Source organism: Micromonospora sp. RB23 (genome assembly GCF_053585025.1).
In genome coordinates this window covers 4,789,083-4,846,753 of the sequence record NZ_CM132111.1, presented here as the reverse complement: position 1 = coordinate 4,846,753, position 57,671 = coordinate 4,789,083, and the positions used below count along the sequence as shown (strand labels likewise).

Annotated in this window: 47 protein-coding genes (2 of these 47 cut by a window edge); 25 read left to right on the top strand and 22 right to left on the bottom strand. The window is 71.9% G+C overall.

Annotated features, from left to right (window positions below; translation table 11 throughout):
* Nucleotides 1-795 carry the 3' portion of a CoA-acylating methylmalonate-semialdehyde dehydrogenase gene (locus ACTFTM_RS21980; RefSeq protein ID WP_449566695.1) on the top strand. Its footprint begins 693 nt before the window's first position, so 795 of the gene's 1,488 nt are visible here — the last part of the coding sequence; its start codon lies off the left edge, out of view; its stop codon occupies nt 793-795.
* Between the two features lie 363 nt (nt 796-1,158).
* On the opposite strand, the gene ACTFTM_RS21975 is transcribed toward ACTFTM_RS21980, so the two are convergent.
* Nucleotides 1,159-2,145: an N-acetylglucosamine kinase gene (locus ACTFTM_RS21975; RefSeq protein ID WP_449562370.1), complete on the bottom strand. Its 987-nt coding sequence runs from the start codon at nt 2,143-2,145 to the stop codon at nt 1,159-1,161.
* A gap of 205 nt (nt 2,146-2,350) precedes the next feature.
* Between ACTFTM_RS21975 and ACTFTM_RS21970 the strand changes: the two genes are divergently transcribed.
* From ACTFTM_RS21970 to ACTFTM_RS21950, 5 genes are read left to right on the top strand one after another with little or no spacing between them, the layout of a single operon-like run.
* The gene (locus tag ACTFTM_RS21970; RefSeq protein ID WP_449562369.1) at nt 2,351-3,304 is read left to right on the top strand and encodes a MurR/RpiR family transcriptional regulator; all 954 of its coding nucleotides are present in this window, start codon (nt 2,351-2,353) and stop codon (nt 3,302-3,304) included.
* Nucleotides 3,301-4,050 (top strand): sugar isomerase domain-containing protein, encoded by a 750-nt coding sequence (locus ACTFTM_RS21965; RefSeq protein ID WP_007462484.1) that lies wholly within the window; start codon nt 3,301-3,303, stop codon nt 4,048-4,050. Before ACTFTM_RS21970 ends, ACTFTM_RS21965 begins: the two co-directional genes overlap by 4 nt.
* 26 nt (nt 4,051-4,076) lie before the next feature.
* On the top strand, nt 4,077-5,516 hold the full coding sequence (ngcE, locus tag ACTFTM_RS21960) for an N-acetylglucosamine/diacetylchitobiose ABC transporter substrate-binding protein (protein ID WP_449562368.1): 1,440 nt from the start codon (nt 4,077-4,079) through the stop codon (nt 5,514-5,516).
* 18 nt (nt 5,517-5,534) lie between these two features.
* Nucleotides 5,535-6,443 carry a carbohydrate ABC transporter permease gene (locus ACTFTM_RS21955; RefSeq protein ID WP_449562367.1) on the top strand — a complete coding sequence of 303 codons (909 nt, stop codon included), beginning with the start codon at nt 5,535-5,537 and terminating at the stop codon, nt 6,441-6,443.
* The gene (locus ACTFTM_RS21950; protein WP_449562366.1) at nt 6,443-7,372 is read left to right on the top strand and encodes a carbohydrate ABC transporter permease; all 930 of its coding nucleotides are present in this window, start codon (nt 6,443-6,445) and stop codon (nt 7,370-7,372) included. The genes ACTFTM_RS21955 and ACTFTM_RS21950 overlap by 1 nt, the downstream gene beginning before the upstream one ends.
* A gap of 6 nt (nt 7,373-7,378) precedes the next feature.
* Here the strand turns inward: ACTFTM_RS21950 and ACTFTM_RS21945 are convergent, their stop codons facing one another.
* A complete protein-coding gene (locus ACTFTM_RS21945; protein WP_449562365.1) occupies nt 7,379-9,070 on the bottom strand; it encodes an ABC transporter ATP-binding protein in 1,692 nt (563 codons plus the stop codon).
* Nucleotides 9,071-9,120: 50 nt separating this feature from the next.
* Nucleotides 9,121-10,845: an ABC transporter ATP-binding protein gene (locus ACTFTM_RS21940; RefSeq protein ID WP_449566694.1), complete on the bottom strand. Its 1,725-nt coding sequence runs from the start codon at nt 10,843-10,845 to the stop codon at nt 9,121-9,123.
* A 129-nt stretch (nt 10,846-10,974) separates the two neighbouring features.
* Between ACTFTM_RS21940 and ACTFTM_RS21935 the strand changes: the two genes are divergently transcribed.
* From ACTFTM_RS21935 to ACTFTM_RS21925, 3 genes are all read left to right on the top strand, one after another.
* Nucleotides 10,975-12,654, top strand: coding sequence for a bifunctional 3'-5' exonuclease/DNA polymerase (locus ACTFTM_RS21935; protein ID WP_449562364.1), 1,680 nt, complete (start codon nt 10,975-10,977; stop codon nt 12,652-12,654).
* A gap of 293 nt (nt 12,655-12,947) precedes the next feature.
* Nucleotides 12,948-13,541, top strand: coding sequence for a nucleotidyltransferase family protein (locus tag ACTFTM_RS21930; protein ID WP_449566693.1), 594 nt, complete (start codon nt 12,948-12,950; stop codon nt 13,539-13,541).
* A 212-nt stretch (nt 13,542-13,753) separates the two neighbouring features.
* Complete coding sequence (locus ACTFTM_RS21925; RefSeq protein WP_449562363.1) at nt 13,754-15,223, top strand: S1 family peptidase; 1,470 nt, start codon at nt 13,754-13,756, stop codon at nt 15,221-15,223.
* A gap of 199 nt (nt 15,224-15,422) precedes the next feature.
* Here ACTFTM_RS21925 and ACTFTM_RS21920 read toward each other — a convergent pair whose 3' ends face one another.
* From ACTFTM_RS21920 to ACTFTM_RS21870, 11 genes are all read right to left on the bottom strand, one after another.
* A complete protein-coding gene (locus ACTFTM_RS21920; protein ID WP_449562362.1) occupies nt 15,423-16,832 on the bottom strand; it encodes a GH1 family beta-glucosidase in 1,410 nt (469 codons plus the stop codon).
* On the bottom strand, nt 16,829-19,069 hold the full coding sequence (gene yicI / locus ACTFTM_RS21915) for an alpha-xylosidase (RefSeq protein WP_449562361.1): 2,241 nt from the start codon (nt 19,067-19,069) through the stop codon (nt 16,829-16,831). Before yicI ends, ACTFTM_RS21920 begins: the two co-directional genes overlap by 4 nt.
* On the bottom strand, nt 19,066-19,947 hold the full coding sequence (locus ACTFTM_RS21910) for a carbohydrate ABC transporter permease (protein WP_449562360.1): 882 nt from the start codon (nt 19,945-19,947) through the stop codon (nt 19,066-19,068). Before ACTFTM_RS21910 ends, yicI begins: the two co-directional genes overlap by 4 nt.
* 1 nt (nt 19,948) lies before the next feature.
* On the bottom strand, nt 19,949-20,917 hold the full coding sequence (locus tag ACTFTM_RS21905) for a carbohydrate ABC transporter permease (protein WP_449562359.1): 969 nt from the start codon (nt 20,915-20,917) through the stop codon (nt 19,949-19,951).
* Between the two features lie 67 nt (nt 20,918-20,984).
* Nucleotides 20,985-22,289, bottom strand: coding sequence for an ABC transporter substrate-binding protein (locus tag ACTFTM_RS21900; protein WP_449562358.1), 1,305 nt, complete (start codon nt 22,287-22,289; stop codon nt 20,985-20,987).
* Between the two features lie 86 nt (nt 22,290-22,375).
* Nucleotides 22,376-23,401: a LacI family DNA-binding transcriptional regulator gene (locus ACTFTM_RS21895; protein ID WP_449566692.1), complete on the bottom strand. Its 1,026-nt coding sequence runs from the start codon at nt 23,399-23,401 to the stop codon at nt 22,376-22,378.
* 850 nt (nt 23,402-24,251) lie between these two features.
* A complete protein-coding gene (locus ACTFTM_RS21890; protein WP_449562357.1) occupies nt 24,252-25,061 on the bottom strand; it encodes a metal-dependent hydrolase in 810 nt (269 codons plus the stop codon).
* Nucleotides 25,062-25,164: 103 nt separating this feature from the next.
* Nucleotides 25,165-26,739, bottom strand: coding sequence for a serine/threonine-protein kinase (locus ACTFTM_RS21885; protein ID WP_449566691.1), 1,575 nt, complete (start codon nt 26,737-26,739; stop codon nt 25,165-25,167).
* A 178-nt stretch (nt 26,740-26,917) separates the two neighbouring features.
* Nucleotides 26,918-28,663, bottom strand: a complete 1,746-nt coding sequence (locus ACTFTM_RS21880) for a serine/threonine-protein kinase (RefSeq protein ID WP_449562356.1) — start codon at nt 28,661-28,663, stop codon at nt 26,918-26,920.
* Between the two features lie 84 nt (nt 28,664-28,747).
* The gene (locus tag ACTFTM_RS21875) at nt 28,748-30,082 is read right to left on the bottom strand and encodes a glycosyltransferase family 4 protein (RefSeq protein WP_449562355.1); all 1,335 of its coding nucleotides are present in this window, start codon (nt 30,080-30,082) and stop codon (nt 28,748-28,750) included.
* A gap of 137 nt (nt 30,083-30,219) precedes the next feature.
* Nucleotides 30,220-32,163, bottom strand: a complete 1,944-nt coding sequence (locus tag ACTFTM_RS21870) for an amylo-alpha-1,6-glucosidase (protein WP_449562354.1) — start codon at nt 32,161-32,163, stop codon at nt 30,220-30,222.
* A 42-nt stretch (nt 32,164-32,205) separates the two neighbouring features.
* Between ACTFTM_RS21870 and ACTFTM_RS21865 the strand changes: the two genes are divergently transcribed.
* Nucleotides 32,206-34,911, top strand: a complete 2,706-nt coding sequence (locus tag ACTFTM_RS21865) for an MGH1-like glycoside hydrolase domain-containing protein (RefSeq protein ID WP_449562353.1) — start codon at nt 32,206-32,208, stop codon at nt 34,909-34,911.
* A gap of 260 nt (nt 34,912-35,171) precedes the next feature.
* Here the strand turns inward: ACTFTM_RS21865 and ACTFTM_RS21860 are convergent, their stop codons facing one another.
* Together ACTFTM_RS21860 and ACTFTM_RS21855 are read right to left on the bottom strand one after the other, a co-directional pair.
* A complete protein-coding gene (locus tag ACTFTM_RS21860) occupies nt 35,172-35,540 on the bottom strand; it encodes a hypothetical protein (protein WP_449562352.1) in 369 nt (122 codons plus the stop codon).
* Nucleotides 35,541-35,580: 40 nt separating this feature from the next.
* Nucleotides 35,581-35,964, bottom strand: coding sequence for a DoxX family protein (locus tag ACTFTM_RS21855; RefSeq protein ID WP_449562351.1), 384 nt, complete (start codon nt 35,962-35,964; stop codon nt 35,581-35,583).
* Between the two features lie 157 nt (nt 35,965-36,121).
* On the opposite strand from ACTFTM_RS21855, the gene ACTFTM_RS21850 reads away from it, so the two are divergent.
* Nucleotides 36,122-36,997, top strand: a complete 876-nt coding sequence (locus ACTFTM_RS21850; protein WP_449562350.1) for an RNA polymerase sigma-70 factor — start codon at nt 36,122-36,124, stop codon at nt 36,995-36,997.
* 13 nt (nt 36,998-37,010) lie between these two features.
* Here the strand turns inward: ACTFTM_RS21850 and ACTFTM_RS21845 are convergent, their stop codons facing one another.
* Nucleotides 37,011-38,213 carry a low temperature requirement protein A gene (locus ACTFTM_RS21845; protein WP_449562349.1) on the bottom strand — a complete coding sequence of 401 codons (1,203 nt, stop codon included), beginning with the start codon at nt 38,211-38,213 and terminating at the stop codon, nt 37,011-37,013.
* 185 nt (nt 38,214-38,398) lie between these two features.
* Between ACTFTM_RS21845 and ACTFTM_RS21840 the strand changes: the two genes are divergently transcribed.
* Together ACTFTM_RS21840 and ACTFTM_RS21835 are read left to right on the top strand one after the other, a co-directional pair.
* A complete protein-coding gene (locus tag ACTFTM_RS21840; protein ID WP_449562348.1) occupies nt 38,399-39,019 on the top strand; it encodes a TetR/AcrR family transcriptional regulator in 621 nt (206 codons plus the stop codon).
* A gap of 40 nt (nt 39,020-39,059) precedes the next feature.
* The gene (locus ACTFTM_RS21835; RefSeq protein ID WP_449562347.1) at nt 39,060-39,770 is read left to right on the top strand and encodes an HAD family hydrolase; all 711 of its coding nucleotides are present in this window, start codon (nt 39,060-39,062) and stop codon (nt 39,768-39,770) included.
* 367 nt (nt 39,771-40,137) lie between these two features.
* Here the strand turns inward: ACTFTM_RS21835 and ACTFTM_RS21830 are convergent, their stop codons facing one another.
* From ACTFTM_RS21830 to ACTFTM_RS21820, 3 genes are all read right to left on the bottom strand, one after another.
* Entirely contained in the window at nt 40,138-40,455 is a 318-nt protein-coding gene (locus tag ACTFTM_RS21830) for a hypothetical protein (RefSeq protein WP_449562346.1), read from the bottom strand.
* 47 nt (nt 40,456-40,502) lie between these two features.
* Complete coding sequence (locus ACTFTM_RS21825) at nt 40,503-40,934, bottom strand: RusA family crossover junction endodeoxyribonuclease (RefSeq protein WP_355624547.1); 432 nt, start codon at nt 40,932-40,934, stop codon at nt 40,503-40,505.
* Nucleotides 40,935-41,121: 187 nt separating this feature from the next.
* Entirely contained in the window at nt 41,122-41,823 is a 702-nt protein-coding gene (locus ACTFTM_RS21820; RefSeq protein WP_449562345.1) for a VOC family protein, read from the bottom strand.
* Nucleotides 41,824-42,276: 453 nt separating this feature from the next.
* On the opposite strand from ACTFTM_RS21820, the gene ACTFTM_RS21815 reads away from it, so the two are divergent.
* From ACTFTM_RS21815 to malQ, 5 genes are all read left to right on the top strand, one after another.
* Nucleotides 42,277-43,563: an ABC transporter substrate-binding protein gene (locus ACTFTM_RS21815; protein ID WP_449562344.1), complete on the top strand. Its 1,287-nt coding sequence runs from the start codon at nt 42,277-42,279 to the stop codon at nt 43,561-43,563.
* The gene (locus ACTFTM_RS21810; RefSeq protein WP_449562343.1) at nt 43,560-44,543 is read left to right on the top strand and encodes a carbohydrate ABC transporter permease; all 984 of its coding nucleotides are present in this window, start codon (nt 43,560-43,562) and stop codon (nt 44,541-44,543) included. Before ACTFTM_RS21815 ends, ACTFTM_RS21810 begins: the two co-directional genes overlap by 4 nt.
* 1 nt (nt 44,544) lies before the next feature.
* On the top strand, nt 44,545-45,381 hold the full coding sequence (locus tag ACTFTM_RS21805) for a carbohydrate ABC transporter permease (protein WP_449562342.1): 837 nt from the start codon (nt 44,545-44,547) through the stop codon (nt 45,379-45,381).
* Nucleotides 45,382-45,391: 10 nt separating this feature from the next.
* Nucleotides 45,392-46,579 carry an ABC transporter ATP-binding protein gene (locus ACTFTM_RS21800; RefSeq protein WP_449562341.1) on the top strand — a complete coding sequence of 396 codons (1,188 nt, stop codon included), beginning with the start codon at nt 45,392-45,394 and terminating at the stop codon, nt 46,577-46,579.
* A gap of 171 nt (nt 46,580-46,750) precedes the next feature.
* Entirely contained in the window at nt 46,751-48,760 is a 2,010-nt protein-coding gene (gene malQ, locus ACTFTM_RS21795) for a 4-alpha-glucanotransferase (RefSeq protein ID WP_449562340.1), read from the top strand.
* Here malQ and ACTFTM_RS21790 read toward each other — a convergent pair.
* Complete coding sequence (locus ACTFTM_RS21790; RefSeq protein WP_449562339.1) at nt 48,757-49,863, bottom strand: winged helix DNA-binding domain-containing protein; 1,107 nt, start codon at nt 49,861-49,863, stop codon at nt 48,757-48,759. The two genes, malQ and ACTFTM_RS21790, sit on opposite strands and share 4 nt — an antisense overlap.
* A gap of 157 nt (nt 49,864-50,020) precedes the next feature.
* Here ACTFTM_RS21790 and ACTFTM_RS21785 point away from each other — a divergent pair, with 157 nt between their 5' ends.
* From ACTFTM_RS21785 to wrbA, 5 genes are all read left to right on the top strand, one after another.
* Nucleotides 50,021-50,503 carry a nuclear transport factor 2 family protein gene (locus ACTFTM_RS21785; RefSeq protein WP_449562338.1) on the top strand — a complete coding sequence of 161 codons (483 nt, stop codon included), beginning with the start codon at nt 50,021-50,023 and terminating at the stop codon, nt 50,501-50,503.
* 125 nt (nt 50,504-50,628) lie between these two features.
* A complete protein-coding gene (locus ACTFTM_RS21780) occupies nt 50,629-51,021 on the top strand; it encodes a DUF4190 domain-containing protein (protein WP_449562337.1) in 393 nt (130 codons plus the stop codon).
* A gap of 107 nt (nt 51,022-51,128) precedes the next feature.
* Nucleotides 51,129-51,887, top strand: a complete 759-nt coding sequence (locus ACTFTM_RS21775; RefSeq protein ID WP_449562336.1) for a HipA family kinase — start codon at nt 51,129-51,131, stop codon at nt 51,885-51,887.
* The gene (locus ACTFTM_RS21770; RefSeq protein ID WP_449562335.1) at nt 51,884-52,252 is read left to right on the top strand and encodes a DUF3037 domain-containing protein; all 369 of its coding nucleotides are present in this window, start codon (nt 51,884-51,886) and stop codon (nt 52,250-52,252) included. The genes ACTFTM_RS21775 and ACTFTM_RS21770 overlap by 4 nt, the downstream gene beginning before the upstream one ends.
* Nucleotides 52,253-52,559: 307 nt before the next feature.
* Nucleotides 52,560-53,177: an NAD(P)H:quinone oxidoreductase gene (gene wrbA / locus ACTFTM_RS21765; protein ID WP_449562334.1), complete on the top strand. Its 618-nt coding sequence runs from the start codon at nt 52,560-52,562 to the stop codon at nt 53,175-53,177.
* 109 nt (nt 53,178-53,286) lie between these two features.
* On the opposite strand, the gene ACTFTM_RS21760 is transcribed toward wrbA, so the two are convergent.
* Nucleotides 53,287-55,200 (bottom strand): anthranilate synthase family protein, encoded by a 1,914-nt coding sequence (locus tag ACTFTM_RS21760; protein ID WP_449562333.1) that lies wholly within the window; start codon nt 55,198-55,200, stop codon nt 53,287-53,289.
* A 263-nt stretch (nt 55,201-55,463) separates the two neighbouring features.
* Between ACTFTM_RS21760 and ACTFTM_RS21755 the strand changes: the two genes are divergently transcribed.
* Together ACTFTM_RS21755 and ACTFTM_RS21750 are read left to right on the top strand one after the other, a co-directional pair.
* The gene (locus tag ACTFTM_RS21755) at nt 55,464-56,876 is read left to right on the top strand and encodes an FGGY family carbohydrate kinase (RefSeq protein WP_449562332.1); all 1,413 of its coding nucleotides are present in this window, start codon (nt 55,464-55,466) and stop codon (nt 56,874-56,876) included.
* 99 nt (nt 56,877-56,975) lie between these two features.
* On the top strand, nt 56,976-57,671 hold the beginning of the coding sequence (locus tag ACTFTM_RS21750) for a sensor histidine kinase (RefSeq protein ID WP_449562331.1). 1,845 nt of this gene lie beyond the right edge of the window; 696 of the gene's 2,541 nt are visible here — the first part of the coding sequence; its start codon is at nt 56,976-56,978; its stop codon lies beyond the right edge, outside the window.

Here is a 57,671-nt window from a genome sequence, read left to right as displayed (position 1 = left end):
GTCTTCCAGCGCGGCACCGCCGCCGGTAAGCGGGTCCAGGCGCTCGGTGGGGCGAAGAACCACATGGTGGTGCTCCCCGACGCCGACCTCGACCTGGCGGCCGACGCGGCGGTCAACGCCGGGTTCGGCTCGGCGGGGGAGCGGTGCATGGCCATCTCGGTGCTGGTGGCCGTGGAGCCGGTGGCGGACGCCCTCGTGGAGCGGATCGCCGCCCGGATGGCCGGACTGCGCACGGGGGACGGCCGGCGGGGATGCGACATGGGTCCGCTCGTCACCGCCGCGCACGCCGAGCGGGTGCGGTCCTACGTGGACGCGGGCGTTGCCGCCGGGGCGGTGCCGGTGGTCGACGGCCGGGACGTGACGCCCGACGGCGACCCGGACGGGTTCTGGCTCGGCCCGACCCTGTTCGACCGGGTCACACCGGACATGACGATCTACACCGACGAGATCTTCGGGCCGGTGCTCAGCGTCGTGCGGGTCGGCTCGTACGACGAGGCCGTGGAACTGGTCAACGCCAGCCCGTACGGCAACGGCACTGCCATCTTCACCAACGACGGCGGCGCGGCGCGGCGCTACCAGCACGAGGTGGAGGTGGGCATGGTCGGCATCAACGTGCCGATCCCGGTGCCCATGGCGTACCACTCGTTTGGCGGCTGGAAGTCGTCCCTCTTCGGCGACCTGCACGCCCACGGCGAGGACGGGGTGCGGTTCTTCACCCGGGGCAAGGTGGTCACCAGCCGGTGGCTGGACCCGCGCCACGGTGGCGTCGACCTCGGGTTCCCCACCCAAACCTGACCGATACCGATCACCCCTGCTCCTCCCGGCCGCCGCCTCGCGTGCCCTTCAAGATCTGCACAACATCGCTGAAACTGCTGCCTCCCGGCTCGTTGAGGCAGCAGTTTCAGGGAAAGTGCGCGGATCTTGGGCGGCGCGGCCGCGGGTCGGGCACGTTGAGGTGCGTGTGGAGGGTCGGGCCTGCGCCATGATCGTGCTCGTTCCTGGATGTAGTCCCCTCCGCGCGGCGTGAGGCCACTACACCCTGGTTCGAGCGCGATCATGACGGCGCGGCCCCGTGGCGGCGGGCCGGTACGGCACGGGTTCGCGTGGCGGGGGCCCACATGGCAGGCGCCCGTCCGGCGTGGCCGCGCCAGGGCGGGGTCAGGGGGTGGGGAAGAGGAGCGCGTGCAGGGCTGCCGGGTCGGCGAGCTCGGGTAGGTCGCGGGCGGCGAGCCAGGCGGCCGCGGCTGCCCCGTCGCCGGCGGTACGCAGGGGCGCCGACGGCCAGCGTCGACCGATCTCGGCGCGGACGGCCGTGGCGAGCGGGGTGTCCGCGATGAGCAGTCCGCCGCCGAGCACGACCGGCGTCGTCGACTGCGCCGGGCGGATGCGGGTGACGCTCTCGGCCAGGTGGGCGGCGGCCTCGGCGATCAGCGCGGTGGCGACGGGTTCGCCGTCGGTCGCGGCGGTGACGACGAGTGGCGCCAGCCGTGCGAGGTCGATCGGCGGTCGGCGGGTGACCGCCTGGATCGTGGCGTCCACGGTGTCGCGTGATCGGGGGGCGACGTCGGCACTGCCCACCAGTTCGGTGAGCACGGCCGCGCCCAGCGCGCCGGGGACAGCACCGGTGTCCAGGTCGGCGAGGAGTCGGCGGACCGCCTCGCGGCCGAGCCAGAAGCCCGATCCGGCGTCGCCGAGCAGCCATCCGTGACCGTCGGCGACGCGGTCGAGCCGCAGGTCGACGACCTGCGCGGTGATCGCGCCGGTGCCGGCGATGAGGATCGTCCCGTCGGGTTCGGCGGTGCCGGAGGCGTAGGCGACGAGGGCGTCGCCGTGCACGGTGTAGGGGCAGCGCAGGCCGGCGTCGTACCAGGCCCGGTCGAAGGCGGCCCGTCCGGCGGGGTCGGCGAGCAGCCGGGCCGCTCCGGCCAGCCCGATGGTGCCGGCGGCCACCCGGGTCGGGTCGACGTCGGCGAGCGCGGCGCGCAACGCGGTCGACACCTCGGCGGCGGCGCGTTCGGCGCCGTGGCTGGTGGGATTGCCGCCGCCGGCCTTACCGGTGCCGAGGCGTTCGCCGGCGAGGGTCAGGGCGGTCGCCCGGGTGGACGTACCCCCGACGTCGAGGCCGACCACGACGGTGTCGGACATCGGCACGGGCCTCCTTGCGGTGCGCGGTCATGGGCCTGTTCATGCTGGTCGGCGCGGCCCGGTGGGGCAACTCCGGGTGGCTCGCGGGGGCTGTGCGCCAGGTAACAGTTTGAAAACTTCGCCCACAGTCTTGACACGGAGGGCCCTTCAGTAAGAACTTTTACCACTAACAGTTAACAGTCTTTTCGGAAAGGTGAGGCGTCCCATGGTTGATCACGAGGTGGACACTGCCGCGGGGACCGCGGTGGTCGACGCCCACGGGATCGACCGAAGGAGCGCGGCCTCCGACGGGGTGCTGGCCCGGGTCCGCAACGGGCTCAGTGAGCTGACCGGCGCGCTGCGCCGGGTCGCCGACCACGTGCTCAGCGACCCCGAGGCCGCGGCGCGCTCGACCATCGTGGAGCTGGCCGAGCGCAGCGGCACCTCACCGGCCACCATCACCCGCTTCTGCCGGGCCATGGGCTTCGAGGGGTACGCCGACCTGCGCCTCGGCATCGCCGCCGAGACCGGCCGGGCCCGCTCGGCCGGCTGGACCGTCGACATCGGCCGCGAGATCCAGCCGAACGACCCCCTCGCCCGGGTCCTCGACCAGATCATGGCCGCCGACACCCGGGCCATGCACGACACCGCCGCGCTGCTCGACCTCGGCGAGGTGGAACGCGCCGCGGTGGCGATCGCCGGCGCGAACCGGGTGAACATCTTCGGGGCCAGCGGCAGCGCGCTCGTCGGCGAGGAGATGCAGTTCAGTCTGCACCGCATCGGGGTGGCGGCCTGGGCCTGGAGCGACGTGCACGAGGGACTGGCCAGCGCGGCGCTGCTCGGCGTCGGCGACGTCGCGCTCGGCATCTCGCACACCGGCCAGACCCGGGAGACCATCGAGATGCTGGCCGAGGCGGGCAGCCGGGGCGCCACGACCCTCGCCCTGACCGGCTTCCCCCGCTCGCCGTTGGCCGAGCTGGCCGACATCGTGCTGCTCACGGCCAGCCAGGCGACCACCTTCCGGCCGGACGCCCTCTCCGCCCGCCACCCGCAACTGGTGGTGCTCGACCTGCTCTACATCGCCGTCGCCCAGCGCACCCACGACCGCGCCCACGCGGCCTTCCGGCGTACCGCGCAGGCCGTCGACGGGCACAAGGCCGCGAAGGGAAGCCTGTCATGATCAGTGCTCAGGGGTACGCGGACGCCGTCCGCCCGGTGCTCGACCGCCTGCTCGACTCGGAGGCCGACGGGATCACCCGGGCCGCCGACCTGATCGCCGACAGCCTGCGCGCCGGCGGCGTGCTCCAGGCGTTCGGGGCCGGGCACTCCGAGGCGTTCGCCGCCGAGCTGGTCGCCCGCGCGGGCGGGCTCGTCCCCACGAACCGGCTCTCGGTACGGGACCTGGTGGTGCACGGCGACGCCCCGCGTGACGTGCTCGCCGACCCGAAGCTGGAACGTGATCCCTCCATCGCCCACCAGATCTACGCGCTCGCGGCGCCCCAGCCGCGCGACGTGTTCGTGGTGGCGTCCCAGTCCGGCATCAACGGCTCGGTGGTCGAGCTGGCGGCGCTGGTCACCGAGCGCGGTCATCCGTTGATCGCGGTCACCTCGGTCGAGCACACCGCGCGGGTGGCGCCACGGCACCCGTCCGGTCAACGGCTCGCCGACCTCGCCGACGTCGTGCTGGACAACGGCGCGCCGTACGGTGACGCACTGCTGCCGCTCGAGGGCGGCGGCGCGGTCTGTGCGGTCTCCTCGGTCACCACGGCGCTGCTGGCGCAGTTGCTGACCGCCGAGGTCGTACGACGGTTCCACCAGGCCGGGGAGGTACCCCCTATCTACCTCTCCGCCAACGTCCCCGGCGGGGACGAGCACAACATCGCCCTCGAGTCGCGGTACGCCGGGCGTCTCCGGCGTACCGCCTGACCCGAATTCCACAAGGAGAGACGACGATGTCGATTACCCCCGAGCACCCGGCCGCGCTCGACCGTCGCACGGTGCTGCGTCGCGCCGCCGCCGTGGGCATGCTCGCCACTCCGGCCATCGGCCTGCTCAGCGCCTGCGCGACGAGCAGCGGCGGTGACAAGGACAACGAGAAGGCCGCCGAAGGCACCAAGAGCGAGAAGAACCCGCTGGGCGTCAAGGAGGACGCGCCGATCGAGGTGATCATCTTCAATGGTGGTTACGGCGAGAAGTACGCGACCGACGTGCACGAGCCGCTGTACAAGGCGGCGTTCCCCAAGGCGGAGATCAAGCACCAGTCCACGCAGGCCGTCTCCACGGTGCTTCAGCCGCGGTTCGCGTCCGGAAACCCGCCGGAGTTCGTGAACAACTCGGGCGAGAAGCTGATCGACTTCGGCTCGCTGGTCGCCGACGGTCAGCTCCAGGACCTCACCGAGCTGTGGGACGCCCCGTCGGTCGACGACCCGGCCAAGAAGGTCCGCGACACCGTCGTGCCGGGCACCGTCGAGGCGGGCTCGTTCAACGGCAAGCCGTACGTGCTGTACTACGTCTCCACCGTCTTCGGCATCTGGTACTCCGGCAAGCTGTTCAAGGACAACGGCTGGGCGCCGGCGAAGACCTGGGACGACTTCATCAAGCTGCTCACCGCCATCAAGGCCAAGGGCATCACGCCGTACGGGTACGCGGGCGCGAACGCGGCCTACTACCAGTGGAACGTGATCCTCACCCATGCTGCCAAGATCGGTGGCACGGACGTGCTGAAGAACATCGACAACCTGGAGGACGGCGCCTGGAAGCAGGACGCGGTCAAGCAGGCCGCCGCGGCGTGGGCCGAGGTCGGGGCGAAGTTCAGCGACAAGAGCTTCGAGGGGCTCAAGCACACCGACGTCCAGCTGCGGCAGAACCAGTACAAGGTCGCCCTCTACCCCAGCGGTGACTGGCTGGAGGGTGAGCAGAAGAAGGACACCCCGGCCGGCTTCGACTACCAGCTCATGCCGGTGCCGAGCCTCACCGCGTCGGACAAGCTGCCGGCCACCGCCCTGCGGGCCACCGCGGGCGAGGGCTACTTCGTCTCGGCGAAGAGCAAGAACCCCAAGGGCGGTCTGGAGTACATGCGCCAGATGCTGTCCAAGGCGGGCGCGAAGGGCTTCACCGAGGTCGTCAAGGCCCCGACCGTGGTCACCGCCGGCTCGGAGGGCTTCGCCTTCCCGCCCGGTGTGGCCAGCTCGCAGGCCGCGCTCAAGGCGGCCGGCCAGGACGTGTTCAACCTGTACTTCGACGGCTGGTACAAGGAGCTCGACACGGAGGCGCGCAGCGCCACCAACGAGCTGATGTTCGGCCGGATCAACGCGGACGCCTTCGTGGAGCGGATCCAGAAGCGCGCCGACGCGATCAAGAAGGACAGCTCGGTCGCCAAGTTCAAGCGCTGATCGATCGGAGCTAGGGTCATGCGGCACGGCAAGTATCCGTTCGTGGTCGGGTTCCTGTTCCTCCCGGTCACGCTGTACGTGACATTCGTGATCTGGCCGTACATTCAGGCGTTCCAGATCTCGATGACCAACTGGCGGGGGCTCTCCGCCCCGCAGTGGGTGGGCTTCGACAACTACCGGAGGCTGCTCGACGACGGCGCCTTCTGGAAGGCGGTCCAGCACCACGGCGTACTGCTGCTTGCCCTGCCGCTGATCACGATCGCCATCGCGCTGTTCTTCGCCTTCCTGCTCAACGTGGGTGGCAAGAGCAGCGGTGGCCAACGCCAGGGGGTCTGGGGGGCGAAGTTCTACCGGGTGGTGTTCTTCTTCCCCCAGGTCCTGGCGGTGGCGATCATCGCGGTGCTGTTCCAGATGGTCTACCGGCCGAACGAGTCCGGCCTGATCAACGGTGTGTTGATGAAGTTCGGCCTGGAGCCGATCCTCTTCCTCATCAAGCCGAACCTGGCGCTCTGGTCGATCATCGCGGTGCTGGTCTGGCAGGCCGTCGGCTTCTACGTGGTGCTCTTCTCGGCCGGGATGGCCTCCATCCCGGGCGAGATCTACGAGGCCGCGGAGATGGACGGGGCGACCAGGGTGACGCTGTTCTTCCGGGTCACCCTGCCGCTGCTCTGGGACACCCTCCAGGTCGCGTGGGTGTACCTGGGCATCGCGGCGTTCGACGCGTTCGCCATCGTGGCCGTGCTCTCGGTGGACGGCGGTGGCCCGGACGGCGCCACCACCGTCCTGGCCATGGAGATCTACCGCAACGCGTTCGTCTACTCGAAGTACGGTTACGCCTCCGCGATGGGCGTGGCGCTCTTCTTCCTCACCATCACGTTCGCGGCGCTGACGCTGCGGCTCACCAAGCGGGAAAGCGTGGAGTACTGATGAACCCGCAGTCGACGCTGCCGCCGACGCCGGCGGCGCTACCGCCGAAGACCGGCGATCCGTCCGCGTCCGGCGGTCGGGGTGGCAAGGGGCCCCGCTCGGAGGTACGGCTCTTCGCCAGCCTCGGGCACATCGCGCTCGCCGTGTGGGCGGTGATCGTGATCGTCCCGATCCTGTGGACCTTCCTCGCCGCGTTCAAGAACACCAGTGAGATCTTCAGCAGCCCGTGGACGCTCCCGGCGGAGCTGCGCTGGGAGAACTTCGGCCGGGCCTGGACCAAGGCGCACGTCGGCCGGTACTTCCTCAACAGCGTCTTCGTGGTCGCGTGCAGCACCTTCGGCACCATGCTGCTCGGCTCGATGGCCGCGTACGTGCTGGCGCGCTACAAGTTCTGGGGCAACCGGGCGATCTACTTCCTGTTCGTCTCCGGGCTGGCGTTCCCGGTGTTCCTGGCCCTGGTGCCGCTGTTCTTCGTGGTGAAGCAGCTCGGCATGCTGGACACCTACCAGGGCGTCATCCTGGTCTACATCGCCTACTCGCTGCCGTTCACGATCTTCTTCCTGGCCGCGTTCTTCAAGACGCTGCCGTCCTCGGTCGCCGAGGCGGGGATGATCGACGGCTGTGGGCACACCCGGCTGTTCTTCCAGGTCATGATGCCGATGGCGAAGCCGGGCCTGATCAGCGTGGCGATCTTCAACATCATCGGACAGTGGGCGCAGTACCAGCTCCCGTTGGTGCTGCTCTCCAACGCCAAGGACAAGTGGGTGCTCACCCAGGGCATCGCCGACATCTCGGTCAACGCCGGCTACGAGGCCGACTGGTCCGGGCTGTTCGCCGCGCTGACCATCGCCATCCTCCCGATGATCATCGTGTACGCGGTCTTCCAACGTCAGATCCAGGCGGGCCTCACCTCCGGCGCGGTCAAGTAACGCCGGTCACCGCGCGTCGGCGCGGGCGTGCCACGAGCGCCAGAGCGCCGCGTACGCCCCGCCGGCTGCGACGAGGTCGTCGTGGCTGCCGATCTCGGTGATCCGGCCGTCCGCCAGGACGGCCACCCGGTCGGCGTCGTGCGCGGTGTTCAGCCGGTGCGCGATGGCGATGACCGTCCGCCCGACGAGCACGGCCGCGAGGGCCCGCTCGGTCCGTCGGGCGGTGCTCGGGTCGAGAGCCGCGGTCGCCTCGTCCAGGATCAGCGTGTGCGGGTCGGCGAGCACCAACCGGGCCAGCGCCAACTGCTGGGCCTCGGCCGCGCCGAGCTGCCGGGCTCCGTCGCCGAGCGCGGTGTCCAGCTCGTCGGGCAGCGCGTCGAACCAGTCGGCGCCCACCGTGGCGAGCGCGGCCCGCATCTGCTCGTCGGTCGCGTCCGGGGCGGCGAACGCCAGGTTGTCGCGGACCGAGCCGATGAAGACGTGGTGCTCCTGGGTGACCAGGGCGATCCGCCGTCGTCGTTCGGCCGGGTCCAGGTCGGTGACCGGGCAACCGCCGATGCTGACGACGCCCTGCCGCGGCGCGTCGATCCCGGCGAGCAGCCGGGCCAGCGTCGACTTGCCCGCGCCCGAGGGACCGACGATCGCCAGCCGTTCGCCGGGCCGCACCTCCAGGTCGATGCCGTGCAGCACGTCATGGCCGTCGGCGTACGAGAACCGCGCCCCCCGGACGACGAGCCGCTCGCCCCGCGACGTGGCCGTGCCGCCGGGCGGCTCGGGTGGGACCAGCCCGACCCCGAGCACCCGGGCGTACGACGCGAACCCACGCTGCGCCTGCTCGGTCCACTGCAACAGGCGGTCCATCGGGTCGATGGCCTGTTGCAGGTAGAGCGCGGCGGCGACCACTGACCCGAGGGACACCAGGTCGGCGGAGAGCAGGTAGCCGCCGACGAGCAGGACCAGGGCGATCGGCAGGGGATAGCTGGCCTCGACCACGGAGAAGAACACCGTACGCAGGGCGAGCGTCGCCCGGCGGGCCTGCCACACCCGGGCGACGCGGGCGGTGCCGTACCGGACGCGGTCGTCGGTGAGCCGTAGCGCCTCGACGGTGCGGGCGCCCTCGGCGGTCGTGGTCAACGCCTCGGTCAACTCGGCCGCCTCCGCGCCCTCGGTGAGGTACGCGGAGCTGGCCCGCCGCAGGTACCACCGGGTCGCGGCCACGATCGACGGCAGCCCGGCCAGCGCCGCGAGCCCGAGCAGGGGGTGCAGCAGGAACACCGCGCCGAACAGCAACGTCAACTGCACCGAGGCGATGACGATGGTGGGCGCGACGTCGCGGACCGTGGTGCCGACGGTCGCCACGTCGACCGAGCTGCGGGTCGCCAGGTCCCCGGCGCCGGCCCGCTCCACGACCGACACGGGCAGGGCGAGTGTCCGGTCGACGAACTGTTCGCGCAGCTCGGCGACGGCGCGTTCGCCGAAGCGGTGACCGGCGTACTGGGCGTACCGGGCGAGCAGCGCGCTCACCACGACGCAGCCGGCGATGGCCAGGGCCAGCCGGTCGACCGTCGCCACGTCCGCGCCCGCCGTGACCCGGTCGACGATGGTGCCCAGCAGCCACGGCGGGGCCAGCCCGGCGAGCGCGGCGGCGCTGTGTAGCGCCAGCACGACGCCGACCGCCCGGCGATGTCTGCTGATCATGTCTCGTAGGGCGCGACGTACGGTGCCGCGGTCCGCGATCGGCAGGCGGCTCACCGGTAGGCCTCCTCGGCGTCGGAGTGCTGCTCGTCGTCGCTGCCGCGGGCCACCAGGCGCCGGTAGCCGGGGACGTATTCGAGCAGGCCGTCGTGGGTGCCGGTGGCGGTGATCCGGCCCCCGCTCAGGTACGCGACCTCATCGGCGCGGCCGAGCAGCAGGGGAGAGGTGGCGAGCAGCACCGTGGTCCGCCCGGCCCGCGCGGCGCGTAGCCGTTCGGCTATCCGGGCCTCGGTGTGCGCGTCCACGGCCGAGGTGGGGTCGACGAGGATCAGCACCTCCGGCTCGGCGAGCAGCGCCCGGGCCAGGCGTACCCGTTGGCGTTGACCGCCGGACAGCGTCCGCGCCCGGGCATCCAGCGGGGTGTCCAGTCCGGCCGGCAGGGCGTCGACGATGTCGTCGGCCGACGCTGTCCGCAGGGCGGCGCGGACCTCGTCGTCGTCGGTTCCCGGCCTCAGCACGTCGCGCAGCGCGCCGGCGAAGAGGTACGAGTCGTGGTCGGCGACCAGGATCCGGGCCCGGACCTCGTCCAGGGCGACAGCGGTCAGCGGCACCCCGCCCCAGGTGACGTCGCTGCTGACGTACCGGCCGAGCCGGTCGGCCAGCGCCACGGCCTCGGCCGGGTCGTCGGCGGCCACCGCGGTCAGCCGGCCGACCCGGACGGTCAGCCCGGTCGACGGGTCGCGCAGGTCGGCGGGACCGGTCGGCGCGGGCACGGCGTCCGGGTCGCGGGCGCCGGGGACACCGGCCGGCCACCGGCGGCCCGGCCCACCGACGTCGTCCGGGGCGAGCCGGAGCAGGCCGGCGATCCGCCGGGCGGCGACCCGACCCCGGATGAGCTGGTGACTGCCCTCCAACAGGAACCAGACCGGCACGATCAGCGTCGCCACGTAGCCGTAGACGGCGACAAGCTCGCCGACCGTGACGTCGCCGGTGACGGCCATCCGCGCGGTCAACCACACCACCGCCGCGAGGAACAGGCCGGGGATGGCGACCGTCGCCGCGTCGATCCAACTGATCACCGCGCCGACGCGGTAGCCCTCGGCGCGCAGGGCCTGCGATCGGCTCGCGTACCGGCGGGCGAAGAGGTCCCGGCCGCCCACCCCGGCGAGCACGCGGAGCCCGGCCACGATGTCGCCGGACCGGGCGGTCAGCGCGCCCTGCTGTCCGCGGTAGACCGACTCGGCCCGTTCGAGCCGGCGCAGCAGCGGCCCGACGACGAGCGCGACCGCCGGCACGCCCACCAGCACGCAGAGCGCGAGCAGCGGGGAGATCGACCAGAGCACCACGGCGATGACGCCGTACGCGACGACCGCCCCCACCCCGGGCCCGGTCAGCGTCAGCACCTGCGCCGACCACTCGATGTCGGACCCGCCGACGGTGGCCACCTCACCGGCAGCGGAGCGGCGGGGCAGCGCCGCGCCGACCCGGGACAGGTGACGCAGCAGCACCTCGGCGGAGCGGGCCTTGGCGTCCTCCCGGATGAAGGTCATCGTGCGGTGCCGCATGATCCCCAGGTACGACAACCCCACTCCCGCCACGACGATCGCCGCGACCCAGAGGACCAGGGCACGGGTGTCGTGGTCGCGCAGCCCGTCGTCGACCGCGCGGGCGATCAGGTAGGGCCGGACCGACAGCCCGACCATCCAGGCCGTGCCGAGCAGGCTGCCGCGCAGCACCCGTCCGGGCTGGCGACGGACCAGCCACCACAGGTACCGCATCGGACCGCGGGTGTCGGGGGTGCCGGGGTCGGGGTGCGGGATCTGGACGGGCACTCGGTCACGCTACCGAGCGGCGGGCCGACCCACCGACCCGTTTTCCTGTCGGAGGGGGAAGGCAGAATCACATTCGTGCTGGTGGCGGTGGTGGCGGATGAGCAGGGTGGGGGAGAGCTGCGCCCGCTGGACGCCGCCGGCCGCCCTGCCGGCCCGACCGAGACCGTCACCGATCTCGCGTCCGCGGTGGCCGCCCGGGAGGCGGCCGAGCGGCCGCGCTGGGTCTGGGCGACCGCCGGCACGATCTACCCGGCGCTGCTGCGGGCGGGGGTGCGCGTCGAGCGGTGCCACGACGTGGAGTTGACCGAGGCGTTGCTGCTCGGGCACGCCGGCCGGTGGGGTGAGCCCCGTGCGCTGGCCGCCGCCTGGGCCCGCCTGACCGGCGGGCCGGTGCCGGCCGACCCGCTACCGCGCGCCGCCGCGCCGCCCGGCCACGGCCAGGGCGCGCTCTTCGACACGCTGCCCGGCCCGCCGGGCCCGGGCATCGAGGCACTGACCCAGGTGTACGCCGATCAACTCGCCCGGGTCGTGAGGACCGAGCACCCCGGCCGGTTCCGGTTGCTGGTGGCCGCCGAGTCGGCTGGCGCCCTGATCGCGGCGGAGATGGGCGCAGCCGGGCTGCCCTGGCGCGCCGACGTGCACGACGAGATCCTCGCCGAGATGTTGGGCGAGCCGTCTCCGGTCGGCGGGCCACCGCGCCGGTTGGCCGAGTTGGCGGCCCGGATCGCCGACGCGTTCGGCGTCCGTCGGCTGCACGCCGACTCCCCGGCCGAGTTGCTCAAGGCGTTCGCCCGGGCCGGCGTGGAATTACCCAACACCCGGGCCTGGGTGTTGCGCGGCGTCGACCACCCCGCGGTGCCGTTGGTGCTCGAATACAAGGAGCTGTACCGGATCTGGACGGCGCACGGCTGGTCCTGGCGTGAGCAGTGGGTGCGCGACGGGCGGTTCCAGCCGGAGTACGTGCCGGGTGGGGTGGTCTCCGGCCGCTGGGCGACCCGTGGCGGCGGCGCGTTGCAGATCCCCAAGGTGATCCGCCGGGCGGTGGTGGCCGACCCGGGCTGGCGGCTGGTGGTGGCCGACGCCGGCCAGTTGGAGCCCCGCGTCCTGGCCGCGGTCTCCGGGGACGCGCGGCTGGCGGCGGCGGGCGGCGCCGGCGACCTGTACGCCGCGCTGGCCCGTGAGTCGTTCGGCGGTGACCGTCCCCGGGCCAAGGTGGCGCTGCTGGGTGCCATGTACGGACAGACCGGTGGGGCGGCGGTGCCCGCGCTCGCGGTGCTGAGACACAGCTACCCGACGGCGTTCGGCTACGTGGAGGCGGCGGCGCGTACCGGCGAGGCGGGCGGCCTGGTGCGGTCCTGGTTGGGACGGACGTGTCCGCCGGGCGGCGTCGGGTTCGCCGACCCGGACGAGGGGCCGGTCGACCCGGACGCGGCCGCCGACCGGCAGAGCCCGCGGGCGCGTGCCGCGCGGTCCCGAGGCCGCTTCACCCGCAACTTCGTCATCCAGGCCACCGCCGCCGAGTGGGCCTCCACGCTGCTGGCCACGTTGCGCGCCGAGTTGGCCGGCACCGATGCCGAACTGGTCTTCTTCCAGCACGACGAGGTGATGGCGCACTGTCCCGCCGAGCAGGCCGAGCAGGTGGCGGCGGCGGTGGACCGGGCGGGCGAGCGGGCCACCGCGCTGCTGTTCGGTGACACCCCGGTGCGCTTCCCGCTCGACCTGTCCATAGTCGACTGCTACGCCGACGCCACCTGATCCGCCCGCCTCAGCCGGTTCACCGTGGCCTGCGCGGCGTGCGGGACCCGTGGCGCGATGATCGACTCCAGATCGGCGACCCGGGGGTGTTCGCGCGTCGGGATACCGCCAGGTCCGCGATCTGGGGTGGATCGGCCCGTCGATGGCGGTCCTTTGCGTAACGGTTGCACTATTTTCCCTTTTCGCCCCGCTACCCGTTCGTGGCCCTCCTCGTTGCAGTGTCCGTAGGAGGGGCCGGCCGGTCACGGACGGTCCCGCGCTTGAGGGGGCCCCAGCTGAACCGGACCGCAGGAATGATCATCGCCGCAGGTGGCGGACGCCGTATCGGAGGTCCCGAGGCGCTGCTGCACCAGGGGGAGAAGCCACTGGTCAACCAAATGATCGACACGATGACCGAGGCGGGCTGCGCGCAGATCGTGGTCGTGCTGGGAGCCGCAGCCGACACGGTCCGGGAGACCGCCGACCTGGACAAGGCCACCGTGGTGGTCAACAAGGCGTGGGGCACCGGGGTCGGCTCGTCCATCCGCGCCGGCCTGGCCGCGATGGACGACGCGGGCATCGAGGCGGTGGTGGTGGTGCCGGTCGACATGCCGGGCCTGACCGCCGCCGCCGTACGCCGGGTGGCCGCGCTGCCGTACCCGGACGTGCTGGTCTGCGCCACCTACGACGGGCTGCGCGGCTACCCGATGCTGTTCGGCCGCCGACACTGGCCCGGCATCGCCACACTGGCGAGCGCCGACGTGGGCGCGCGGCCGTACCTGCTGGCACACAAGGACCAGATCGTCGACATCGCCTGCGACTCGGTGGCCGACGGCAGCCGCGTCGACACGCCGGAGCTGATGGAGCTCTACGGCCTCACCGTCCCGCCGCAGCGGCTCGGGGTCTAGGTCGCCGCCACGGTCGCCGCCACGGGGGCGGACGGCAGTGAGCGATATACCTCAAAGTCGTATTGACGCCCATGAGGTATGCCGCTCATTGTGCACGCAGTTGCCCTCCACTAGCCTGTGGCTGCGCGGTCTCGCTTCCACGGGGGTTGATGTGACATCGCCGTTGTCGCTTGCCTTTGCGCGCCTGGCTGCCTGGTCGGGCAGCCAGCACAGTGTGTGCCAGCAAGCAGACGGGGCAATGGGTGAGATTTACCAGTATGGGTTGGCGGGCTGGCTTGACGCTTGCCATGGTGGCTGCGGGCCTGACGTCGTCGGGGCTGCCGGCGCAGTCGGCTGTCGGCGTCGCAGCGCCGGACGGCGCCTATCCGTTCGTCGTCAAACTGGCGATCGGGGCCCCGGGCCAGGCGGGAAGCTCCGCTTGTTCGGGTGCACTGGTCGCGGCGCAGTGGGTGATCACGGCCACGAGTTGCTTTGGCTCGGCCGGTGTTGTCGCCGGTCCGCCGCCGCGTCCGACGACGGCGACCGTCGGGCGCACGAGTCTGGGATCCTCCACGGGCGCGGTCGTCGCCATCGACAGACTCGTGCCGCATCCCGGGCGGAACGTGGTCCTCGCCCGGTTGACGAACCGGGTCGACAACGTCATGCCCGTCCGGCTGAGTTCGGTCGTGCCCCGCTACGGGCAGGTGCTCCGCGTTGCGGGCTACGGCCGAACCGCGACCGAGTGGGTCCCCGACCGCCTGCACACCGCGCAGTTCACGGTGGGCTGGTGGGCCGACCAGACGGCGACGACGTTCGACGTCACGGGCCGCGACCCGGTGAACGCGACCATCTGCAAGGGCGATGCCGGCGGCCCCGCCTTCCGGGAACGTGCCGGCACGCTCGAACTGGTCGCCATCAACGGCACGTCCTGGCAGGCCGGATGCATCGGCGAGACCGGAACCCGGCGCGGTGCGGTCGAGATCCGTGTCGACGATCTCGCTGACTGGATGCGCGGCACCATCATCGACTTCCCCGTCGCCGATGGCTCGCTGTACCGGGAGACGGCGGGCGCGATCTCCGTCATCGCCGGCGGAGCGCCCATCTGGTTCGACAGTGTCGACGAGATCGCGGCCACCGGCTACCCACGGTCCTGGACCGACGTTCCCAACGGCACGTTCGGGCTGCTGTCGGCCGTCCCGCGCAACGGCACCGTGGTGTCCGCGCCGCAGCACGGCATCTACGTGGTCGCCGGTGGCGCGAGGATCTGGTTCGCCAGCCCGCAGGAGATCGTCGACACCGGCTACGGTGGCGTGGCGCCGACAGTCGTGCCCACGCGATACCTCGACGGATTCCCCACCATCCCGCGTGACGGCACGGTGGTGTCGGGTCCGAACCACGGAATTTACGTCTTTGTCGGTGGCGCGATGGTCTGGTTCAACAGTCCACAGGAAATCGTCGACACCGGGTACGGCGGTGTGGCGCCGGCAATTCTGCCCACCCGATATCTCGACGGCGTCTCCGGCGTTCCCCGCGACGGCACAATGGTGCAAGATCCGCAGGGGAATGTCTACCTGATCGTCGGCGGTGCCAAGAAGTACTTCCGATCGTGGGACGAGATCGTCGATAGCGGGTACGCGGACGCGCCGCTCACGACCCTGCCGGCCCGATACATCGACGCGCTGCCGACGGTGCCGTCTGACTGACGGCCGGGGACCCTCTCGTTCCGCCGGCAGGCCTGCCCCGGACGACCGTTGATGCGGTGACCATCAACGAACTGGATGCGCTCGGCTCCGGCCGAGCGCATCCAGCGTGTCGGAGTTCGTGAGAACCTGCCGCCCGGGCCGACGGCGGTGCCGAGGGCCGGCCGGGCGATGTCGCCGATCGCGAGGCGGGTGGGTCGGGTCAGCCCCGCGCCTGGTCCAGCTCACCGGTGGCGGCGAGGCGTCGGTACCAGTGCGCGCTGTCCTTCCAGGTGCGCTCCTGCGTGTCGTAGTCGACCCGGATGATCCCGAACCGGCGGTCGTAGCCGTAACCCCACTCGAAGTTGTCCAGCAGCGACCAGACGAAGTAGCCCCGTACGTCCGCGCCCTGCTCGCGGGCGTCCGCGACAGCCGCGATGTGCCGACGCAGGTAGTCGATGCGCCGGTCGTCGTGGATGCGCCCGTCGGCAGCCACCTCGTCGTCGAAGGCGGCGCCGTTCTCGGTGATCATCATGGGCTGACCGGGGTGGTCCCGGCGCAGCCGCAGCAGCAGCTCGGTCAGGGCCGGCGGGTCGATGTTCCACCCCATCGCCGTGTACGGGCCCGGCTGCGGCAGGAAGTCGACGTCCTCGGCGCCCACCCACGGCGAGTGCGCCGACGCGCCGTGACCGTCGGCGTCCGAGCGGACCGAGTGCCCGTCCCAGGCGCGGACGAGGGTGCTGGAGTAGTAGTTGACGCCCAGCACGTCCAGCGGCACGGCGGCCACCTTCTCGTCGCCCTGCTGCACGAACGACCAGTCCGTGACACCGGCCGTGTCGGCCAGCAGGTCGGCCGGGTACGCCCCGTTCATCATCGGCCCGAGGAACGCCCGGTTGGCCAGCGCGTCGATGCGGCGGGCCGCGTCCACGTCCGCCGCCGCGTCCGAGGCGGGGCGGATGACGTGCAGGTTCAACGTCACCGACAGCTCGGCCGTCGGCGCCGTCTCGCGCACCACGCGACCGGCCAGACCGTGCGCGAGGTTCAGGTGGTGGACGGCCGCCAGCGCCGCCGCCGGCTCGGTCCGCCCCGGCGCGTGGACACCGGAGCCGTAACCCAGGTACGCCGAGCACCACGGCTCGTTGAGCGTCGTCCAGGTGTGCACCCGGTCGCCGAGCGCGGCGACGATCCCCGAGGCGTACTCCTCGAAGCGCAGCGCCGTGTCCCGGACCGGCCACCCACCGGCGTCCTCCAGCTCCTGCGGCAGGTCCCAGTGGTACATCGTGGCCACCGGGCGGATGCCGCGTTCCAGCAGACCGTCGACGAGCCGGGAGTAGAAGTCCAGGCCGGCCTGGTTGAACCGGCCGGCGCCACCCGGCTGCACCCGGGGCCAGGAGATCGAGAAGCGGTACGCGCCCAGGCCCAGTTCGGCGACGTGGTCGAGGTCCTGCGCCCAGCGGTGGTAGTGGTCGGCGGCCACGTCACCGGTGTCGCCGTTCAGCGTCCGCCCCGGGGTGTGGCTGTAGGTGTCCCAGATGGACGGGCCCCGGCCGTCCTCGCTGGCCGCGCCCTCGATCTGGTAGGCGGCCGTGGCCGAACCCCAGAGGAAACTCTCCGGAAAGGCACGCTCCGTCACTGTCCTGCCACCTCCGTCCCGGCCACCACACAGTGGTACGCCGACGATTCACCCGCCACCAGTTCCGCCCTGGCCACGCCGTCGCGGAAACCTACCTCGAACTCCGCGCCGGCCCCCCGGCCGGGTGACGGAATCCGTACCCGCCGCCGTTGCCCCTCGGCCGGAGCGTAGAGGCACAGGCGGACGCCGTCCGCCCAGTCGTAGTCGGGCCGGTCGGAGCGCGCCCCGAACGCGATGACCGCCCCGGGCCGGGCGAGCACCGGCAGGCTGTCGAACTCGTGCTTCTCGGTCACCCAGGCCGGCCCGGTCAGCTGGGCGCCGGTCAGCAGGTGCGTCCACGTCCCGGCCGGGACGTAGAAGGTGACCTGACCGTCGGCGCTGAGCACCGGCGCGACCAGCAGGTCGGAGCCGAGCATGTACTGCCGGTCCAGGTACGCCGCGGCCGGATCGTCCGGGAACTCCACGATCATCGGGCGCATCATCGGGATGCCCTCGCGGTGCGCCTCCTCGGCCGCCGCCGCCAGGTACGGCATCAGGCTGAGCTTGAGACGGGTGAAGTGCCGCAGCACGTCGACGGCCTCCGCGTCGTACGCCCACGGAACCCGGTACGAGCCGGAGCCGTGCAGCCGGGAGTGCGACGAGAGCAGACCGAAGGCGATCCACCGCTTGAACACCGCCGGGTCGGGGGTGCCCTCGAAGCCGCCGATGTCGTGGCTCCAGTAGCCGAACCCGGACGACGCCAGGGACAGCCCGCCGCGCAGCGACTCCGCCATCGCGACGAACGTCGCCTCGCAGTCCCCACCCCAGTGCACCGGGAACTGCTGCCCGCCGGTGGTGGCGGAACGGGCGAACACCACCGCCTCGCCCTCGCCGCGCTCGGTCTCCAGCAGCTCGAAGACGGCCTTGTTGTAGAGGTAGGAGTAGTAGTTGTGCATCCGCTGCGGGTCGGAGCCGTCGTGCCACACCACGTCGGTGGGGATGCGCTCACCGAAGTCGGTCTTGAAGCAGTCGACGCCCATGTCCAGCAGGACCTTGAGCTTGCCCGTGAACCAGGCGACCGCGTCCGGGTTCGTGAAGTCGACGAGCGCCATCCCGGCCTGCCACTTGTCCCACTGCCAGACCGAGCCGTCCGGGTTGCGGACCAGGTAGCCCGCCTGCCGACCCTCCTCGAAGAGGTACGAGCGCTGCGCGATGTACGGGTTGATCCAGACGCACACCTTCAGGTCGCGCTCGTGCAGGCGGCGCAGCATCCCCTCCGGATCGGGGAACGTCGCCGGGTCCCAGACGAAGTCGACCCAGTGGAACTGGCGCATCCAGAAGCAGTCGAAGTGGAACACCGACAGCGGCAGGTCCCGCTCGACCATCCCGTCGACGAACTCGGTCACGGTCTTCTCGTCGTACGACGTGGTGAACGACGTGGACAGCCACAGCCCGTACGACCAGGCGGGCACCCGGGCCGGTCGGCCGGTCAGCGCCGTGTACCGGCGCAGCACGTCCTTGGGGGTGGGCCCGTCGATGACGTAGTAGGTGAGCGACTGGCCCTCGACACTGAACTGGTTCTGCGCCACGACCTCGGAGCCGACCTCGAACGACACGTGCTCCGGGTGGTCCACGAACACGCCGTAGCCGGCGCTGCTCAGATAGAACGGCACGTTCTTGTACGCCTGCTCGCTGGCCGTGCCACCGTCCGCGTTCCAGATGTCGACGGTCTGGCCGTTCTTGACGAACGGGCCGAAGCGCTCGCCCAGCCCGTACACCGTCTCGCCGACGCCGAGGGCGAGCCGTTCGTGCACGTACCGGCGGCCCTCGCCGTCGGTGGCGATGCCGACGCTGCGCGCGGTGGACGCGGTGAGCAAGCGGTCGCCGTGCCGGAACTCGACCCGCCAGCCGTCGACGAGCGTGACCCGCGCGGTCAGTTCGCCGGTGGTCAACGACGCGGTGATGCCGGTGATGTCGACGGTGACGGGGTGGGCGCCGTCGGTGGTCAACCCGAAGTGCGGCTCGCGGGGGAGTCCTCCGCTGTGGTGACCGATGGTCACCCCGACGACGCCGGGCGCGGGGGAGAAGAACCGGACGGTGACGACGGGCCGGTTCAGGGTGTCGCCCCGACCGGTGATCTGACCGGCCGGCGCGAAGACGGTGAAGCCGCTCTCGTCCGGCTCGACCGATTCCACCGCGCCGGGGCGCAGCACGCTGACCCCCGGGCGCAGTTGCCAGTACCCGTCGGTGAACTTCACTTCTCGGCTCCTGCCGTGATGCCGCGCGCCAGAGTGCGCTGGAAGATGAGGAAGAAGAGGATGGCCGGCACCAGGCTGATCAGCGCGCCGGCGTTCGTCGTCGGGGCGTCCATCAGACGGTCGCCCTGCAACGAGGCGAGCGCGACCGGGATGGTCTGCGTCTGGTTGTCGATCAGCATGACCAGCGGGATGAGGAACTCGTTCCAGGTCCAGATGAAGAAGAAGATGAGGAGTACGGCCAGGGTGGGCCGCAGGTTGGGAAAGACCACCCGCCACAGCACGGTCCACTTGCCCGCCCCGTCCAGCGCGGCGGCCTCCAACAGCGAACGCGGGAAGGTACCCAGCACCGAGGCCAGCAGGTACGTGCCGAAGGCACTCTGGATCACGGTGAAGATGATGATCACCGCGAGCCGGGTGTTGTAGAGGCCGACCTCCTTCGCCACGTAGTACAGCGGGTAGATCAGCGCCTCCTGCGGCAGCATGTTGGCCAACAGGAACAGCCCGACGATCCAGAGTCGGCCACGGACCCGACCGATGCCCAGGGCGTACGCGTTGAGCAGGGACACGAGGACCCCGAGCACCGCCACGGAACCGGCGATGAGCGCGGAGTTCCACAGCTTGAGCGGGAAGTTCACCTCGTTCCAGTACGTCCGCAGGCCCTTGGTGTAGAACTCGCTCGGCCAGCTCAGCGGCCCGGCCGACGAATAGTCGCCCGGCGACTTGAACGCGTTGAGCAGCATGAACGCGAACGGCACCAGCATGACGAGCGCGCCGACGGTGACCACGGCGAGCACGACCCAGCGGCCGACGCCGCGGTGGTGCCGGTCGCGGACGGGCCGGCGGACCGGCGTCGGGGCCGGAGTGAGCGTCACGGCCATGTCAGAACCCCCGGTCCCGGCGCTCGGTGCGCGCCTGCCACCAGATGAAGACCCCGGCCACCACGACGATGATCAGTGTGAGCACCGTGGAGATCGCCGAGCCGTAGCCGACCTGGAGCTTCTTGAAGAAGGTGTAGTAGGCGAAGTAGGACGGCACGTTCGTGGCGTTCTCCGGGCCGCCCCGGGTGAGCGCGAAGATCGGTCCGAACACCTTCAACGCGGCGATGGTGCAGGTCAGAGCCACCACGAAGGTCTCCGGCCGGATCTGCGGGAGGGTGATCGCCCGGAACCGGTGCAGCCAGTTCGCCCCGTCGACCTCGGCCGCCTCGTACAGCTCCGGGTCCACCCGCTGCAACGCGGCCATGAACACGACCACCGGGTAGCCGATCTGCACCCAGATCATCACCGCCATCACGGCCGGCAGCGCCGTGTCCGGGTCGCCGAGCCAGTCGTGGCGCAGCGCGCCGAGGCCGACGGCGTCGAGCAGGCTGTTGAACGCGCCGTCGGGGCGCAGGATCCAGCCCCACACGATGCCGGCGACGACCACGGGCAGGACCTGCGGGAGGTAGAAGGCGGCCCGCAGGCCGGCGGCGGTACGCGGCTGGAACCGGCGGCCGATGACGTCGAAGAGCACCGAGGCGAGCAGCAGCCCGAGCAGGGTGGGGACCACCACCATCGCGACGATCATCGCCACGGTGTTGCGGAACGACGCCCAGAACACCTCGTCGTCCAGCAGCCGCTGGTAGTTGTCGAACCCGACGAAGGTGGGATCGCCGATGCCGGACCACTTCGTCAGCGACAAATAGCCGGTGCCGACCAGCGGCGCGCCGATGACCAGGAGGAAGAGCACTGCCCCGGGGAGCAGGTAGAGCCAGTACGCCGCGTTCCGGCCGCGCGGTCGGCGGCGGGGTGTCGGCGGGGTGGGCGTCGCCGTCGACGGTGTGACGGCGACGGTCTCGGAGACTGCCATGGGAGATCCTTCCCGGCGGTGCGGGCGGGCGCTCCGGTCGTGCCGGTCGCGCCCGCCGCTCGCCGTGTCACTTGCCGGTGATCTCCTTGACGCCATCGGCGTACGGCTTGGCGATCGTGTCGAGCACCTGATCCGGGGTCTTCGAACCGTTGATCAGGCCCTGGAAGCCACCGACCAGCACGTCGTAGTAGCCGGGCACCGGCCAGTCCGGGTAGAAGGCCAGGCCGTCGGACTTGCTGACCGTGTTGAAGTCCTCGATCAGCTTGCGGTCCTTCGGGTCGCTGATCTTCGAGGCGTCGGCGGCGATCGGAACGCCACCGTTGTTGCCGATCAGGTCCTGGATCTCCGGGCGCAGGGTGATGTCGATGAAGTCGTACGCCAGGCTCTTGGCCTTGCTGTTCGACGGCACCACCCAGATGTTGCCCGACGACCCGGCGTTGAGGGTGTTGCCGGGGAAGAGGAACGTGTCCCAGTTGGCCTTCATCTCCGTCTTGAACCGGCCGTACCACCAGCTACCCGAGACGATCATGGGGGTCTTCCCGGCGATGAACGCGGTGCCCATGTCCTCGGCCTTGAGGCTCGCCGAGTTCTTGGCGACGTAGCCCTTGCGCACCCACTCGGCGAACGTGTCCGCGCCGTACTTGAGCGGGTCGGCCTTGAAGTCGACCGGGTTCTTGTAGAGCTGGTAGTTGTCGACGAACTGCCGGTCGGCCTTGGAGAGCGCCAACTGGTAGAAGAGCTGCCCGGCCGGGTACTCCGCGCCGGCCATGCCCAGCGGGGTGATCTTCTTGCTGACGAAGGTGTCCATCGCGGCGGTCATCTCGGCCAGCGTGGTCGGCACCTTGACGCCGTTGCGGTCGAACAGGTCCTTGTTGTAGTAGACCGTGACGTACTCGCCGTAGTTGGGCACGCCGAACCAGTTGCCCGACCCCATCACGCCCTTGTCGCTGTACCGGGCGGTGGTCTGCAGGCTGGGGCTGAGCTTGCCGGCCCAGCCGCGCTTGTCGGCCTCGGCGCTCAGGTCGGTCAGCAGACCCTGCGACGACAGCAGGCCGGCCGTCGCGTTGCCCTTGTTGTACTCCATGATGTCCGGGCCCTCGGACGAGTTGATGATCATGCCGGCGTTCTGCTGGATCTGCTCGAACGCCTTGCGCTCGAAGCGCACCTCGACGCCCGGGTGCTCGGCCTTGAAGATCTCGATCGCCTTGTTCCAGCCCACCCCCATGGCGCTGTTCTCGCTCTCGTAGTGCCAGAGCTTGAGGGTCTTGGCCCCGCTGTCGTCCTCGCTCTCGCCGCCGCCGCAGGCGGCCACGGTGGTCGTCGCGGTCGCCGCCAGGGCGATCGCCGCGACGATCCGGCGGAATCGCTGCATTGCTATCCTCCTCGTTGAGTATCGAGCCCGGTATCTCACTGGGCCCGTCGTCGCGTTGCCGCGCGGCGGCGGGCCGTTTTTACTGGTCAGCCCCCATGGGGTCGCTCTGTTCGCGGTGCGGCGGTCGAACCCCGGATCTCCAGCACGCACGGCAGCAGTTGTTGGTGGCGCTCGTCGCCGGCCCCGTCCAGGTGGCGGACCAGCGCCTCGATCGCGATCCGCCCCAGGGCCGACCCGGGCGACGTCATCGCGGTCAGCGCCGGGGTGGCCAGCTCGGCCACCTGCGGCGAGGTGACCATCGAGACCACCGAGACGTCGCCGGGCACCGACAGCCCCCGCCCGGCCAGTTCGCCGAGGATGCCGAAGAGCGCCGTCTCGTTCATCGCCAGCACGGCGGTCAGCTCCGGGGCCCGGGCGAGCGCGGCGGCCAGGGCCGCCCGCCCGCCGGCGGCGCTGTCCTCGGCCGGGATCATGATCGGCTCCAGGCCGTGGCCGGTCATGGCCGTGACAAAGGCGTCCCGGGTACGCAACGCGGGGCCGTAGCCACTGGCGAGCGTGGCCGCCGAGTGGTTGACGTACACGATCCGGCGGTGCCCCAGGCCGACCAGATGCGCGACGGCCTCCCGCACGGTCTGGTCGAAGTCGATGTCGACGAAGGAGAGCCCGGCGGCGTCGCCGGTGCGCCCGATGAGCACCAGCGGCACGCCCGCCTCCTGGAGCACGGTGACCCGCTCGTCGGCGAGCTGCACCTCCATCAGCACGACGCCGTCGAGCATCCGCTGCGTGGCCAGCCGTCGCAGGTCGTCCAGGTCGCCGCCGCCGACCGGCGAGAGCACGAGGTGGTAGCCGACCGCGCTGGCCGCAGCGGCGGCGCCGGTGACGAACGCGGTCTCCGTCGCGCCCAGACCACGCTCGTCCATCGGCATCAGCAGACCCAGGATGCGGCTGCGCCGGCTGGCCAGCCCCCGGGCCATGGCGTTGGGCTGGTAATCCAGCTCGGCCATGGCCGCGAGCACCTTGGCGCGGGTGGCCTGGGAGATCGGCCGGGTGCCGGTGAGCACGTACGACACGGTGCTGACCGAGACCTGCGCGAGGCGGGCGACGTCGTGCATCGTGGCCACCACGCACCTCCTCCGGCCTGGAGTGGAACGCTTCCGAATGATCGTCGAAGCGTTTCGACTAAACGTTTCGACAGACGCTAGGCCACGTGTTACGGCACCGTCAATAGCCGATGTCGAAAAGAAGTCCCGCGTGCCGGCACCCGGCGATCCGCGGGGATGTCAGGGCACGCCCACACCGTGCGGGGCGGGTGTCTGGGCGAGCCTCGGCGTGCCTCGGCGAGCCTGGGCGTGCCTCGGCGAGCCTCGGCGAGCCTCGGCGTGCCTCGGCGTGCCTCGGCGTGCCTCGGCGAGCCTCGGCGTGCCTCGGCGTGCGTAGGGCAGCAACCTCGGGGAAGTTGCTGCTTCCCGCGCACCTGAGGCAGCAACTTCCCTGATCTTGTGAGGATCTTGGGGCGGCGCAGGGGTGGGGCGCGAGACGCGGCGGGGCACGACACAGGGGGCGCGGCGGGGCGCGACACAGGGAGCGCGGCGATCTTGCACTTCCTGCGCCGACAAAGCGCGCCAACCCCAACATTTCGTCAACCGTAAGTGCAAGATCGGCGCGACTGGATTGGTCTCGCGTGCTCCTCGCCCGGCCAGCCTCGCATCATCGCGCTCGATCCAGGATCTAGTGGTGTCGGCGCGACGGAAGGCCGCTGGATCCTGGATCGAGCGCGATCTTGATGTCGGTGACGCCCTTTCATCACGTCGATCTTGCGGTTTCTGTGGCGGCACAAGGTGCGAAGCCGGACAGATCGGCATCCACAAGTGCAAGATCGACGCTGCGGGTGCGGTGCGGTGCGGTGCGGTGCGGTGCGGCGGGGCGGGGCGTGGCGGGGCGGGGCGGGGCGGGGCGGGGGGTTTACACGTCGATGTTGAAGCGTTGCAGGACCGAGGGCGCGATCAGACCGGCGGTAGCGAGCACCACGACCACGGTCAGCACGGCGCGCAGTACGACGACCTCGGTCTTGCTGCCGGTGCGCAGCGCGATGCTGTTCGGGAGGCCGATCATCGTCCACATGCGGCGGCGGATCGGGATCGGCCAGAGGATCGGCACCCCGGCTCTGGTGATCATGTCGCCGAGGATGTGCACGAAGCAGCCCACTCCGACGGCCGTACCGATCAGCGGATAGCCACGTCCGCCCGGCAGGTTGGCGAAGGTGAACCAGGCGGCCCCCGCGGACGCGAGCGTCACGATCACCCAGCCGGCCCGTTCGGCCCACTCGTCGAAGAGCCCGCGCAGGGCGAGGCCGAACATGAAGAACAGGATCGTGATCACCGCCCACTTGCCGTACGCGGCGCACAGCGCGGTGGTGCCCCAGCCGACGAGCAGGGTGAACGGGAGCGTGTGGGTGAGCGTCCGGTGCCCGTTGTTACGACGCGGGTCCTTGCTGAGCTTCGTCGCGTAGTAGACGCCGAGCGAGATCTTCTCCATCACCTCGGCGACGAAGAGCGAGAAGACCCCGAACGTGCGGGCGACCGTGGCGCCACCCTGGTTGCGGGTCACCTTGCCGGACAGGTCGAGGTCCGGGAAGAGCGCTCCACCCGCGCACACCGCCGTGCCCACCGCCAGCGCCAGAGGCGACTGGTGGTAGTCGGCGAACTGGTCCAGCGCCCAGGACCCGGCCAGCCATACCGCCGCGCCGGACAGCGCGTGCGACGGTCCCATCATCTTCGGCTCACCCTCCCCAGGGATCTTGAGCGCCAAAACTACGCCACTGTCGCCAGCGTCGGTGTCGCAGGGGCGTCAGTAGGACCGTCCACTGCGGACAGTGTCAGAGGGTGGGCGTGAAGCTCTGCCGGATCATCACGAAGTATGCCGCGTTGACCTGCCAGTCGAACTCCTTTGTCAACCACGAGACGGTGTAGGCGCGCCCGGCCGAGGTGTTGGCGAGCAGCCGGATGCTGTGCACCCGATCGCCGGCGGCGTTCTCCCAGCTGCACTCCCAGAGGGCCCCGCCGTCGAAGACGTCCAGCGCGGAGATGTCCACCTTGCGGTAGCCGGGGAGCGCGTCGGCGGTGACAAGCCGTTCCTCCTCGGCGTCGAGGTGCGCCACCGGATCGGTGCGCAGCGGTCCCGCCTCGACGCTGAGCACGCGCGCACCGCTGGGCTCCCGGAAGCAGGTCACCGCCCCTTCGGTCCAGCGTGCCCAGCCCACCGGGGCGGCGATGCGGAAGCCACTCGGGTCGTCGTGCCAGGTCCAGCCGTCCCGCAGCCCGTACCGTGCGTCCTTCGGTGGGGGTACCGAGGGCACCGGCGTGGCCGTCGGTGGCGGGGGCGTGGCGCAGGCGAACGCGGCCGGTCGTGCGGCGGTCGCGCCGCCGCCGGAGCCGGACGGCGGGGTGCGTTCGTCCGGGCGGTGCAGCAGCGCCGCCGTGACGCCACCACTGACGAGCAGGGCCATTGCGGTCGCGGCGCCACCCCACGCGATGAGCCGTCCGCGTCGGCCGACGGCGCGGTTCGCCGGCCGGTGGATCGGCGTCGCCGCGTCGCGCGGGGGACCCTCCACGTCGGCCGGGGCGGACGCGGCGGCCCGGGCCGCGCCGCGGACCGCCGCCACCGCTGTGGACCGTGCCGGCGCGGGCCGGTCGTGGTCGGTCGCCGCCGCGGCGCGCAGCAACGGTTCGGCCTCGCTGGCGGTCAATCTCCGCCAGGGGTCGCGCTGCAACAGGCCGCGGATCACCGCACTCAGGGGGCCGGCCCGGCGCATCGGATCCGGTGGCTCGGTGGCCAGCGCGCTGAGCGTCGCCATCGCGCTGGACCGGGCGTACGGGGACTGCCCCTCGACCGTCGCGTAGAGCGTCGCGCCCAGCGACCACAGGTCGGTACGCGGATCCGACACGCCGTCGCGCGCCCGCTCCGGTGCCACGAACTGCGGGGAGCCGAGCACCAGGCCCGGACCGGTCATCGCCCCGTCGCCACCGTCGAAGGTGGCCAGGCCGAAGTCGGTGAGCACCACCCGCCCGTCGTCGGCGACCAGCACGTTGTGCGGCTTGACGTCCCGGTGCAGGACACCGGCGGCGTGCGCGGCCCGCAACGCGGCGAGCACCGCAAGCCCGATCTGAGCCGTACGGGCGGGACTGAGCGGCCCCTCGGCGTTGATGATCTGCTGCACGGACCGGGATGCCACGTACTCCATCACGATCCACGGGTTCTCCCCGTCGTGCACCACGTCGTACAGGCGGACGACGTTGGGGTGGTTGAGCCGCGCGGCGGTGCGCGCTTCGCGCAGCGTCCGCAGTCGTAGCTCCGCACGCTCGGACTCGGCCAGCCAGGCCGGCGGCACGACCTCCTTCACCGCCACGTCCCGGTGCAGCATCTCGTCGCGGGCCAGCCACACCCGGCCCATCCCGCCGCTGCCGACCAGGTCGAGCAGCCGGTACCGACCCGCGATCAGCAACTGCTGCACGGTCGCTCCCCCTCGGTCACCCTGAGTTACACGATAGCCACCGTCGCCGTTTTTCTCATCCGCTGAGCGGCCTCGATCCACGCCGGACGGAGGGCTGAGAAGGGCCATACGGCGCAGGTCAGCGGGGTGGTCGGAAACTCTTTCGCACAGTGGACCAGTCTCCGTCGGCGGTGGTCCAGTCGCGGTCGTCGGTGATCCAACCCAACGTCCAGCGCGACTCGCCCACAATCTGTTGCCGGGCGTGGATCCGCGGGCCGTCCGGGGCGTCCCACCGACACTCCCACTCCGCGTCCGCGTCGCCGCGGGCGAGCCGGATCTCGTCGTAGCCGGGCAGCGCCCCGGCCCGGGCGGCCTCGTCCCGGGCCGCGCGCAGCCGGGTCATCGGGTCGGCCGCGCCGCCCTCGGCAACGCTCAGCGCCCGGCCGGTGGCCGGATCCTGGAAGCAGGCCACCGCCCCGTCGCGCGAGTGGTACCAGGTCGCCGGGACGGAGACCCGGAACCCGGTGGCGTCGGCGTACCACACCCACCCCGGTGGTGGCCGGAACCGCTCGCCCGCACCGGGTGACCCGGCCGTGACCGGTGTGCCGACGATGTCCGGCCGGACGCAGGGAAACGGCGGCGGGGGCACGTCGCGGCCCCCGGGCGGCGGCCTACCGGGGCCGCCGCGGTGCGGGCCGCCCCGGCCGTCGCCGTCGTCCCCGTCCGGCCCGCGACCGTCGTCCACCTGCCCTGCGGTCGGCGTCGTGGTCGGCCCGGCGGTGTCGGTCGGGGCATCGTCGGCGACGGCCAGCGCGGTGCCCACCCCGGCGGCGGCCGCCACGAGCAACGCCGTCACGACGAGCGCCGCCCGACGCGTCGCCGGCCGGCGGGCCGCGCGCCCCGTCGTGCTGGTGCCGGCGTCCTCCGAGTACCGCACATCCGGGCCGAGGCTGGGGCGATCATCGACAGGAGCGTCTCCGGGTGGGGCGACGCCGGCGCCGATCGGGTCGGGCACGGGCTGCGGGGTGGTGGAGTGGGCGACTTCCCCGGAAGTGGACACCGTCGAGGTCGAGATGCCGGTCGGGCCCGCGGCGGCGGTGAGCAGCCGGCGGGCCCCGTCGTGGTCGAGACGCTCGTGGGGGTCGCGGCGCAGCAGCCCGTCGAGCACCGGCGCGAGCGGACCGGCGTGCGGCGCCGGGTCCGGTGGGCCGGCGGCCAGCGCGCTGAGGGTGGCCATCGCGTTGCTGCGGGCGTACGGGGAGCGGCCCTCCACGGCGGCGTGCAGGGTGGCGCCCAGCGACCACAGGTCGGCGGCCACCGTGGACACCCCCTCGGCGGCCCGCTCCGGGGCGACGTACTGAGGGGACCCGAGCACCATCCCGGGGCGGGTCATCGCGCCGTCCCCGCCGTCGAAGGTGGCCAGGCCGAAGTCGGTGAGCATCACCCGGCCGTCGTGGGCGACGAGCACGTTCTGCGGCTTGATGTCGCGGTGCAGCACCCCGGCGGTGTGCGCGGCCTCCAGGGCGTCGAGCAGGGCCAGGCCGATCCGGGCGGCACGGACCGGATCGAGGGGCCCTTCGGCGTCGAGCACGTCCTGCAGGGTGCGCGAGGGGACGTACTCCATGACGATCCACGGACTGCCCTCGACCGGGACGACGTCGTAGAGCCGGACCACGGCGGGGTGGTTGAGCCGGGCCGCGGTGCGCGCCTCGCGCAGGGTGCGCGAGCGCAGCTCGGCCCGCTCGTGGTCGGCCAACCAGCTCGGCGGTACGACCTCCTTGACGGCGACCTCGCGGTGCAGCATCTCGTCGTGGGCTCGCCAGACCCGACCCATACCCCCGCGGCCCACCAGGTCGAGCAGCCGGTACCGACCGGCGATCAGCACCTGCGCACGCTCCTTCTCAGCCGCTGTCCGGGTTAACACCCTAACCAGCGGATCGGAGCGTACCTATAGGTCTTCCGACCTACCTCAACAGGCGGCGTGGTCGGCGGCGGCGAGCAGATTGCCCTCCGGGATGGCGATCCGGTTCCGGCCGCCGGCCAGTCGGGCGGCGGCCCGGCGAGCCTGGAGCGGGCCGTGTTCGCGGCGGGCGGCGGCGTAGCTGGCGGCGGTGCGGGCCGCGATGGCGGCCCACCCGTAGCGCTCGCCGACCATGGTCCGGGCCCGTCGGGCCACCCGCCGGGCGAAGACCTCGTCGCCGAGCAGTCGGTCGACCGCGCCCGCGAGGGCGACCGGATCGCTGTGTGGGAACGTCACGCCGGTGACGCCCGGTTCGACGATCTCGGCGAGGCCGCCGGTACGGGCCACCGCGAGGGGCGCCCCGGCGGCCGCGGCCTCCAGAGCCACCATGCCGAACGGCTCGTAGAGGCTGGGCACGACCGTCGCGTCGGTGGCGCCGAGCACCGCCGGCAGTTGGGTGGCGTCGAGGAAGCCGGTGAAGCGGACGGTCGAGCCGAGCGCCAGGCGACGGGCCTCGGCTTCCAACTCGGGGCGGTACGGACCGTCGCCGGCGATCACCACGCGCAGCCCGGGGTGCCGCTCGCGCAGTCGGGGCACGGCGTGCACGAGATGCTGGACGCCCTTCTCGTAGACCAGTCGGCCGGCGTACCCGACCAGGGGACCGTCCGCGGCGAACCGCGCGCGGGCCGACGCGACCGCACGTGGTCGGGCCCGCCAGGCCCGGTCGTCGACCCCGTTGGGGACCACGTCGACCAGCCCGGTCGGGACGTCGAACAGCCCGCTGACCTGGTCCCGCATGTAACCCGAACAGGTGATCACCCGCGTGGAGGCGCCGCTGAGCCAGTGTTCGACGCCGTGGATGGTGCGGTTCATCTCCTCGGGCAGCCAGCCCTGGTGCCGTCCGGCCTCGGTCGCGTGGATGGTCGTGACCAGCGGCAGGTCGAGGTGTTCGGAGAGGGTGACCGCGGTGTGGGCGACGAGCCAGTCGTGGGCGTGGATGACGTCGTAGGCGCCGGCCTGGGTGGCGCGCAGGGCGGTGCGGGTGAGGGTGTGGTTGAAGGCCATGGTCCAGGCGAGCAGGGAGCCGGTGGCCAGGGGGAACGTGACGGGGTCTTCGGGGGCGCGCAGGATGCGGACGCCGTCGGCGTACTCCTCCAGGGGTGCGCCTTCGGCGTGGCGGGTGACGACGGTGACCTCGTGCCCGGCGGCGGCCAGGGCGACGGACAGGGCGTGGACGTGGCGGCCGAGGCCACCGACGAGCACCGGCGGGTACTCCCACGACAGCATCAGCACCCGTAGCTGCCGGGCGGGGTTGATGTCGATCACGTGGGCATCGGGTGACATGCGGCCCCCTTTGAGTTGTCCCCGGGCGCGCGCCGACCGACACCGGAGTCGATGTCGCCGTCGCGTCTGGATCGGGGCCAATCCTGCCGGCGCCGAGATAACCAGCGGAGACACCGCCGTTGCGGTCATGTAAAGCGCTACTGGCCCTTTCGGCGCACCCGCAGCAACTCGGCCACCGACCACGCCTGGAACGGGCAGCCGGTCGCGGAGTGCGGCGCGACACCGTCGGCCGTCTCACTTACCGATCCTAGCCCATATTCGGTCAGATGGGACTCAATGCCAATCAATACATCATCGACTGACATCTTCCCCCGACGGGCGGCGTCCACGTACGGCCCGAGCAGCCACGGCCACACCGTGCCCTGGTGATACCCGCCGTCCCGCTCGGCCGGGCCGCCCCGGTGGCGACCCACGAACTCGGGCGCATCCTCCGCGAGGCTGCGCGGCCCGAGCGGGGTGAGCAGTCCGTTGCCGATCCGGCGCAGCGTCGCCTCGTCCGGCTCCAACGGCGCGAACGGCAACGACCAGGCCAGCAACTGGTTGGGGCGCAACGCGTCGTCGTCGTGCAGCGCGGCCCCACCCAACGGGTACGCCGGCGCGGGCGCGTCCAGCACGTCGTACAGCCATCCGGTCGGGGCCGGGAACCGCGCCCGGAACGAGGCGGTGGCCCGCCCGTGCAGTCGCCACACCTCGCCCGCGTCCTGCCCGGCCAGCTCCGTCAACTCGGCGAGCCCGGCCAACCCGTTGATCCACAACGCGTTGACCTCGACCGGCTTGCCCGTGCGCGGGGTGACCGGCACGCCGTAGACCCGGGCGTCCATCCAGGTCAGGGCGGTGCCCGGGGCGCCCTGGGTGAGCAGCCCGTCGGCCTGGTCGACGGCGATCCCGTACCGGGTGCCGGCCACGTGCGCGTCGACGACCCCGCGCAGCGCGGGCAGCAGCTCGTCGCCGAGGTCGGTGTCGCCGGTGACCGTCACGTGCCGGCTCACCGCGTGCAGGAACCACAGGGTGCCGTCGACGGTGTTGTACTCCACCCGGCCGGTGTCGGCGGTGTTGGCGAGCATCCCCTCGGAGAGCGTCGCCGCGTACGCCCGCAGCAACTCCCGCCCCTCGGTGGCCCGGCCCGTGCAGAGGAACAGCCCCTCGTACGAGATCATCGTGTCCCGCGACCAGGCCCCGAACCACGGATACCCGGCCACCACGTCGACCGCCGCCTGCCGGGTGCGGACCACGAACGCGTCGGCGGCCAGCGCCAGCGTGGCGTCCACGTCGTCGGCCGGCCTCGCCGTCGCCACCACCTGCCGGTTGCGTCGCCGGGCCGTCGTCACGATCTCGTCGGCCGGCGGCGGCTCCTCGTCCAGCCGACCCGCCCAGGCCCGCACCGACACCGTGTCACCGGGGCGTTCCAGCTCGCCGGCGAAGCGGCCCGCGTACCAGACGTCCTCGTCCGGGTGCAGCCCCCGGCTGGCCTCCTCGCGGTGGTGCACGCCCAGCCACCACTGCCCCTCCGGCGTCCAGCCGGGGCCGGCGAGCCGGTACGCGCCCTCGACCACCGCGCCGTCGGCGACGGCCTCGACCTGTGGCGTCGGCCCGTCGGCCCGCCGCTCACCGTGCGCGTCGCGCCAGGTGCACGCGGCGGACAGCTCCAGCCGGACCGGACCGCCGGCGACCAGTCGGTGCACGACCGCCACGCAGGAGCGGCCGGGCAGCATGGCAAGCTCGCGTTCGATCACGACGGCGCCGATCCGCCACCGCCAGCGGGGGAGCCCGTCGACCAGCTCGAAACGCTCCAGCAGCTCGAACCCGCGCGGGTCGACGTCGCCGGAGGACCACTCGTGCGCGCCGAGGCGTACCCGCGCCCCGGACGGCAGGGTGACCGCCGGGTCGAGGCTGACCAGTCCCACCTGGCGGGACGCCGGAGTGTCACCCGGCACCACCAGCAGGCCGTGGTACCGGCGGGTCCGCAGCCCGCCCACGGTGCCCATGGCGTACCCGCCGAGGCCGTCGGGCACCAGCCACTCCCGGGTGGACGCGCTGGTCAGGTCGCCGCAGACCTGCGGACCGAAATTAATGTCGATCAACTTTCCTCCACCGCCGTCGAGGTGTAACACGCCACGGCGAGAATGGCCGCTGTGGTGAAGTACCGCGGCGGCGTCAAAGATGTGCACGTGATCACTGACGGATCGTCCTCCGACGCCTCGCCACCCGACGCTGAGCGGCTTCGGCTCGCGCAGGCCGACTCGGGGGAGCAGGACTGGCGTGCATGGGGTCCCTATCTGTCCGAACGGGCGTGGGGGACGGTACGGGAGGACTACAGCGAGCACGGTACGGCGTGGGACTACTTCCCACACGACCATGCGCGGTCCAGAGCCTACCGGTGGAGCGAGGACGGGATGGCGGGCGTCTGCGACGACCGGCAGACCTTCGCCTTCGCCCTGGCGCTGTGGAACGGCAGGGACCCGATCCTCAAGGAGCGGATGTTCGGCCTGGGCGGCGACAGCGGCAACCACGGGGAGGACGCCAAGGAGTACTGGTGGTACCTCGACAGCACCCCGACGCACTCCTGGATGCGCTGGCGCTACCACTACCCGCAGGCCGCCTTCCCGTACGACGAACTCGTCGCGGTGAACGCGCTGCGCGGCCGGGACGACACCGAGTACGAGCTGGTGGACACCGGCATCTTCGACGACGACCGGTACTGGGCGGTGACCGTCGACTACGCCAAGGCGTCCCCGACCGACCTCTGCATGGTGATCACCGTGGCCAACCGGGGCGATGAGGCGGCGACCCTGCACGTGCTGCCCACCCTGTGGTTCCGCAACACCTGGGCCTGGGGGCTGCCCGGCGGCGACCGGATGCCACGGCTGACCGGTGACGGCACCCGGCTGGTCGGTGAGCACCGGGTGCTCGGCCAACTGCTGCTCGAGGGCGACGGCGGCCCGGTGCCGCTGCTCTGCGACAACGACACCAACGCCGAACGGCTCTGGGGGCTGCCGGGCCGCTCGCCGTACCCGAAGGACGGCATCAACGACCACGTCGTCAACGGCGCGCCCACGGTCAACCCGGCCCGCGAGGGCACCAAGGGCGCGCTGCACTACGTGCTCGACGTGCCGGCCGGCGGGCAGCGCCAGATCCGGCTGCGGCTGACCCGTACCGCGTCGCCCCCCGCCGCCTGCCCACCGCCCCCGGCGGACCTGCGCGACGGCTTCGAGGCGGTGGTGTGGGCCCGGCGGGCCGAGGCGAACCGGTTCTTCGCCAACGTGATCCCCGAGGCCGCCACCGCCGACGAGGCGCTGGTGGCCCGGCAGGCCATCGCAGGGCTGATGTGGGGTAAGCAGTTCTACCACTTCGACGTCAAGCGCTGGCTGGACGGCGACCCGGGGTCGACACCGCCGGCCGGGCGTCGGCACGGGCGCAACAGCGCCTGGTGGCACATGACCAGCTTCGACGTGATCTCCATGCCCGACCCCTGGGAGTACCCCTGGTACGCGGCCTGGGACCTGGCCTTCCACTGCGTGAGCATCGCCCGGGTCGACCCGGGCTTCGCCAAGGAGCAGATCCTGCTCCTGCTACGCGAGTGGTACCTGCACCCCAACGGCCAGATCCCGGCGTACGAGTGGGCGTTCGGCGACGTGAATCCGCCGGTGCACGCGTGGGCGGCGCTCAAGGTGTTCGAGATCGACGGCGGCAAGGACTTCGAGTTCCTGGGCCGGGTGATGCACAAGCTGCTGCTCAACTTCACCTGGTGGGTCAACCGCAAGGACACCGGCGGCAACAACGTCTTCGAGGGCGGGTTCCTCGGGCTGGACAACGTCGGGCCGTTCGACCGCTCGGCGGCGCTGCCGGTGGCCGGCGTGCTGGAGCAGTCCGACGGCACCGGCTGGATGGCCATGTACGCGCTCAACCTGCTCGACATGGCCATCGTGTTGGCGGAGCACGACCGGACCTGGGTGGACACGGCCACCAAGTTCTTCGAGCACTTCCTCTACATCGCGGCGGCCGCGTACGAGCAGGGGCTGTGGGACGACGAGGACGCGTTCTTCTACGACGTGCTGCGGCTCGCCGACGGCACGAAGGTGCCGCTGAAGGTCCGCTCGGTGGTCGGGCTGCTGCCGCTGGCCGCCACCACCCGCCTCACCGCCAAGACCCTGCACCACCTGCCGGAGTTGGGCGCGCGGCTGCGCTGGTTCCTCACCAACCGCCCCGAGTACGCCGAGGTCATCGGCACCCGACGGATCGGCCCGGACGGCCGTCAGCAGCGGCTGCTGTCCATGGTCGGCCAGGATCAGGTGGTCCGGCTGCTCGCCCGGATGCTCGACCCCGACGAGTTCCTCTCCGACTTCGGCCTCCGCACGTTGTCCCGCGCACACCTGGACAAGCCGTTCTCGGTCAACCTCGGCGGCCAGGAGTTCTCCGTCGGCTACGAGCCGGCCGAGTCGACGAGCGGCCTGTTCGGGGGCAACTCGAACTGGCGCGGGCCGATCTGGATGCCGACGAACTTCCTGCTGATCAGCGCGCTGCGCGACTACGCGGCGTTCTTCGGTGACTACCTCCAGGTGGAGTATCCGACGCGCTCGGGGGTGAAGCTCTCGCTGGATGAGATCGCCGACGACCTGTCGAGCCGGCTGATCTCGCTCTTCACGCAGGACGACTGGGGTCGCCGACCGATCTACGGCGCGGCGCGGCTGTTCCAGACCCACCCCGACTGGCGGGACCTGGTCGCCTTCCCCGAGTACTTCCACGGCGACAACGGCGCCGGACTGGGCGCCTGGCACCAGACCGGCTGGACGGCTCTGGTTGCCGACCTGATCCTCACCCTGCGCCGCTGACCCCTGCCCGCGCCGTGCCGCGCGGCGCCGTGCCGCGCGGCGCCGTGGCCAAGATCCGCGCAACTTCAGGGATGTTGCGGCATCACGGCGGCGGGAAGCAGCAACTTCACCGAAAGTGTGCGGATCTTGGGATGGGCGCAGCATGATCGCGCTCGATCCTTGTTGTAGTGGTGTCCTCGGCGCGGGAGGCCACTACATCCTGGATCGAGCACGATCATGCGGGTGCGGGGCAATTGTGCCGAGCAGGCGTCGACGTCGGGCTATCCGTAGCCGACGTGGATGATCAGCTGGCCGTTCCTGGGTTCGGCCACCACGTAGACGGACCCGGGGTCGAGCAGCTTCGGCGGCAGGTTCTGCTGCTCGGAGAGGCCCATCTGCTCGGCCAGCTGCGCCGGGGACTGCCCGGCCGGGGGCGCGACCGTGACCTGCCACGAGCACCCGCCGGAGGCGCACGTCTCGCTCTCGTCGACGACGGTCGCCCCGGCGGGCACGTCCGGGATCCGCCACTTCGGCGGCAACGATCCCTCGTCGCCGAACGCCCACAGCGACAAAAACCACAGGCCCCAACCGCAGGCCAGCAGGCCCACGACGCCGAGCCCGGCCAGGAAGAGGCGTCGAGGCGAGGTCATCGGGCCAGGCTAGCGAGGCGGTGTGGAGATCCAGTGAATGTCAGCCGGTGAAGGACTCGGGGCCGAGCCGACCCCAGGCCACGAAGGCGGCCAGGGCGAGGTACACGGCGTTCACCGCGACGAACCTCGCCTCCTGGTAGCGCACATGTGTGATCATCGCGCCGACCATCAGCAGTACCCAGCAGATGGCGGTGAGCGGCACCAGGACCGGCGCGATGTCCAGCACGGCGGGCAGGAGCAGACCGACGGCGGCCAGGAGTTCGAGCACCCCCAGGGTCTTGACGAAGCCGTCGCTGGCGTCCCCGGCCCACCCGCCGCCGCGGTGCGAGGCCAGCTTCTCGCGGGGTACGAACGTCTTGGTGATGCCGCCGGCCAGCGCCACCGTGGCCAGCAGTCCGGCCGCGATCCACAGCGCGATGTTCATGGACGTTCCTTTCGATCGGGTCGACCACGAGACACCGCCGGCCCGGTGGCTGTGACTCACCCCGGTGGGTGATGTGCTGCACAGGCCCGTGGTGTCACAGGAGGCCGTCGACCGGTGTCGGGTGGTGGTGAACCGACGTCGAGGACAGGAGTCGCACATGGATCCCGCCGTGGACGCGTTCGTCACGCACCGGAACCTGCTCTTCACGGTGGCGTACGAGATGCTCGGCTCGGCGGCCGACGCGGAGGACGTACTCCAGGAGACCTGGCTGCGATGGGCGGACGCCGACCACGCGGCGGTACGGGACGAGCGCGCCTACCTGGTCCGGATCACCACCCGCCAGTCGCTCAACCGGCTGCGGACGATCGGCCGGCGCAGGGAGTCCTATGTCGGCTCCTGGCTGCCCGAGCCGTTGCTGACCACGCCCGACGTCGCCGATGACGTCGAGCTGGCGGAGCACGTCTCGATGGCGATGCTGCTCGTGCTGGAGACGCTCGGCCCGACGGAACGGGCGGTGTTCGTCCTGCGGGAGGTGTTCGAGATGGACTACGACGAGATCGCCGCGACCGTGGAGAAGAGCCCCGCCGCGGTCCGCCAGATCGCCCACCGGGCGCGGGCACACGTCGCCGCGCGCCGGCCGCGCGGCCCGGTCTCCGCGACCGAGGCGCGGCGCGCGTTGGAGGCGTTCCAGCGGGCGGTCGAGCTGGGCGACGTGCAGGGCCTGCTCGACATCCTGGCGCCCGACGTCGTCCTGCTGGGCGACGGCGGCGGCATCAAGCAGGCCGTGCTGCGGCCCGTCGTCGGCGCGGACAAGGTGGCCCGTCTGCTGGCCTCGCGGCAGGTGGAGGTCGCCGCGCTGTCACTGCACCCGGCCGAGGTCAACGGCTGCCCGGCGTTGATCGTCCGGATCGACGGTGACCTCGACACCGTCCTGACGGCGCGCGTCGACGACGGTCTCGTCACCGGTCTGTACGCCGTCCGCAACCCCGAGAAGCTGTCGCACATGCGCCGGGCCACGGTGCTGCGGCGGTGAACGACGACGCCGGTCAGAACGGTGGCATGGAGGCCTCGCCGGGCCGGTGCCGGGATCGTCGGGCGTCCGCGGCGGCGACACCGAGCAGCACCAGTGCGGCGGTCGCACCGGCGGGCAACGGCGGCAGGGGGAGTGTCACCGGCACCGACAGGGCGAGGGCCAGCAGGCCGACCGCCCGCGATCGGGAGACCCGGTCGAAGACCTGGTACTCCAGGGCCGCCCGTCCGGCGAGGAAGAGCGCCGGGCCGCCGAGGACGGCGATGAGCCAGGCCGCCGGAAGGTGGCCGAACGGCTCGGTGATGTACAGCTCCATCCCCACGCCGGTCAGCACGATCCCCGCGATCATCGCCAGGTGCGCGAACGCCATCTGGGTGGCGAGCCGGGCGGGGTCACCGGAGGTGCCGATGGCGGTGTCCAGCGTCCCTCCGGCCAGGTGGAAGTAGATCCGCGACAGCAGGACTGTCGTCGCCAACGCGAGCACGAAGGCGGCCGTCTGCGCGGCGTGGAAGCTGCTGCCGCTGAAGGCCAGCCCGATGACGAAGATGGCCTCACCGAGCGCGATGAGCAGGAACTGCTGATACCGCTCGGCCAGGTGCTCGGCCGCGATGCCCCGCACGCCGAGCCGTTGCGCGCCGAGCCGGGGGGTCGGCCACCCGAGGTACGACCCCGTGTGGTCGACCAGCACGGCGAGGGCCCAGAGCCAGCCACGGACGTCGCCGTCGTTCACCAGCCCACCGACGACCCAGAACGGCGCGGTCAGGCCGAGCCAGAACATGATGCGGACGGACTGCTGCGGATCGGGCTGGCCGTGCCCGGCGATGTGGAAGTACGCCACCCGGCCGACCTGGAGGGTCACGAGCGTGATGGCGAAGAGGGAGGCCCGCGCGCCGAATCCGTCGGGCACCGCGACCGCCATCGTCATCGCGCCGGCCATCGTGATGACGATGACGGCCTGGACGATCATCGCCTCGGGGTCGAGCCAACTGGTGGACCAGACCGTCAACGTCCAGACCGCCCACAGCGCCAGCAACAGCACCAGCGCCTGACCGAGGCCCGCGAGCACCCCGCGCTCGCCCCCGGTGAAGTCGTCGATCAGCCGAATGGAGATCCGGGTGAGGGCGAAGACGAAGACGAGGTCGAGGAACAGTTCCAGGAAGGTGGCCCGCTCGCGGGTGTCCGCGCCGCGTACCAGCCCGCCACCGGGGACCTGCCTCACCCGTCGACCGCCTCGGCGGGCCGACGCCGTCGAACGACCACGTGCCCTCCCGTCGCGGTGACCTGATCACCTAACGAACGACCATCGGGTACGGCAGCGAGCCGGTTCACGGCGGGGGAGGAGGCGATCAGTCACCAATCCGTCACGAGGCAGGTGCGGACAGTGTGGGTCGTTACGCTCGGCCGGTGTCCGTACCTGCCGAGGAGGCCATCGAACACGAGCGACGCCTGCTCATCGTCGCCGCCGCCCGCGAGCTGGCCGAGGCCGAGGGCTGGGTCGGCCTCAGCGCCCGTCGGGTCGCCGAACGGGCCGACATGGACCTCGGCGACCTCTACCGGCACTTCGCCGACCAGGAGGCGGTGCTGGCCGCCGTCGCGGTGCACGGCTTCGCCGATCTGGCCGCCGCGCTGACGGCGGCGCACGCCGACAACCCCTGCCCCGAGCGGGCGTGGGCGGTCATGTCGGCCGCGTACCTCGACTTCGCGTACGCCAATCCGGCTGTCTACGACGCGATGCTCGCGCTGACCCCGGACCTCGCCCTCGGCGCGGCCGGGGTGCCGGCGGCGCCGAGAGCCGTCTTCGCCGCGCTGCGGGCGGCCCTGCTCCCGCTGGCGCAGGGGCGCGATCTGGACACCCTCGCCGAGGTGGGATGGAGCCTGCTGCACGGGGTCGTCATGCTCACCCGCGGCGGTCGTCTGCGCCCGGAGGCGCAGGAGGAGCGGGAGGCGATGATCACCGAGAGGCTGCTCTGGTGGCCCTGCCCGGCCGACGGAAACCCGGTGGGTGCCCGGGGCGGTATGCCCTAGAGTCGCGTCCGCACGATCATGATCGCGAGGAGGGGCCGGCATGACCGCGGACCAGGAGGCCCGCCGACGGGCACAGGTGCTGATCTTCGACGCGGACGACACGTTGTGGGAGAACAACGTCGTCTTCGAGCGGGTGATCGACGACTTCCTGGCCTGGATCGACCACCCCACGATGGACCGGACGGAGATCCGCACGATCCTCGACGACATCGAGCGGGCGAACGCGGTGGCGCACGGGTACGGCAGCAAGGTGTTCCTGCGCAGCCTCGGCGAGTGCCTGGAGCGGCTGCGCGAGCGCCCGGCCACCGACGCCGAGCGCCAGGAGATCGACCGGCTGGCCCTGGCGCTGGTGGAGCACCGGGTGGAGCTGATGCCCGGCGTCGCCGAGGCGCTCGACGAGTTGGCACAGCGGCACGACCTGTTGCTGCTGACCAAGGGTGACCGGGAGGAGCAGCAGCGCAAGCTGGACGCCTGCGGCCTGTTGCACCACTTCGGGGCCGCGCACATCGTCGCCGAGAAGAACGTCGACACGTACCGGTGGCTGGTCCGCGAGCACGGGTTCGAGCCGGCTGAAGCGTGGATGATCGGCAACTCCCCGAAGTCGGACATCCTGCCGGCACGGGCGGCCGGGCTGAACGCGGTGTTCATCCCGAACGAGAACACCTGGGTGCTGGAGGACGACGAGTTGGACCCGACCGACACCGGCGTGCTGCGGCTCGCGGCCTTCCGGGACCTGCTCCGGCACTTCTGACCGTCGAATCCGAACAGCGTCCGCGATCATGGTCGCGTTACGCGTACCTGCCGCTTTTTGCCCTTGAGATCAGTCACGTCCCGGGCGGCCCGGCAGCGCTTGTCCGGCCCGGCGCGATCCGCCTAGCCTGGGCCGGCGTTCGCGGCCTTTCGGGGTGTGCCGCGGGCGCACCGGCGTCCGGCAGGTGGGCACCGTGGAGCTGAGTGCAGGGCGGCCGGGCCTCCCCACCGAGCCGCGTGGCGTCGTGCCGCGCCCACGCGCGCGGTGAAATGCCGGAGCTGTCCGCTCCCCCGCCGGACGGCCGAGGGTCAGGACCGGGTAGTTGCGGACCCGGTCCTGACCCGGCCACTCCTTGTGAAACAGGCCCCTAGGCGCGGTGCCGACCGTCGCCGGCGTGGTGGGCGCCCGGCTCTCCCGTGCTGCCACGGACGATCGAGATCGCCACCCGGCAGAACTCGTCCATGTCCGGGTTGAAGCCGGCCGCGATGTCGGGGTGCAACCCGGAGCGGGTCTCGTCCAACAGCCGCTGGCAGACCTGCTCGACCGGCTCGCCGGCGTAGCTGGCGCGGACCCGGTCGGTGGCCGCCTGGAGAGCCGAGGTCAGCTGGTCCTCCAACGGGCCGCGCAGCTTCTGCTGCACAGGATCGAGCCCGCGCGGGTCGAGCGTGACATGTGGCTCCGACATCGGTGCTCCCTTCGTCGGCGTCCGCGATACCCCATCGCGGCCGTCGGTCAAACGCCGGTCGGTACGGCGGCGACCCGCACCTGGTAGGAGAAGTCCTCCGCCGGCTCCTCGTGGTAGGACAACCGGCGGATCTGCCGGTCGTCGTCGTAGAGGGCGACGTCCACCAGGACGCCGAGGTGCGCCAGGCCGATGGTGGCGACGCGCTTCTTGTCCTGGAGCACGGCGCAGACGCCGCCGAGCAGGGTGCTGGCGTCGGACGTGCGGTGCCCGGGCGGGCACCGCAGGACGACATCCACCTCGATCGGCCCGGGCAACGGCGTCCAGCCGGTGCGCTGGGCCGCGCCCAGGGCGGCCTGGAGCAGGGTGCGGACCCTCGTCGCCTGCCGGTGTCCGGCGGCGAAGATGGACAACGCTTCGGTCTTGACCGGTGGCAGGCCGCTCACCTCGAACGTCAGGGCGAGAGCGCGGGTGTCCTGCACGGCGGCACCTCCCTCGTTGGGGACGATCCTGCCGAACCGGTGCAGTGGCGGAAGGGCGTTCCCGCGATAACCAACCGATCGGGCAGGCTGGGTCGGCCGGAGGCGTGTCGACGGCGACGGCGAACGCGCTGGCTGCGGCGCTGGCAAAGACGCTAGTGCACCGCGCGCGCCCTCGGTAGTCGGTCGTTCACCCGGTGGTCGACGGCGGAAAGGCGCAGAACTCGTTGCCCTCCGGGTCGGCCAGCACCCACCAGCGCGCCCGGTCCACCGGTTCGCGCAGCAGCGTCGCGCCCGCGTCCAGCAGCGCGGTCGGCTCCGGGGCCGTCATCTCGACGTCCCAGTGCATCCGGTTCTTGACGGCCTTGGGCTCGTCGACCCCGTCGAACACCCACGCCTGCCACGGGAAGCCGGCGGCGTCGCGCAGTGACGCCGTGTTCGGACCGGACCCGGTCGTGCCACCCAGCAGGCCGGCCCACCAGGCCGCCTGCGCCGCCGGGTCGACCGCGGCCACCACCAGCTCGACCGGGCCCGGCCGAGACTCGTCGCCGGCCGGGAGCACGCAGAACTGGTTGCCCTCCGGGTCGGCCAGCGCCCACCGCTCGACGTCGCCGTCCGGCTCGCGCACCGACCGCGCGCCGGCCGCGAGCAGCGCCGCCGGGTCCGCGTCGGCCAGGCGCAGATCCAGGTGTACGCGGGTAGCGCCGACCCGGGGCTCGGGAACCCGGTTCACCCAGATCGACTCGGCGTCGGAGCGCGCCGAACGGGGATCGATCCTGGTGTCGCCGTCACCGGCGTCGGCCAGGTCGGCGTCGAGCACCCGCGCCCAGAAGCCGCCCAGGGTTAGCGGGTCGGCGGCGTCCAGACAGAGGTCCTTGAAGCGTGCGATCACCGTCCCAGCATGCCCGCTCCGGGAGTTGACCGTGGGGCAAGCGTCGCGTGACGGAGTCGGTGCCGCACGAAGCCTCGTCGATCATGAAGTTGTGGTGGGTGACAAAACTACTCATGCAGCCCAAGCCGGGCACCACAACTCCATGATCGACCGGAGTCCTGGCCGCGATCTTGCACTTTCTGTGCCGGCATGGGCGGCATTCCAGGCTTTTCGACGACCGAAACTGCAAGATCGACCCGTCCGTCCGGGCGGGGCGGGGGCGTGTGAGGGGGGTGAGGTGGCGGCTTGACGCGCACTGTTGCCGGCAGGTTTCGCGGCGCGGTGAGCGGGGCAGTGTAGCCGCACGGAGTATCCGAGCGGGGCGTTTTCGCAGCTCCTGGTCTCGGAGACAGCTCACCGTGCGCCGGGGCACGGATGCCTCCCCGGTCCGTTGTGCACGAGAGGGGGAAGGCGATGACGGACCCCGAAACGGCCCGACAGCGGCGTCGCCCGACGGCCCGGGTTGGGGCGATGGCCGCCGCGCTGGCGCTGGTCGCGCCGCTCGCCGCGTGCGGCGCCGACGAGAGCGGTGGCCCACCGACGCTCAACCTGTACTACCCGCCGGAGCAGAACCTGCAGAAGGTCGTCGACGACTGCAACACGCAGGCCCAGGGGCGATACAAGATCGTCTACCGGGTGCTGCCCCGGCAGGCCGACGACCAGCGGGTGCAGATGGTGCGCCGGCTCGCCGCCGAGGACACCGGCATGGACATCCTCGGCCTGGACGTCACCTGGACACAGGAGTTCGCCAGCGCCGACTGGATCCGCGAGTGGACCGGCCAGGACAAGGCCGAGGTCGAGCAGGGCACCCTCGCCGGGCCGCTGGAGACCGCCCGCTACGAGGACAAGCTCTTCGCCGCGCCGAAGAACACCAACGTGCAGCTCCTCTGGTACCGCAAGGACCTGGTGCCGCAGCCGCCGACCACCTGGGACCAGATGATCACGGCGGCCCAGCAGCTCAAGGAGCAGGGTAAGCCGTACCAGGTGCTCACCATGGGCGCGCAGTACGAGGGCCTGGTCGTTCTCTACAACACCCTGGCCGAGAGCGCGGGAGGCAAGGTCCTCTCCGACGACGGTAAGAAGGCCGTGATGGACGACGGCACGGTGCGGGCGCTGGAGCAGTTGCAGCGGTTCGCCACGTCGGGCGTGACCTCACCGTCCTTCAGCAACGCCACCGAGGACCCCGTCCGGTTGGAGTTCCAGTCCGGCGGCGGCGCGTTCCAGGTGAACTGGCCGTTCGTCTACCCGGCCCTCCAGGAGGCCAACCCGGAGTTGGCCAAGCAGGTCGGCTGGGCCCGCGTGCCGGGCGTCGACGAGGGCACCCCCGGCAAGGTCACCATCGGCGGGGTGAACCTGGCCGTCAGCTCGTACTCGAAGCACCCGGAGCTGTCGTTCGAGGCCGCGCGGTGCCTGCGCAGCGCGGAGCACCAGAAGTTCTCCGCGATCAACGACGGCGTGCCCCCGACCATCGAGGCCGTCTTCGACGACCCGGAGATGACCGAGGCGTACCCGATGAAGGACACCATCCTCCAAGAGCTGAAGGACCCGGCGACCCGTCCGCTGACCCCGGCCTACCAGAGCATCTCCACCGTCATGTCGGCGATCCTCTCGCCGCCGTCGGGCATCCGTCCGCAGCAGACGGCCGACGAGCTGCGGGACGCCATCGCCGACGCCCTGGAATCGAAGGGGGTGCTGCCATGAGCGTCAACGCCACACCGGCCGGCGCGGACGTCGCCGCCGAGGAGACCCGCCCGACCCCCAGCGTGCCCACCCAGCGCGGAGGCGGCCGCAAGGCGCCGCTGAGCGAGAACAAGAAGGCCGAACGCCGACTCGGTTGGCTGCTCTGCGCGCCCGCCGCGCTGGTGATGGTCGCGGTCACCGCGTACCCGATCATCTACTCGGTCTGGCTGTCGTTGCAGCGCTACGACCTGCGCTTTCCCGACCAGCGCGAGTTCGTCGGGTTGGAGAACTACGTCACCGTGCTCACCAACGAGTTCTGGTGGACCGCGTTCGGGGTGACCGCGCTGATCACGGTGGTCACCGTGGCCGTCGAGCTGGTGCTCGGCATGGGGCTGGCGCTGATCATGCACCGTACGCTCGTCGGGCGCGGCATCGTCCGTACCTCGGCGCTGATCCCGTACGGCATCGTCACGGTCGTCGCGGCCTTCTCCTGGCGGTACGCCTGGACGCCCGGCACCGGTTACCTGGCCGACCTGTTCAGCGACGGCGCTCCACTCACCGAGCGCGCCAGCTCGCTGGCGATCATCATGCTGGCCGAGATCTGGAAGACCACGCCGTTCATGGCGCTGCTGCTGATGGCCGGGCTGGCCCTGGTGCCGGATGACCTGCTCAAGGCCGCCTCCACCGACGGCGCGACGGCCTGGCAGAAGTTCACCAAGGTGATGCTGCCGGTGATGAAGCCGGCGATCCTGGTCGCGCTGCTGTTCCGCACGCTGGACGCGTTCCGGGTGTTCGACAACATTTTCGTGTTGACCGCCGGCGGCAACGAGACGTCCTCGGTGTCGATGCTCGCCTACAACAACCTGCTGCGGGGTCTCAACCTCGGCATCGGCTCCACGATGTCGGTGCTGATCTTCATCACGGTAGCGATCATCGCCTTCGTCTTCGTGAAGCTGTTCGGTACCGCTGCCCCCGGTAGCGACGATGGGGAGAGGCGCTGACATGGCCGCGGAAACCACCACCCGGGCGAAGCTGCGGTGGGGCCTGCTGGACGTCCTCGTGGTCGTCTTCGCGCTGGTCCCGGTGCTGTGGATCGCCTCGCTCTCGTTCAAGACGCCGGCCACCCTCACCGACGGGAAGTTCATCCCCCGGGAGTGGACGCTGGACAACTACCGGACCATCTTCGACACCGACCAGTTCGTCCGAGCACTGATCAACTCCATCGGGATCGCGCTGATCGCCACCCTGGTCGCGGTGGTGCTCGGTGCGATGGCCGCGTACGCGATCAGCCGCCTGGACTTCCCGGGCAAGCAACTGCTGGTCGGGATCTCGCTGCTGATCGCGATGTTCCCGCAGGTGTCCCTGGTGTCGCCGCTGTTCGAGATCGAACGGCAACTCAAGATCTTCGACACCTGGCCCGGACTGATCCTGCCGTACATCACCTTCGCGCTGCCGCTGGCGATCTACACGCTGTCGGCGTTCTTCAAGCAGATCCCGTGGGACCTGGAGAAGGCGGCGAAGATGGACGGCGCCACGCAGGCCCAGGCGTTCCGGCGGGTGATCGCCCCGTTGGCCGCCCCCGGGCTGTTCACCACGGCGATCCTGGTCTTCATCTTCTGCTGGAACGACTTCCTGTTCGCCATCTCGCTGACCTCCACCGAGCGGTCCCGCACGGTGCCGGCCGCGCTGTCGTTCTTCACGGGCGCATCACAGTTCGAGGACCCCACCGGGGCGATCTGCGCCGCCGCCGTGGTGATCACCGTACCGATCATTCTCTTCGTCCTCTTCTTTCAGCGCCGCATCGTGTCCGGCCTGACCTCCGGCGCAGTCAAGGGATAGGTGAGTAGTCATGGCTGACATCGTGCTCGACAAGGTGAGCAAGAGTTTCCCGGACGGGACGATCGCCGTGCGGGACGTCGACCTGGAGATCGCCGACGGCGAGTTCGTGATCCTGGTCGGCCCCTCGGGCTGCGGAAAGTCCACCACCCTCAACATGATCGCCGGCCTGGAGGACATCAGCTCCGGCGAACTGCGCATCGGCGGCCAGCGGGTCAACGACAAGGCCCCCCGGGACCGGGACATCGCCATGGTGTTCCAGTCGTACGCGCTCTACCCGAACATGACCGTGCGGGAGAACATGGCGTTCCCGCTGCGGCTGGCGAAGATGGACAAGGAGACGATCGACTCCAAGGTCGACGAGGCCGCCAAGGTGTTGGAGCTGACCCCGCTGCTGGACCGCAAACCCGCGAACCTCTCGGGTGGTCAACGGCAGCGGGTGGCGATGGGCCGGGCGATCGTCCGCCAGCCCAAGGCGTTCCTCATGGACGAGCCGCTGTCCAACCTCGACGCGAAGCTGCGGGTGCAGATGCGCACGGTGGTGTCCCGGTTGCAGAAGCAGCTCGGCACCACCACCGTGTACGTCACGCACGACCAGACCGAGGCGATGACCCTCGGCGACCGGGTGGTGATCATGCGGGGTGGCGCGGTGCAGCAGGTCGGCCCGCCGCAGGAGCTGTACGACCACCCGCGCAACCTCTTCGTGGCCGGCTTCATCGGCTCGCCGTCGATGAACTTCCTGCACGCCGCCGTGCAGGACGGCAGCCTGCGTACGGCCCTGGGCGACGTGCCGCTCGGCGACCGGGTGCGCCGGGAGCTGGAGGCGGCCGACGCGCCCCGCGAACTGATCCTCGGCATCCGGCCCGAGCACTTCGAGGACGCCGAGCTGATCGACGACGAGACCCGCCGTCGGGGGCTGGAGTTCGAGGCGCCGGTGGAGATCGTCGAGTCGATGGGCTCGGACAAGTACGTCTACTTCACCGTGGAGGGTGAGCGGGCCACCGCCGCCGAGCTGGAGGAGCTGGCCGCCGACGCGGGCGCGGGTGATTTCGCCGGTGCCGGCGGCAACCTGGTCACCCGGCTGTCCGCCGAGTCCGGCGCGACCGAGGGCGCTTCCCGCCGGGTCTGGGCAAACCTGGAAAAGATCCACCTCTTCGACCCGGGTACGGGCCGCAACCTGACCCTGCACGAGGCGCGCTGACCCCGCCCCCTCTCCTCGCCGATCTTGCACTTTGTGTCGTCGACACGAGAAGAAAGTCCTCTATGTCGCCGCAGAAGGTGCAAGATCGCGGGGGTGGCGTGGGGTGCGGCGTCCGGGTGGGCGTGGCAGGGTGGTTGCGGGTTGCGGTGTCAGCCGGGGGGCGGGGGACTGATGGATCGGGCACTTGTCGCGTTGGCCACCGCGCACGGTGTGTCCACCTGGTACGAGGACTGGCGGCACCGCCGCATCGAGGTCGCACCGGAGACCGTCGTGGGCGTACTCGGGCTGCTCGGCGTGGACGCCACCAGCCCCGCCGCGATCGCCGAGGCGCTCGCCGTCGCCCGCGCGGTGGACCGGACCGCGCTGCCACCGACCGTGGTGCTCACCGAGGGCAGGACCCGCGCGTTGCCCGGTCCGGGCGTGGTGTCCCTGGAGGACGGCGCTCGCCGGACGGTCGACGGCGAACTGCCCGGTGACCTTCCGCTGGGCTGGCACCGGCTGACCTGCGACGGGCGGGAGGTGACTCTCGTCGTGGTACCCCGGCGGCTGCCCGTGCCGCCACACACCTGGGGCTGGATGCTCCAGCTCTACGCGCTCACCTCCGAGCGTTCCTGGGGCATGGGCGACCTCGGCGACCTGGCCGAGTTCACCGGCTGGGCGGGCGAGACGGGCGCCGGGCTCGTCCTGCTCAACCCGCTGCACGCGGTCGGGCCGGCGCACCCGGTGGCCGCGTCGCCGTACTCGCCGGCCAGCCGACGCTTCGTCAACCCGCTCTACCTGCGCGTCGCTGACACCGCCGCGTACGCCGCGGCCGACCCGGCGACCCGGGCGGTGGTCGACGCGCTGCGCCCCGACCGCGGCGACCTGATCGACTACGACGAGGTGTGGACCGCCAAACGGCACGCGTTGGAGCTGCTGCACCCGTACGCCCCGGCGGTGGACCTCGACGCGGACCCGGCGCTGACCAGCTTCGCCACCTGGTGCGCGCTGGCGGAGCGGCACGGCAACGACTGGCGGGCGTGGCCTGCGGAACTGCACCACCCGGACGCCCCGGCGGTCGCCGAACAGCGTCGCCAGCTCGCCGACCGGGTGGCGTTCCACGCCTGGCTGCAACACCTGTGCGACGAGCAGCTCGACGCCGTGACGGCGGCGGCCCGGTCCACGGGCATGCCGGTCGGCGTGGTGCACGACCTGGCCGTCGGCATCGACCCGGGCGGCGCGGACGGCTGGCAGCTCGCCGACGTCCTGGCCCAGGGGGTACGGGTCGGCGCGCCACCGGACGACTTCAACCAGCTCGGCCAGGACTGGGGACTCGCCGCGTGGCGACCGGACCGCCTCGCCGAGACCGGGTACGCGGCGTACCGGGACATGCTGCGGCGGACCCTGCGGCACGCGGGCGGCCTGCGGGTCGACCACGTCGCCGGGCTCTGGCGACTGTGGTGGGTGCCGCCGGGCGCCGGGGCCGCCGAGGGCACCTACGTGCAGTACGACGCCGAGGCGATGCTCGGCATCCTGGCGCTGGAGGCGCACCGGGCCGGCGCGGTGGTCGTCGGCGAGGACCTGGGCACGGTCCAGCCCGCGGTGACGCGTGGGCTACGCGGGCGCAACATGCTCGGCTCCACGGTGCTGTGGTTCGCCCGGGACGACGACGGCGCGTTCACCCGGCCGGCCCGCTGGCCGCGCAACGCTCTCGCGACGATCTCCACCCACGACCTGCCGACCGCCCCGGGGTTCCTGACCGGGGAGCACGTGCGGGTACGCGACGAGTTGAAGCTGCTCGGCACCGATGTCGCCGTCGAGCGCGCCCGGGCCGCCGCCGACCGCGAGCGGCTGGTGGCGATGCTGCGCGCCGAGTCGTTGCTGCCCGGGTCGCCCGACGCCGGTGCGGAGGCCGACGGTGAGCCGGACGACGGTGACGTGGTGGTGGCGATGCACGCCGCGCTCGCGGCCAGCCCGTCACGACTGCTCGGTGTCTCCCTCTACGACGTGCTGGGGGAGGTGCGCCAACCCAACATGCCGGGCACGGTCGACGAGTACCCCAACTGGCGGCTGCCGTTGCCGGCCAGCGTGGCGCAGATCCGCACCGACCCCGGCGTGGGTCGGATCGTCGACCTGCTCAGCGCCGCCCGTCCCCGACGCAGGACGCCCGAGCCCGGCGGCGAGCCGGCCGCCCCGGACTAGGAGGCCGACCAGTCGAACCGCGGTGGCAGCCCGAGGAAGTCGGCGTACCGGGTCAGCGCACGCTCGACATCGGCCCGGTCGCCCGTGGTCAGCGGCGTCAGCGGCCGTACCGTCAGGGTGACGGACTGCCGGCCGACCTTGCGCTTCCACACGCCCACCACGCGACCGGCGCGGACCACGGTGGCCTGGAAGATGCCGTTGTTCCCCGGTACGACGGCCGCCCGGTGCGCGGGGTCGAGCATCAGCGTGCGATCCCGGTAGCCGAGGAGGTACTCGTCGAAGCCCGGCAGCGCCAGCACCTCGGCCGCCGGGGTGGGCGAGGCGTCGGCCAGCGCCGCGTCCACGTACATCGGCTCGCCGTCGACGCGTACCGTGCTCAGCAGGCCGGCGGCGGCGGTCAGGCCGCGCCGGGCGTCGGTCAGGGTGAGGCCGCTCCACCCGGCGAACTCGCGGTCGGTGACCGGCCCGTGGCCGCGGACGTAGCGGTGGGCGAGCAGCGCCAACGCCTCGTCCCGCTCCGGGCGGAGCTGCTCCGGCGCCCACTCGTCGAGCAGGGCGAACGTCTGCTCGGTGCCGATGGTGGGCGCCACGCAGGTCACCCCACGCACGCTGGCGTACCACAGCAGGTGGTAGCCGCGCTGGCCGTCGGTGCCGAGCCCCGCCTCGCGCAGGGTGGCGAGACACTGCGCACGGGTGAGCCGGCCGCCACCGGCCAACGCCGCGCCGAGCACGTCCACCGCCCAGTCGGCGTCGGCCTCGCTGAGGCCGAGCTGCGCCCGGCGGGTCGCCACGCCGGCCAGCGAGCGTACGCCGGTCAGCTCCAGCATCCACCGCACGTCGGCGGGCGGAACGAGGTGCACGGTGCCCCGCATCGGCCAGGTGCGCAGCGCCTCGCGGCGCTCCAGCGCGGCCTGCACGTCGGCCATCGTGCGCCCCGGCAGCCGGGCGCCCAGCGACCACAGCCCGCTCGCCAGGTCCTGTGCCTGCATCGCCCCGAACCACTCGACCACCTCGGCGACGGTGCCGGGCCGGACGGGCGGGCGCAGCAGCAGGCTGGTCATCCGCAGTGCCAGCGCTTCGGCCGCGCTGAGGTCGGCAGGCATCGCGACGCCCCTTCCGGTGCTCGGAGCCCGCCAGCCTAGGCCACGACGGCTGGCGTCGGGTGACGCCACGGGCCGAGCCCGGCCGTGTCCAGATGCTCTCCAGAGTGTCGCGTTAGCGTGAGGCCCGTCGACAACCGACTCCGAGACGAGGGCAGCCATGAGCAGCGACGCCTCCGAGGCGAGCGAACCACCGCGGCACCCGTTGCCGCCCTTCACCGACGAGACCGCGCGGATCAAGGTGCAGGCCGCCGAGGACGCCTGGAACACCCGCGACCCGCAGCGCGTCGCCGCCGCGTACACACCTGACAGCGTCTGGCGCAACCGGTCGACCTTCCTCACCGGTCGCCGTGAGATCGAGGCGTTCCTGACCGACAAGTGGGCGCACGAACTCGACTACGCGCTGCGTAAGCAGCTCTGGGCGTTCCACGGGAACCGCATCGCCGTACGGTTCCAGTACGAATGGCACGACGCCGGCGGGCAGTGGTGGCGGAGCTACGGCAACGAACAGTGGGAGTTCGACCCGCGCGGCTACATGGCCCGGCGGGAGGCCAGCATCAACGATGTCCCGATCACCGTCGAGGAGCGTCGCATCTTCGGCCCGCGATCGCCCGGGGACGCCTCTGACCTGCCCCTGCGGTGACCTCACCCCGGTGGCCCGACGCTCGGCCCTCGGAACAGATCGTGGCGGTGTGAGGCGTAACGGTGACCGTCGTGGGAATGCGCCCGGCCGGAAGTACGCGCGCCGCGCGTACGGAAGGGAGTCCCATGACTGCCGCAAGCGAACCGGCCCGGGGCGCCGGCGTACCTGCCGATTCTCGGGCCCGTCGGGCGTCCACCGGGGCCAAGACCAGCGCGGCCGCGACCTTCGCTCTGGTCTTCGGGGTGGCCGGCCTGCTCAGCGTTCTGACCGCCATCCTCGCCTGGGTCGGGCTGGTGCTCGGCATCATCGGCATCGTCCTCGGCATCGTCGGGCTCAAGATGGCCCGCCGGCCGGGCGTGACCGGTCGGGGCGTGGCCATCGGCGGCCTGGTGCTGAGCATCCTGGCGGTCCTGATCGGCCTGGGCCTCGCCGCGGGCATCACCACGTTCGTCAACAACGAGAACGCGGTGGACCGCCTCCAGAACCAGGTCAACGACCTGCGGGACAAGCTCGACTGATCTTCGGCCCGGGTGTGTGGGGGCCAGGCAGGTGCCGGCCCCCCACCCCCCGGGTGTTCTCGACGCGCTGCCGACCCCCGCGAGCTGGCCACAGTAGGGTGGGCGACGTGCTCCGCCAGGTCACCGCGATCCGTTACGTCACCCCACTGCGTGAGGGTGGCTCGCTGCCGGGCGTCGTCGAGGCCGACGACCTCGGCACGTACGTGGCGAAGTTCTCCGGCGCGGGGCAGGGGCCCAAGGCGCTCGTCGCCGAGGTGATCTGCGGCGAGCTGGCCCGTCGGCTGGAACTGCGGGTGCCCCCGTTGGTGGTCCTCGACATCGACCCGGTGATCGGGCGGGCCGAGCCCGACCAGGAGGTGCAGGAGCTGCTCCGCAACAGCGGCGGCGCCAACCTGGGGATGGACTTCCTGCCGGGCGCGCTCGGCTTCGACCCGGTGGCGCACCCCGTCGATCCGCTGCTGGCCTCCCGGGTGCTCTGGTTCGACGCGTACGTGGAGAACGTCGACCGGAGCTGGCGCAACCCCAATCTGCTCATCTGGCACCGGGAGCTGTGGTTGATCGACCACGGCGCCTCGCTGTACTTCCACCACAACTGGCCGCGCGCCGACGCCGCCGTGCACCGCGCCTACCGGGCCGAGGACCACGTGCTCGCGCCGTACGCCGACCGGGTCGCCGAGGTCAACGGCGAGCTGGCCGGCCGGGTCACCCCGGACCTCCTGCGGGAGGTGCTGGCGCTGGTGCCGGGCCAGTGGCTGACGGCGGCCGACTTCGACTCGGCCGACGAGGCGCGGGAGGCGTACGTGTCGCACCTGTCGCGGCGGGTCGCCCGCCCGGCGGACTGGCTACCGGCGGGGAGTGCGGCGTGAGGCATCCCTTCGAGTACGCCGTCATCCGGCTGGTGCCCCGCGTCGAGCGCGGAGAACAGATCAACGTGGGGGTGCTGCTCTACTGCCAGCAGCGTGACTTCCTGGCCGCGCGGACGCACCTCGACGCCGACCGGGCGCGCGCCCTGGCGCCCGACGTCGACCTGCCGGCCGTCGCCGCGGTGCTGGAGTCGCTGGACCGGACCTGCTCCGGTGACGGGCCGGCCACCCGCATGAAGCTCGGTGAGCGCTTCCACTGGCTGGCCGCGCCGCGCAGCACGATGATCCAGGCCGGCCCGGTACACACCGGCCTGACCGCCGACCCGGCGGCCGAGCTGGACCGGCTGATGGCGGCGCTGGTCCGCTGAGCGGTCCGGCGGACTGAGCGGCCGGCGCGCCTTCGACGGCGGCCGACCCCTGATCGCGCTACGCCAGCGCCGTTGCCGGCGGAGCGCGATCCCCCGTTCAGGCGCCGGTGCCAGGGGGGGCGGCGGGATCGCGCGCCGGCACCGGATGGCATCAGGATCGCCGCCCGCGCGGGCGGCCGGATCGGAACGTCCGCGAACTTGCGGAAAACTTGAGCCCGGACGACCGGAACACCGCGATCTGTCGTTTGTCCCCGTACCGCAGGGGTAGTCGCGGGAGCTGACCCGAGAAGAGAAGGGGACAACTCTGATGGCTGCCCAGACGAAGGTGGCGGTGATCTACTACAGCGCCACCGGCATCACCTACCAGATGGCGCAGGCCGTGTGTGAGGCCGCCGGGGAGGCCGGCGCGGAGGTGCGCCTGCGCAAGGTGCGGGAGCTCGCGCCGGACGAGGCGATCCGCTCGAACTCCGGTTGGCAGGCGCACCACCTCGAGACCCAGGACGTTCCCGAGGCGATGATCGACGACCTCGCCTGGGCCGACGTGACGATCTTCGGCTCGCCCACCCGGTACGGCATGATCGCCGCCCAGTTGAAGCAGTTCATCGACACCACGGGCCCGCTGTGGGCGCAGGGGGCGCTGGCCAACAAGGTCTACGCCGCCTTCACCTCCACGGCGACGTCGCACGGTGGACAGGAGACCACGCTGACGTCGCTGTTCAACGTCTTCTACCACTGGGGTGGCGTGGTGGTCCCCCCGGGCTACACCGACTCCAGCCAGTTCATCGCCGGCAACCCGTACGGCCCCTCGCACACCAGCAACAACGGCGAGATCGCCCCGGACGCGGTGGCGCTGGGCGCCTGCGCCCTCACCGCCCGCCGGGCGGTGCTGATCGGTACGGCGCTCAAGCAGGGCCTGGGCGGCTGAGGGGCCGGGCGACCGGTGGCGCGGGCGGGGGCTCTCGGCCCACTCGCGCCACCGGTCGCACCAGCCCTACCCCGCGACGACGGTAACCATGCCGGACGAAAGGTGGGGGCTACCCCTGGCCGACCGGGCGCGACGCCGGCAGCAGGTCGGTCAACACCTCGGTCAGCACGGTCAACCCGTCCGGGCTGAGCACCGACTCCGGGTGGAACTGCACCCCGGCGAAGCCCTGCCCGCGCAGGGCGTGCACGGCGCCGTCGCGGACGTCCCGGGCCAGCTCCACCGTCCCGTACGCGGTGTCCAGCCGGTCCGCCTCGGCGCGGGCGGTGAACGACGAGTAGAAGCCGACCCGGCGGGACCGGCCGAACAGCGTCACCTCCCGTTGCAGCCCCTGGTAGGGCGCGTCCCTGCGGTGCAGGGGCAGCCCCAGCAGCCCGGCCAGCACCTGGTGTCCGAGGCAGACCGCGAGGGTGGGTCGACCGGTCGCCAGCAACTCGCCGAGCAGGTCCCGCAGCGCCGCCATCTTCGGGTCGTCCGGGCTGCCCGGGTCACCCGGGCCGGGCCCGACCACCACCAGGTCGTACCCGTCGACAGGGCCGCCGGCGTGCCAGGGGCGCAGCGTGACCGCGAGACCCAACGCGCCCAGTTGGTGCGCCAACATGCCGGTGAAGGTGTCCTCCGCGTCGACGATCAGGGCCCGTAGGCCGGCCAGCCCGGGCAGCCCGGGCGCGTCGGGCGACCGCTGGTCCAACCAGAACCGGGCCAGCGGCGTGTTACGCGCCGCCAGCGCGTCGCGTACCTCCGGATCGTCGGACAGCCGCACGACCGGCCCGCGTTCGCCGGCGGACGCCGCCGGGCCGAGACCCAGCGCGGCCAGCACCCCGGCCGCCTTGGCGTGGGTCTCGGCCACCTCACCGGCCGCCGTCGAGTGCCGGACCAGGGTGGCGCCGACCGGCACCCGCAGCCGGCCGGACGGGGAGATCTCGGCGGTACGGATCAGGATCGGCGCGTCCAGCGTCTGCCGGCCGGCGTCGTCGTGACCGAGCAGCGCCAGCACCCCCGCGTAGTAGCCCCGGCCCCGGCGCTCGTGCCGGGCGATCACCCGGCAGGCGTTCTCCATCGGACTGCCCGTGACGGTCGGCGCGAACATCGTCTCCCGCAGCACCTCCCGCACGTCGCGGGTGCCCCGACCGGCCAGCAGGTACTCGGTGTGGGCCAGGTGGGACATCTCCTTGAGGTACGGGCCGATGACCTGACCGCCGTGCTCGGCGACGGTCGCCATCATCTTCAGCTCCTCGTCGAGCACCATGTACAGCTCCTCGATCTCCTTCGGATCGGCGAGGAACCGCAGCAACGCGGCCCGGTCCGGGGTGCCGCCGGTGGGCCGGAAGGTGCCGCTGATCGGGTTCATCATGACGAGCCCGTCGTCGACGCTGACGTGCCGTTCCGGGCTGGCCCCGACCATGGTCCGGGTGCCGGTGTGCACCACGAACGTCCAGTAGGCGCCACGCTCGGCGACCAGCAGCCGGCGCAGCGCGGCCAGCGCGGCCACCAGCGGCGCACCCTGCACGGTGGCGTGCAGGGTGCGGTGGATGACGAAGTTGGCGCCCTCGCCGCGACCGATCTCGTCGGTGAGCACCTGCTGCACGATCCGCGCGTACTCCTCGTCGCTGACGTCGAAGGCGGCGTCCCGGGTGCGGACCGGCTCGTCGGGCAGCGCGGCCAGTGCCTCGGCCAGCGGGATCCGACCGTGTGCGCGAACCTGGAGACACTCCAGTGGGGCGTCGTCATCGACGCAGGCGAAGCCGCGCTCGGCGATCTGCCGGTACGGCACCAGAGCCAACGTCCGCGCCCCGGGCTCGCCCGGGGACAGCGGGATGTCCGCCAGCCGGTCGACGGTGGCGACGGGGCCGGTGAACAGTTCCAGGTCGTCGGCGCCCTCGCGGCGCAGCAGCGCGAAGGGGCCGGGATCGTCGCCCCGGGAGATGGCGGCGAGCAGGTCGGTCAGGGGGTTCAGGCTGGTCATCGTGGTCTCCGTGGGCGCCGGGCGCCGCCAGCGGGGGCGGCCATCCGGGCCGGAGATCCGGCGGCCGCCTCGGTGGCGGCCGCGTGGATGGAGCTACGCGCGGGGGGTGGCCGCCGGGTCGGCGGGCCACCAGGAGGTTGGGTGCGCGAGCATGCGCATCACCTTACGCGGTCACGGCCTCACTCGGGACCCCGTCGGGCGTACGGGTGTGCCGGGCCGGACCCTCGTCCCGGCGCGGCCGGCACCGGGTAACTTGACCGGCGATGAACATTCTCGCTCTCGACCTGGGCACCTCCTCCGTACGGGGGCTGGTGCTTGACGGGGAAACCCGGCCGATGCCCGGCGCCCTGGCCCGGCGGAAGGTCAAACTCGCCATCGGGGACGACGGCACGGGCACCCTCTCCGGCCCCGACTACCTCGCCAGCCTCGTCGAGTGTCTGGACGAGCTGGCCGAGGCGGGCCACCTGCACGACGTGGGCATGGTGGCGACGTCCGCGCAGTGGCACTCGGTGCTCCCGCTGGACCGCGACGGCAGCCCGCTGGGCCCGGTCGTTACCTGGTTGGATACCCGACCCGCGCCGGTCGGCGACACGTCCGGCCCGGCCGACCCGGACGGCTTCCACCAACGCACGGGCTGCTGGTGGCACCGCTCCTACTGGCCGATACGCCTGCCCTGGCTGCGGGAACAGTCCGGTACCCCGATCGCGCGGTTCGTCGGCCTTCCGGAGTACGTGCTGGGCGAACTGCTCCAGACGGCGCCCATGTCGGTCTCGCAGGCGTCCGGCACGGGCCTGCTCGACCTCGTCACCCTGCGCTGGGACGAGGAGGCGCTGACGCTGGCCGGCGCGCGACCCCGCGACCTGCCGCCCCTGGGCGGGTTGGACTGGCACGGCCGGCTCCGCCCCGACCGAGCCCGCCGCTGGCCGCAGTTGGCCGAGGCCCGGTGGGCGCCGCCGGTGGGCGACGGCGGGGCGTCCAACGTCGGCTCGGGCTGCGCCGACCCCAGCCGGGCCGCCGTCACGGTGGGCACCTCCGCGGCCGTACGCCTGATGCAGCGCATCCCGGCCGGCGAGCCGCTGCCGCGGCTGCCCGAACGTCTCTGGCGCTACCGGGTCGACCACGACCATGTGGTGACCGGGGCGGCGTACTCCAGTGGCGGCAACCTCTTCGCCTGGGCGGACCGGGAACTGCGGCTGCCCCACGGCGACGAGTTGGACGCGGCGCTGGCGCTGGTGCCGGTGGGCGGTGGCCGGCCGGCCGACCCCCGTTTCGGCGGCGACCGGGCGCCCGGGTTGGCCCCGGCGGGCACCGGCGAGCTGCGCGGTCTGAGTTTCAGCACCACCGCGGTGGACATCCTGGCCGGACTGATGCAGGGGCTGTGCGGGCTGGTCGCCGAGGACCTCGCGGTGCTGGAATCCACAGTCGACAAACCGGTCGGTGTGGTGCTGGGTGGCGGCGCGGTGGCCGCGTCGGTGTGGTGGCGTCAGGCGTTCGCCGCCGCCCTCGCGCCGCGGCCGGTGTCGCACCAACGGAACCCGGAGATCGGCGCGACCGGAGCGGCGTTGGTGGCGCTGGGGCACTTGGGTGCGGCGGCGGCGCTCGCCGACATCGGCCGGACGGACGAACTGGTCTCACCGACCACGACAGGACGTTCCCACCCGCAGTATCCTTCCTGAACTTTCGCCCTGCCCGGGCCGTTGACAGTGCCAGCGAGCCTGGTTGGATGGACTCCGCTCCCCGGGTCGCGGTGGACGCGGCTGGACGGAGGAGGCAGGGTGGCGGCAGGTCCCGACCCGTCGACCGGTGCGGTGTCGAACCACCGTCGGCGTCGCTTCGACGTCCGGGTCGTCCCGCACCGACGCCGCTCGCCGTTCCGGCTGCGGGACTGGCGGATGAGCACCAAGCTCGCCACCGTGCTGCTCGTGCCGTCGATGGCGTTCCTGGTGCTCGCGGGCGTGCAGACCAGCGCGCTGGTCGGGCGGACGGCCACGTTGAACGACTTCTCCCGCCAGGTCGGCATCGGCCGGCAGATCACCACCGTGGTCGACCAGCTCCAGCAGGAGCGGGACCGTTCGGCGGGTGAGCTGGGCGAGCTGCGCCGCAACGGCGACCGGGAGGCGGCGGCCACGGCCCTGCGACCGTTGCAGTCGTCCACCGACCGCGCCGTCGACGACCTGCGCCGGGCGGCCGAGCCGTTGGCCGACGCCGACGCCTCCTGGCGGGTCGCCTACTCCGAGGTGCTCGAGGCGTACGACCAGGTGGTCGACATCCGACCGGCCATCCCGCCGGCGGTGCTCAGCAACGACACCATCCTGAGCAACTACCACCGGGCGATCGACGCGCTGCTGGACCTGCTGGCCGAGCCGACGCCGGGTCAGGACCGGCCGGGGTTGAGCGACGCGGTGCTGCGCTACGTTCAGATCGCCCGGGTGAAGGAGCTGTCCTCCCGGGTCCGGGCACAGCTCTACGCC

Excerpts from the sequence above, each read along its gene's own strand:
- ACTFTM_RS21785 (WP_449562338.1), top strand. The coding sequence starts at position 50,021 with ATGAGCAGCGACGCCTCCGAGGCGAGCGAACCACCGCGGCACCCGTTG.
- ACTFTM_RS21890 (WP_449562357.1), bottom strand. The coding sequence starts at position 25,061 with ATGATGGGACCGTCGCACGCGCTGTCCGGCGCGGCGGTATGGCTGGCC.
- ACTFTM_RS21755 (WP_449562332.1), top strand. The coding sequence starts at position 55,464 with ATGAACATTCTCGCTCTCGACCTGGGCACCTCCTCCGTACGGGGGCTG.
- ACTFTM_RS21910 (WP_449562360.1), bottom strand. The coding sequence starts at position 19,947 with ATGGCCGTGACGCTCACTCCGGCCCCGACGCCGGTCCGCCGGCCCGTC.
- ACTFTM_RS21855 (WP_449562351.1), bottom strand. The coding sequence starts at position 35,964 with ATGAACATCGCGCTGTGGATCGCGGCCGGACTGCTGGCCACGGTGGCG.
- ACTFTM_RS21950 (WP_449562366.1), top strand. The coding sequence starts at position 6,443 with ATGAACCCGCAGTCGACGCTGCCGCCGACGCCGGCGGCGCTACCGCCG.
- ACTFTM_RS21850 (WP_449562350.1), top strand. The coding sequence starts at position 36,122 with ATGGATCCCGCCGTGGACGCGTTCGTCACGCACCGGAACCTGCTCTTC.
- ACTFTM_RS21815 (WP_449562344.1), top strand. The coding sequence starts at position 42,277 with ATGACGGACCCCGAAACGGCCCGACAGCGGCGTCGCCCGACGGCCCGG.
- ACTFTM_RS21790 (WP_449562339.1), bottom strand. The coding sequence starts at position 49,863 with ATGCCTGCCGACCTCAGCGCGGCCGAAGCGCTGGCACTGCGGATGACC.
- ACTFTM_RS21930 (WP_449566693.1), top strand. The coding sequence starts at position 12,948 with ATGATCATCGCCGCAGGTGGCGGACGCCGTATCGGAGGTCCCGAGGCG.
- ACTFTM_RS21895 (WP_449566692.1), bottom strand. The coding sequence starts at position 23,401 with ATGCACGACGTCGCCCGCCTCGCGCAGGTCTCGGTCAGCACCGTGTCG.
- ACTFTM_RS21835 (WP_449562347.1), top strand. The coding sequence starts at position 39,060 with ATGACCGCGGACCAGGAGGCCCGCCGACGGGCACAGGTGCTGATCTTC.
- ACTFTM_RS21965 (WP_007462484.1), top strand. The coding sequence starts at position 3,301 with ATGATCAGTGCTCAGGGGTACGCGGACGCCGTCCGCCCGGTGCTCGAC.
- ACTFTM_RS21875 (WP_449562355.1), bottom strand. The coding sequence starts at position 30,082 with ATGTCACCCGATGCCCACGTGATCGACATCAACCCCGCCCGGCAGCTA.
- ACTFTM_RS21860 (WP_449562352.1), bottom strand. The coding sequence starts at position 35,540 with ATGACCTCGCCTCGACGCCTCTTCCTGGCCGGGCTCGGCGTCGTGGGC.
- ACTFTM_RS21810 (WP_449562343.1), top strand. The coding sequence starts at position 43,560 with ATGAGCGTCAACGCCACACCGGCCGGCGCGGACGTCGCCGCCGAGGAG.
- ACTFTM_RS21940 (WP_449566694.1), bottom strand. The coding sequence starts at position 10,845 with ATGCGGTACCTGTGGTGGCTGGTCCGTCGCCAGCCCGGACGGGTGCTG.
- ACTFTM_RS21760 (WP_449562333.1), bottom strand. The coding sequence starts at position 55,200 with ATGACCAGCCTGAACCCCCTGACCGACCTGCTCGCCGCCATCTCCCGG.
- ACTFTM_RS21945 (WP_449562365.1), bottom strand. The coding sequence starts at position 9,070 with ATGATCAGCAGACATCGCCGGGCGGTCGGCGTCGTGCTGGCGCTACAC.
- ACTFTM_RS21885 (WP_449566691.1), bottom strand. The coding sequence starts at position 26,739 with ATGGGCCGGGTGTGGCTGGCCCGCGACGAGATGCTGCACCGGGACGTG.
- ACTFTM_RS21800 (WP_449562341.1), top strand. The coding sequence starts at position 45,392 with ATGGCTGACATCGTGCTCGACAAGGTGAGCAAGAGTTTCCCGGACGGG.
- wrbA (WP_449562334.1), top strand. The coding sequence starts at position 52,560 with ATGGCTGCCCAGACGAAGGTGGCGGTGATCTACTACAGCGCCACCGGC.
- ACTFTM_RS21905 (WP_449562359.1), bottom strand. The coding sequence starts at position 20,917 with ATGGCAGTCTCCGAGACCGTCGCCGTCACACCGTCGACGGCGACGCCC.
- ACTFTM_RS21955 (WP_449562367.1), top strand. The coding sequence starts at position 5,535 with ATGCGGCACGGCAAGTATCCGTTCGTGGTCGGGTTCCTGTTCCTCCCG.
- ACTFTM_RS21865 (WP_449562353.1), top strand. The coding sequence starts at position 32,206 with ATGGCCGCTGTGGTGAAGTACCGCGGCGGCGTCAAAGATGTGCACGTG.
- ACTFTM_RS21830 (WP_449562346.1), bottom strand. The coding sequence starts at position 40,455 with ATGTCGGAGCCACATGTCACGCTCGACCCGCGCGGGCTCGATCCTGTG.
- ACTFTM_RS21900 (WP_449562358.1), bottom strand. The coding sequence starts at position 22,289 with ATGCAGCGATTCCGCCGGATCGTCGCGGCGATCGCCCTGGCGGCGACC.
- ACTFTM_RS21975 (WP_449562370.1), bottom strand. The coding sequence starts at position 2,145 with ATGTCCGACACCGTCGTGGTCGGCCTCGACGTCGGGGGTACGTCCACC.
- ngcE (WP_449562368.1), top strand. The coding sequence starts at position 4,077 with ATGTCGATTACCCCCGAGCACCCGGCCGCGCTCGACCGTCGCACGGTG.
- malQ (WP_449562340.1), top strand. The coding sequence starts at position 46,751 with ATGGATCGGGCACTTGTCGCGTTGGCCACCGCGCACGGTGTGTCCACC.
- ACTFTM_RS21780 (WP_449562337.1), top strand. The coding sequence starts at position 50,629 with ATGACTGCCGCAAGCGAACCGGCCCGGGGCGCCGGCGTACCTGCCGAT.
- ACTFTM_RS21970 (WP_449562369.1), top strand. The coding sequence starts at position 2,351 with ATGGTTGATCACGAGGTGGACACTGCCGCGGGGACCGCGGTGGTCGAC.
- ACTFTM_RS21805 (WP_449562342.1), top strand. The coding sequence starts at position 44,545 with ATGGCCGCGGAAACCACCACCCGGGCGAAGCTGCGGTGGGGCCTGCTG.